Consider the following 54,852-nt stretch of genomic DNA (forward strand, 5'->3'; position numbering starts at 1 on the left):
CGGCTGCCCGGTGAAGATCACCGCTACGCGGGAAGAGTCCTTCCTGGGCCACGCCCACCGGCACCCCACCCTGCTCCGCTACCGCCACCACGCGGACGCCGACGGCAAGCTGGTCAAGGTCGAGGCGCAGATCCTGCTCGACGCGGGCGCCTACGCGGACACCTCGTCGGAATCACTGGCCGCCGCCGTCGCCTTCGCCTGCGGCCCCTACGTCGTCCCGAACGCCTTCATCGAGGGCTGGGCGGTGCGCACCAACAACCCGCCCTCAGGCCACGTACGCGGCGAGGGCGCCATGCAGGTCTGCGCCGCCTACGAGGCGCAGATGGACAAGCTCGCCAAGCGGCTCGGCGTCGACCCCGCGGAGCTGCGGCTGCGCAACGTGATGGCCACGGGGGACGTGCTCCCCACCGGCCAGACGGTGACCTGCCCGGCCCCCGTCGCCGAACTGCTCCAGGCCGTACGGGACTTCCCGCTTCCCCCGCTCCCCAAGGACACCCCCGAGGAGGAGTGGCTGCTCCCGGGCGGCCCCGAGGGCGCGGGCGAACCCGGCGCCGTACGCCGAGGTGTCGGCTACGGCCTCGGCATGGTGCACATGCTCGGCGCCGAGGGCGCGGACGAGGTCTCGACGGCCACCGTGAAGGTCCACGACGGGGTCGCCACGGTGCTCTGCGCGGCCGTGGAGACCGGCCAGGGCTTCACCACGCTGGCCCGGCAGATCGTCCAGGAGACGCTCGGTATCGACGAGGTGCACGTGGCCCCCGTCGACACGGACCAGCCACCGGCGGGCCCCAGCTGCCGCGGCCGCCACACCTGGGTGTCCGGCGGCGCGGTCGAACGCGCGGCGAAGATGGTCCGCACGCAGTTGCTCCAGCCCCTGGCGCACAAGTTCGGGATGTCGACCGAGCTGCTCCAGATCACCGACGGCAAGATCACGTCGTACGACGGTGTGCTGTCCACGACCGTCACCGAGGCGATGGACGGCAAGGAACTGTGGGCCACCGCGCAGTGCCGCCCGCACCCGACGGAGCCGCTGGACGCCACCGGCCAGGGCGACGCCTTCGTGGGCCTCGCCTTCTGCGCGATCCGCGCGGTGGTCGACGTCGACATCGAACTCGGCTCGGTCCGCGTCGTGGAACTCGCGCTCGCCCAGGACGTGGGCCGGATCCTCAACCCCGCCCAGCTCACGGCCCGTATCGAGGCCGGTGTCACCCAGGGCGTCGGCGCCGCGCTCACCGAGAACCTGCGCACCGCGCGCGGGCTGGTCCGCCACCCCGACCTCACCGGGTACGCCCTTCCCACCTCCCTGGACGCGCCCGACATCCGGATCGTCAAGCTCGTCGAGGAGCGCGACGTGGTGGCCCCCTTCGGAGCGAAGGCGGCCAGCGCGGTGCCGGTCGTGACGTCTCCGGCCGCGGTGGCCTCGGCGGTACGGGCGGCCACGGGCCGGCCGGTGAACCGGCTGCCGATACGGCCCCAGGCGGCCGTGGTGACGACACCGTGACCGCGCCGGATCCCGAACCGCCGCGCTACGAGCCCGCTCCCGGAGTCGGGAAACTCGTCCTGTGGGTACTGCTGTTCGTGGCGGCGGCCGTGGTGGTCGTCGTCGGTGGCGTGTACTTCGCCTGACCGCCGGGCTCCGAGGCGCGTTCCGGAGCCTGCTCCGTCCGTGCACCGGCCGGTTCCCGCGTGTTTCCGGCGTTGTCAGTGGTGCGGCGTATGGTTTTGGCTCAGTGGGGAACCGCCGTTGGACGAGGGGGAGTTCCCTGCCTGGGGGGAAGCACGAGGCGTTCAGATGCGCGGGGGAGCCATGAGCACGACTGACACCGAGGTCGGCGGCGCGATCACACTGACCGACGACGAGCTGTTTTCGTACATCACGCACGACGGCACGAGGCAGTGGCTGACGGAGGCCGGGTTGCCCGGCGAGAGCACACTGATGGGCTTCGGCCCGCTGCGGGACCGCGGGCTGCGCAGGGTCGTGGAGCTGGCGGGCGACGCGGAGAGGCTTGCTGAGGAGCTCCAGGACCAGTTGGTCATCGGGGCCCTGCGGACCTTCGACAGGGACTTGGAGTCGATCGTGCTGGACGGGGTGACGGGTGAGGTCTCCACGACGTCGGTCCGCCCGGACGCGGCGCTGATGGACCTCTCGCCGCTGGCCCCTTCCCTGGAGGCGCTGATGCGTTTCGCGGCGGCCACGGAGGAGCTGACGGCCTTACACGGCCGTCCCGCACCGCTCACGCCGTCTACGCCGCGGGACACGCGGTTCGGCCCGAAGGCGGTCACGGAGGCGTCCGATCGGCTGTCCACCGTCTTCGAGGACGCGGTGGGCGACCAGGTGCCGCCGTTCTGGCGGATGGCCGCGCTGATCCGCCCGCTGGCCCGGATCGCGGGACCGGGCGAGGGCCTCACCCTGGACCTGCCGAAGCGGCTGCTGGACGAGGAGTTCGGCGCGGGCGGGATCATGCGCTTCGAGGACGTCGACTTCCCGACCGCACTCACGCACGAGCCGACGCGCCGCTTCCTCCGCGAGACGGGCCTCCCGGAGGACGGGTTCGTCTTCCAACTGGACACGGAGGTGCCCCTGTCGGCGCTCAGCGAGTACTACGTGGACGAGCGCCCCGAAGACTTCACCGCGGCCGAACCCACCGCCGCCGAACTCCCCGCCGGCGCCGACCGCCTGATACGCCTCGGCCACCTGCTGGAGGACACCAGCCTGGTGGTGGACGGCTCCACAGGCGCCGTCCTCGCCTGGAGCGAGCCGGACCTCCTGCTCCGGCCCCTGAACACCGACATCTCCACTCTGGCGTTCACCCTCTGGCTGCTGCACCGGGAGAAGTCCCTGGACGCGGCCCACGGCCTCACGGACTCCTACGACCACCTGGCCGTCACCATGACCCAGACGCTGGCCACGGTCGACCCCCTCGCCTGCGACCCGGCGCCGTCCCTCCCCGGCGACGACGGCCGCCGCTACTGGCCGGAGATATTCGAGGACCGGACGCGCGGAGCGCTGTACGCGTGAGGGGGACCGCCCGGCTCAGCTGAAGGGCACGGCGTCCGTCGGGACGGTGTGCCAGTTGGTGACGATCGGGTCCTCGACCGTGATGGTGCCGACGGACAGGGAGACGGGGTCGGGATCGTCGTCCCCCACGCCGACGATGATGGTGTCCAGTTCCTTGCCACCGTCCTCCCCAGTGGTCTTCGTGCTCACCCCGGCGTAGGCGGTGGTGCTCCCGCTCAGGGTGATCTCCTCGCCGACGGCCTGCTCCGCGGGCCCCGCGTCGGTGCCGTCGGATCCGAACGCGACCGTCGGAAGCGCGGCGGGCATCACACAGGTGATCCCAGGCTTCGCCTTCGCCATGAGCAGGATGTATCCGCCGGCCTGCGTCTCGGACCGGGTGCTCCAGGAGATGTCGTGGGCGCCGCAGTTCTGCTGGACCTGCTCCCGCTCACCGTCGCCGGTGTCGGCACCGGAGCCGTCGGCGCCGCCCTGACCGCCGTCCGTGTTCGGCGAGGCGGTCACGCCCACCGGATCGGCGGGCGGAGAACTCTGCGCGCCGCCGTTGTCCGAGTCCTGGCACCCGGTCATCAGCATGACCCCGCCCACGAGCACGGCGGAGACGAGGAGGGCCTTGCGACGCTTACCGGACATGAGATCCCCTTGGCGATCAGTGAGCCGAGGCCGACCCGTTTTCGACCTCTCGACGCTTGCTCGACCACCTAGAGGGCCCTGAGAACGAAACGGGTCCCGCCGTCTCCGTCCCGGGACACCCGCGGCACGGGCCGGTTACGAGATCACGGGCGGCATCTACGACTTGGAGAGCCGGCGCGTCTAGAGAGAGCTGAGGTCTGAGCGCATCGCTTGCCGAAGGGCTTCCAGCGCCTCGCTCAATGCTGTCTGGGTCGCTGACCACTCCGGATCCGTGCTCACGTCGGGCTGGTCGAAGCGGTCCCGTAGGCGTAGGAGTCCCCGGAAGGCCTGAGCGGCTACGTCGTCGAGAGGTACGGGAGCCACGATGCGCATCTGATAGAGGAGTTGAAAGGCGTTGCCGGCCCCGAGGATCTCTCCGGACTGCTTGACGCGCTCCTCCCTGGTCAGCGCGGCGCTTCGCTGCAGATCACGTAGCCGGTGCCTCGTGAGCCAAAGGGCCCCAAGATATTCGCTGTAGAGCTGCTGCTTTGCGGCACGCTCGCGGGACGTATTCTCCCGACGCCATCGTGACCGTTCGCCGAGAAGGGTCGTACTGACACCGAGAAGGGCACCGAGCGCAGTGCCCGCGAGAGTCCCCCAGTCCACCGGCACATCGTAGAGGCGCCGTGCCCCCGCGCCCAGAGCGCGATGTCCGCCTCCCGAGACTCACCCCTTCGGGGTGCCACCCTGTGATCAAGCCACTTGAGGCCGTGGCGGGAATCGAACCCGCGTAACTCGCTTTGCAGGCGAGTCCCTGAACCACTCGGGCACACGGCCGTTCTCAGGGTCGGAACGGCTTGCTTGTTCCTGGCCTGATGGGTTGACCGTAGGCGGGGTGTGGGCGGGGCTCAAGGGGTGGGCGGGGGTTGCAATGGGACTGCCATGCGGCGTTCATGAACGGTGGGGCGGGGTGGGGGCCGGGGTCGTACGACGAAAGGCCTGGTCGATCACCGTCTTTGGACAGGGGTCGGGGACGGAAGTGACCCTTACTCTGGCGAGCATGACAGCCCTGGACGCACGCGATGCCACACCGGTTCCGGCAGTGGAAGGGACCGACGACGACGGTGTGCTGGGGCGGGCCTACCGGGCGCTCAGTGTCGGCATCGTGTCCGTCGTGCTGCTGATCGCGTTCGAGGCGACGGCGGTCGGGACGGCCATGCCGGTGGCGGCACGGGAGTTGGACGGGGTGTCGCTGTACGCCTTCGCGTTCTCGGGGTACTTCACGACGAGTCTGTTCGGGATGGTGTTCGCCGGGCAGTGGTCGGACCGGGACGGGCCGCTGGCCTCCCTGACCGCGGGGATATCGGCCTTCGCCGTCGGGCTGTTGCTGTGCGGCACCGCGAGCGCCATGTGGCTGTTCATCCTCGGGCGCGCGGTGCAGGGGCTCGGCGGCGGGCTGGTGATCGTCGCGCTGTACGTCGTCGTGGGGCGGGCCTACCCGGCGCGGCTGCGGCCCTCGATCATGGCGGCGTTCGCGGCGAGCTGGGTGATTCCGTCCGTGGTCGGCCCGCTCGCCGCCGGCGCGGTCACCGAACACCTCGGCTGGCGCTGGGTGTTCATCGGGATACCCGTCCTGGTCGTCCTGCCCCTGGCCCTCGCGCTGCCGCAGATACGACGGCGGACGGCGCGACCGGAAGGCCCCGAGGACAAGGGCCGCGCGCGCTTCGACCGGCGGCGTATCCGGCTCGCGCTTGGTATCTCCTGCGGTGCCGGGATCCTCCAGTACGCCGCCCAGGATCTGACCTGGTTCTCGCTCGTCCCCGCGGTCGCGGGCGCCGCACTGCTCGTCCCCGCCGTCCGCGGGCTGCTGCCCCGCGGCACCTACCGGGCCGCGCGCGGGCTGCCGTCCGTGGTGCTGCTCCGCGGGGTCGCGGCCGGGTCCTTCATCGCCGCCGAGTCCTTCGTGCCGCTCATGCTGGTCACCCAGCGAGGGCTGTCGCCGACGCTCGCCGGGTTCTCGCTCGCGGCCGGCGGGGCGACCTGGGCGCTGGGCTCGTACATCCAGTCGAGGCCGCGCGTGGAGCCGTACCGGGAGCGTCTGATGTTCCTCGGCATGCTGCTGGTCGCGGCCGCGATCGCCGCCGCGCCGAGTGTCCTGATCCACGCCGTGCCCGTGTGGATCGTCGCCGTCGCGTGGGGGTTCGGCTGCCTGGGGATGGGGCTCGTGATCGCCTCGACCAGCGTCCTCCTGCTGCACCTCTCGGCGCCTGAGGAGGCCGGCACCAACTCCGCCTCGCTCCAGATCTCCGACGGTCTCGCCAACGTGGTGCTCCTCGCCGCGGGCGGCGCCGCCTTCGCCGCGCTGGGCGGCGGCGCGCTCAGCCACACGGCCATCACGACGTCCGGTTCGCATCCGGCGGCCTTCGCGGCGGTGTTCCTGCCGATGGCGGGGGTCGCGCTGGTAGGTGCCTGGGTGACCACGCGGGTGCGGGGCGATCACCCTGCGTCGGAGGGCGCGGGGTGAAGTGGTGAACGCGGTGAAGTGGCGAATGAGGGCCCCTGCTGCCGCGAGCGCCGTACGGAAGGGCGCGGCGCGGGCCTCGGGACTCGCCGTACGAAGGAGGCGCGGCCCGAACCCGGGAGCGTCGTACGGAGCGGTGCGGCCTGGACCCCGGCACCGCCGCACCCCCGCGATGTGACCTGAGTCCCATCCGAGGGGGCGGCGGTGTCGTGCGCGCGTTGGCGTGTGCGGGGCGCCGGTAGGGTGGCCCGGTTGTCATACGTAGCCGAGCCGCCCGCCCGTCTCCGACCACCGCTCCACCCGACGCGCTACCCGCGGCCCTCTGATCCGACCACCCCACGGAGACCGTGACTACCACCGCCGCTTCCGCCTCCCACCACCTCTCACCCGCCTTTCCCGGCCGCGCCCCCTGGGGCACCGCGAACAAGCTGCGTGCCTGGCAGCAGGGGGCCATGGAGAGGTACATCCAGGAGCAGCCACGCGACTTCCTGGCCGTCGCCACGCCCGGCGCCGGCAAGACGACGTTCGCGCTGACCCTCGCGTCCTGGCTGCTGCACCACCATGTCGTGCAGCAGGTGACCGTGGTGGCGCCGACCGAGCACCTGAAGAAGCAGTGGGCGGAGGCGGCCGCGCGGATAGGGATCAAGCTGGACCCCGAGTACAGCGCGGGTCCGCTCAGCAAGGAGTACCAGGGCGTCGCCGTGACGTACGCCGGTGTCGGTGTGCGGCCCATGCTGCACCGCAACCGCGTGGAGCAGCGCAAGACCCTCGTCATCCTCGACGAGATCCACCACGCCGGTGACTCCAAGTCGTGGGGCGAGGCGTGCCTGGAGGCGTTCGAGCCCGCCACCCGGCGACTCGCGCTCACGGGTACGCCCTTCAGGTCCGACACCAACCCCATCCCCTTCGTCGCGTACGAGGAGGGGAACGACGGCATTCGGCGTTCCTCGGCCGACTACACGTACGGGTACGGCGCCGCTCTCGGCGACGGGGTCGTGCGGCCCGTCATCTTCCTCTCCTACAGCGGCAACATGCGGTGGCGTACGAAGGCGGGCGACGAGATCGCCGCCAAGCTCGGCGAGCCCATGACCAAGGACGCCGTCTCGCAGGCCTGGCGCACCGCCCTCGACCCGCGCGGCGAGTGGATGCCGAGCGTGCTGCGCGCCGCCGACCAGCGGCTCACCGAGGTGCGCAAGGGCATCCCGGACGCCGGCGCGCTGGTCATCGCGACCGACCAGGAGTCGGCCCGCGCGTACGCCAAGCTCATCCGCGACATCACCGGGAGCAAGGCCACCGTCGTACTGTCCGACGACACCGGCGCCTCCAAGCGCATCGACGACTTCGCCGCGAGCGAGGACCGGTGGATGGTCGCCGTCCGCATGGTGTCCGAGGGCGTCGACGTGCCGCGGCTCGCCGTCGGCGTGTACGCCACCACCATCTCCACGCCGCTCTTCTTCGCCCAGGCCGTCGGACGCTTCGTGCGTTCCCGGCGGCGCGGTGAGACGGCCTCCGTGTTCCTCCCGACGGTTCCCGACCTCCTCGGCTTCGCCAACGAGATGGAGGTCGAGCGCGACCACGTCCTCGACAAGCCCAAGAAGGAGGGCGAGGAGGACCCGTACGCCGAGTCCGAGAAGGAGATGGAGGAGGCGAACCGGGAGGAGGACGAGGACACCGGGGAGCAGGAGCAGTTCTCCTTCGAGGCGCTGGAGTCCGAGGCCGTCTTCGACCGGGTGCTGTACGACGGTGCCGAGTTCGGGATGCAGGCCCACCCGGGGAGCGAGGAGGAGCAGGACTACCTGGGGATTCCGGGGCTCCTCGAACCCGACCAGGTCCAGATGCTGCTCCAGAAGCGGCAGGCCCGGCAGATCGCGCACAGCCGCAAGAAGCCGGACGATGAGGCCGACCTGCTCGAACTGCCCGCCGAGCGGCGGCCGGTGGTCTCCCACAAGGAGATGCTGGAGCTCAGGAAGCAGCTCAACACCATGGTCGGCGCGTACGTCCACCAGAGCGGCAAGCCGCACGGGGTGATCCACACCGAGCTGCGGCGGGTGTGCGGGGGGCCGCCGAGCGCGGAGGCCACGGCCGGGCAGCTCCGGCAGCGGATCGCCAAGGTGCAGGAGTGGGCCACCCGGATGCGGTGACGCCGGACGCTGTTCCGCGGCCGTCAGGCGGCATGCGGTGACACCGGCTGCGCGGTGACACCGGGTGCCGTGCCGTGCCGCGCAGGCCGCCGTTCTGGACGCCGCGGCCACGCCCCGCACCGGCGTACGGACACCCCCGCACCGGCGTACGGACACTCCCCGTGCGCGGGGTGTGTTGCCCTGGCTCCGGTGCACGTCCTGGCGCGTGCGCTGTGTGCGGGGAGGTGTACGCCGGGTCGCGAGCGCCGGGCGAACCGGGGCAAAGGAAATCAGTCCGTACCAGCCGATGCCCGGATTCTGGACGGAGCCTTCCGCTGAGCGAACCAGCTCGCTACTGTCCCGCTACGCACACGCCCCGTGGCAGCGCAGCCGCGGAGCGCAGCCGTGAAGCGACTCCGCCCGGGAGAACCGGGTCTCAGCCGACCGGCGGCCTCTGAAGCGCGTCGCCGACGGGACTCGGTGCCGCAACCGCCGCGAGGGGGCCGTCGACCTCACCACTAAGGAGTGGGCGTCGTGACCGCGGAGACCTCTCAGACGCTCGACCGGGGACTGCGTGTCCTCAAGCTGCTCGCCGACACGGATCACGGCCTGACCGTGACCGAACTCTCCAACAAACTGGGCGTCAACCGGACCGTGGTGTACCGGTTGCTCGCCACGTTGGAGCAGCACGCTCTCGTACGCCGTGATCTAGGCGGTCGTGCCCGGGTCGGACTCGGGGTGCTGCGGCTCGGGCGGCAGGTGCATCCGCTGGTACGGGAGGCCGCGCTGCCGGCGTTGCGCTCGCTCGCGGAGGACATCGGGGCGACGGCCCATCTCACGCTGGTCGACGGCAGTGAGGCGCTCGCTGTCGCGGTCGTCGAGCCCACGTGGACGGACTACCACGTCGCCTATCGCGCCGGGTTCCGGCATCCGCTGGACCGGGGGGCCGCCGGGCGGGCGATCCTCGCCGCGCGGCAGGCGCCGGTGGGGGAGTGCGGGTTCACGCTGACGCACGGGGAGCTGGAGGCGGGGGCCAGCGGTGCCGCCGCGCCGCTGGTCGGGGTGACCGGGGTCGAGGGAAGCGTGGGTGTCGTGATGCTCGCGGACTCCGTACCGGAGCGGGTGGGTCCGCGGGTCCTGGACGCGGCCCGTGAGGTGGCCGACGCGCTTCGCTGACCGCGGGTGTGTCGGGCGTGCCGTTCGTGCCGGGCCCGCGCGGGGACCCTGACCGCGGGCGCGGCGGGACCGGGCGGGGACGCCGAGCGAAGCCGCGCCCGGTGCGGGTCGGTGAGGCCGCGCCCGGTGCGGGTCGGTGAGGCCGAGGTCGGGGTGGGTCGGTGAGGCCGAGGTCGGGGTGGGTCGCGCGGCCCGGCGCTTGCGGGGCGCCGCTGCGCCCACCCGTGCCGCCCCTTGCGGCACGCATGCCCGCAGTACGCGGCGGGGACGCCGCCCCCGCCCCCCATCCCCCCGCGCGTTAGATTGGCCCCGTGCTCTCTCGTCTCACGCGCCCCAAGGCCGTCGCCGTCTGCGCTGTTCCCGTTGTGGCTCTGCTCGCGGTGGCGGTGTTCGCGCCGTTGCCGTTCTCGCTGACGCAGCCGGGGATCACGGCGAACGTGCTCGGGGAGAACAAGGGGGACCCGGTGATCACGATCACGGGCGCGTCCACCCGTGAGACGACCGGGCAGCTCAGGATGACGACGATCGAGGCGACGGGGCCGGACGCCAGCATCGGCCTCGGGGACCTGCTCGACGCCTGGTTCCGTACGGACCAGGCCGTGATGCCGCGCGACTCGGTGTACCCGAGCGGCGACAGCGTCAAGGAGATCGAGCAGCACAACGAGGCCGCGATGCGGGAGTCGCAGGACACGGCCACCGACGCGGCCCTGTCGTACCTGGGCGAGAAGAACGACATCAAGGTCACCCTCAAGCTCGCCGACGTCGGCGGACCCAGCGCCGGACTGCTCTTCTCCCTCGGCATCGTCGACAAGCTGGACGGCGACGGCAGCGGCGGCGACCTCACCGGCGGACGCAACATCGCCGGTACGGGGACGATCGACGCCGACGGCAAGGTCGGCGCGGTCGGTGGCGTCGCCCTGAAGACCCAGGCCGCCCGGCGCGACGGCGCGACCGTCTTCCTGGTCCCGAAGGCGGAGTGCTCGGACGCGAGGACGGAGCTGCCCAAGGGGCTGCGCCTGATTCCGGTGACCACCCTCAAGGGAGCGGTGGAGTCACTTGTCGCCCTGGAGAAGGGCACCGGCTCGGTCCCGAGCTGCTGAAAACCCCACCAGGGCCGGACCGACCAGGGCCGGACCGACCAGGGCCGGACCCGGACCCCGTTCGTCACCGAGCCGCTGAACTCCCCCCGTCTCAGCCCCCCTTCACGAACCCCTCGTCCTTCATCCAGTCCAGCGCGACCTGGTGCGGGTCCTCCCCGTCCACGTCCACCTTGGCGTTGAGGTCCTGCGCGACGGTGTTGTTCAGCTTCTTGGTGATCGGGTCGAGGACCTCGGCGATCGCCGGATACCTCTTCAGGGCCTTGGTGTTGATCTCGGGGGCGACGTTGTAGTTGGGGAAGAATTTCTTGTCGTCCGCCATCACCTCCAGGTTCATCGACTTGATGCGCCCGTCGGTGGTGAACACCTCCCCGTAGGTGCAGGTCCCCTTCGCCACCTGGGTGTAGATGATCCCGGTGTCCATCTGCGTGACGTTCCCGGCCGGGATGCTCATCCCGTACGCCTTCTCCATGCCCGGCAGCCCGTCGGCCCGGTTGGCGAACTCGCTCTCCACGCACAGCGTGACCGCGCCCGGGTCCGACTTGGACAGCGCCGCCACCTCGGAGAGCGTCGTCGTGCGGTACTTCTTGAAGTTGGACTGGTTCATGGCGAGCGCGTAGGTGTTGTTGAGGGCGGACGGCGGCAGCCAGGTGATGCCGTTCTTCGCGTCCGCGTCCCGCACCGCCTCCCACTGCTTGTGCGGGTCGGTGATGGGTTCGCTGTTGCCGAGGTACGTGATCCAGGCGGTGCCCGTGTACTCGTACATGCCGTCCGCGTCGCCGCTCTTCACCGCCTCGCGGGCACCGATCGAACCCTGGATGCCGGTGCGGTCGAGCACCTCCGCGCCCGCCGCCTGGAAGGCGATGCCCATGATCGCGCCGAGGATCAGCTGCTCGGTGAACTCCTTGGACGTGACCGTGAGATCGGCGCCCTCCAGCGGCCTGCCCTGCCCGATCGAACCGGGCTCCACGTCGTCGACCATCGGCGAGCCGCTGGTCAGCCCGCAGCCGGACGCCGCGACCAGCACCCCGGCCAGCCCCAGACACGTACGCCGCACGGTCCTGGTGACTCCTGAGGCCCTCATGACTCCACCTCCAGTCCGCGCGGCCGCAGCAGCAGTTCGGCCAGTGAGGCGAGCCAGTCCACGAGCAGGGCCAGGGCCACGGTGAGGACCGAGCCGAGGACCAGGACCGGCATGCGCTGGGTGGTGATCCCGGTGGTGATGAGGACACCGAGGCCGCCGCCACCGCCGAAGGTGGCGAGGGTGGCGGTGCCGACGTTCAGGACCAGCGCGGTACGGACGCCCGCGAGGATCAGCGGTACGGCCAGCGGGAGTTCGATCCGCGTCAGGACACCCGTGGGCGACATGCCGATGCCGCGCGCGGCCTCCAGCATGGTCGGGTCGTTCGCCTTCAGCCCCGCGATCGTGTTGGAGAGGACCGGCAGGACGGCGTAGATGATGATGCCGATCAGGGCCGCCTTCTCGCCGATGCCCAGCCAGATGACCAGCAGCGCCAGCAGGCCGATCGCGGGCGTGGCCTGGCCCATGTTGGCGAAGGTCATCGCGACCGGCGTCGCCTTCCGGAACGCCTTGCGGGTCAGCAGGATGCCCAGCGGGATCGCGATGATCAGCACGAAGAACGTGGAGATCACGGTCAGTTGGATGTGCTGGCGCAGCGCCTTCCACACCTGGCCGTTCGAAATCGCGTTCTCGGAGATCGAGTCGAGCTCCGCCTGCTGGAACCAGAGCCAGGTGGCGAGGAGCACCGCCGCGATCGCCACCGGCAGGAAGGTCAGCTTCTGCCAGGTGATCCGGCGCCGCGGGGCGGCGGGAGTCCGTGGCCCCGGCTCGGCCGAGCCCTCCTCCACCCCCTCCTCGGCGGAGTCGCGGAAGGCGAGCCCCTTGACCTCGTGCTCGCCCTCGGGCCGCTGTCCGGTCGGGGGAGTGTTCACGCCCTCCCCTCCCCGCCCTCGACGCCCTCCTGCTCGAAGTGGGTCTGCTGGGCGCGCGCCTCCTCCAGCTCGTGCTGGTGCTCCATGGCGTCCAGCCGGTCGGCCTCCAGGAGTTCGTGCACGGAGTTCATCAGCGTCTCCATGTCGACGACGCCGATGTACTCGCCGCGCCGCCCGGTCACCGCGACGCGGCCCGTGTTGTCGGTGAGCACCGCCTCCAGCGCGTCCCGCAGGGTGGCGTCCCGGGTCACGGTGTCGTGCACCAGCGTGCCCGCCCGTGCCAGCGAACCCTTGGCCCGCATCAGGTCGCCGCGCCGCAGCCACTTGTAGGGCCGGCCGCGTCTGTCCAGCAGCAGGATCTCGTTCGTGCCGCTGGAGCGGAGCTTGTTGAAGATGTCCTGGAGCGGGTCGTCGACGGTGATCGTCGGATACTCGGTGATCTCGACATCCCGCACCCGGCTGAGGTTGAGCCGCTTCAGGGCCGCGCCCGCGCCCACGAACCCGGACACGAAGTCGTCGGCCGGGTTGGTGAGGATCGCCTCCGGGGTGTCGAACTGCGCGATGTGCGAGTGCTCGCGCAGCACCGCGATCCGGTCGCCGAGCTTGATCGCCTCGTCGAAGTCGTGCGTGACGAAGACGATCGTCTTGTGCAACTCGTGCTGGAGCCGGATCAGTTCGTCCTGGAGATGGTCGCGGGTGATCGGGTCGACGGCGCCGAAGGGTTCGTCCATCAGCAGGACGGGCGGGTCGGCGGCCAACGCCCGTGCCACGCCCACGCGTTGCTGCTGACCGCCGGAGAGCTGACGCGGATAGCGGCCGTGGAACTCACCCGGGTCGAGCCCGACCAGGTCCAGCATCTCCTCCACCCGCGACCTGATCCTCGCCTTGGACCAGCCGGTCATCTTCGGTACCAGGGAAATGTTCTGAGCGACCGTCATGTGCGGGAAGAGCCCGGAGGACTGGATGGCGTACCCGATCGTGCGGCGCAGCTTCACCGGGTCCATGTCGGTGACGTCCTCGCCGCCGATGCGGATGCGGCCGCCCGTCGGCTCGATCAGCCGGTTGATCATCTTCAGGGTGGTGGACTTGCCGCAGCCCGACGGGCCCACGAAGACGACCAGTTCGCCTGCCTTGATCTCCATGTTGACGTTGTCGACCGCCGGGTCGGCGCTGCCCGGATAGCGCTTGGTGAGGTTCTCCAGCTCGATGGTGGCGCCGGAGGTGCGCTCCTCCACCGGCACGGGACCGGAGTCGGCCGCGGTCTCGGTCGTCTCAGACACGGATCCCCCTCGGGATGGTCAGCCGCCCGATGAGGACGTACACGGCGTCGAACAGGAGCGCCAGGATGATGATCCCGAGGGTGCCCGCGAGCACCTGGTTGAGCGCGTTCTTGCTGCCCAGCGAGCCGATGCCGCGGAAGATCTCGTTGCCGAGGCCGGGGCCCGAGGCGTACGCCGCGATGGCCGCGATGCCCATCAGCATCTGTGTGGAGACCCGGATGCCGGTGAGGATCGGCGGCCAGGCCAGCGGCAGTTCGACCCGCACGAGCTGGGCAGGCCGTGACATCCCGATGCCTCTGGCCGCGTCGACCAACGAGGGGTCGACCCCGCGCAGGCCCACGATCGAGTTGCGCACGATGGGCAGCAGCCCGTACAGCGTCAGTGCGATGACGGTCGGCGGGACGCCCAGTCCGACCACGGGGATCAGCAGACCGATCATGGCCAGCGAGGGGATCGTGAGGATCATGGAGGTGGTCGTGGTGGCGACGCCGCCGGCCCAGTCGCTGCGGTAGGTGACGACACCGATCAGCACACCGATGACGGTGGCCACGACCATGCACTGGAAGACGGCGCTGGCGTGCTGGTACGCGTCCGTGAGCAGTTGCTGGTGGCGGCTGCCCAGGTACTCCCAGAAGTTCACGCCAGTCACCCCCGTCGTCGGTCAGTGCTCGGTCGCCGCTTGCTCCACCAGCGGGATGATCCGCAGCGGAACGGGGTTCTCCATGACGATCGCCGTGGAGGCCCGGACGATGCCATCAAAACCGACAACCCGGTCGATCACACGTTGGAGATCGGCGTTGGAACGGGCGACGAGCCGGCACAGCATGTCGCCGCCGCCGGTCGTCGTGTGCAGCTCCAGCACCTCGGGGACGGTCGCCAAGTGGGCCCGTACGTCCGGGCCTTGCCCCTGCCTGATCTGAAGGGTCGCGAACGCCGTGACGGGGTAACCCAGCGCGGCCGGATCCACCTGCGGCCCGAACCCCCGGATGACTCCATTCGACTGAAGACGGTCGAGCCGCGCCTGCACCGTGCCGCGCGCGACGCCGAGCCGCCGGGACATCTCCAGGACGCCGATCCGCGGCTCCTCGGCGAGCAGCACGATGAGCCGGCCGTCCAGATGATCGATCGCCATGAGGGCCTCCGGGATGGTCAGCTTGTACATAACGCCCGCTGATTCGGACGATCGTATGAACAGAGTGTCCAGCGAAAACGCAAACTATTGCGCACCTTGCGATGCGGGGGGAGCCTGCGGACATGACACAGACCACTGACCACACTCCCGACACCGCCCGGCAGGCAGATCCCTTCCCGGTCAAGGGAATGGACGCGGTCGTCTTCGCCGTCGGCAACGCCAAGCAGGCCGCCCACTACTACTCCACCGCCTTCGGCATGCGGCTGGTCGCCTACTCCGGACCGGAGAACGGCAGCCGCGAGACCGCCTCGTACGTCCTGGAGAACGGCTCGGCGCGCTTCGTCCTCACCTCCGTGATCAAGCCCGCCACCCCCTGGGGCGACTTCCTCACCCAGCACGTGGCCGAGCACGGCGACGGTGTCGTCGACCTCGCCATCGAGGTCCCGGACGCGCGCGCCGCCCACGCGTACGCCGTCGAGCACGGCGCCCGTTCGCTCGCCGAGCCCTACGAGCTGAAGGACGAGCACGGCACGGTCGTACTCGCCGCGATCGCCACCTACGGCGAGACCCGGCACACGCTGGTCGAGCGCACCGGCTACGACGGCCCCTACCTCCCGGGCTACGCCGCCGCCGCGCCGATCGTCGAGCCGCCCGCCACCCGTACCTTCCAGGCCGTCGACCACTGCGTCGGCAACGTCGAACTCGGCCGCATGAACGAGTGGGTCGGTTTCTACAACAAGGTCATGGGCTTCACGAACATGAAGGAGTTCGTGGGCGACGACATCGCGACCGAGTACAGCGCGCTGATGTCGAAGGTCGTCGCGGACGGCACGCTCAAGGTCAAGTTCCCGATCAACGAGCCCGCCATCGCCAAGAAGAAGTCCCAGATCGACGAGTACCTGGAGTTCTACGGCGGCGCGGGCGTCCAGCACATCGCGCTGAACACCGGCGACATCGTGCAGACCGTGCGCACGATGAAGGCCTCGGGCGTGCAGTTCCTCGACACCCCCGACTCGTACTACGACACCCTCGGCGAGTGGGCCGGCGAGACCCGGGTGCCCGTCGAGACGCTCCGCGAACTGAAGATCCTCGTCGACCGCGACGAGGACGGCTATCTGCTGCAGATCTTCACCAAGCCGGTCCAGGACCGTCCGACCGTCTTCTTCGAACTCATCGAGCGACACGGCTCGATGGGCTTCGGCAAGGGCAACTTCAAGGCGCTGTTCGAGGCGATCGAGCGGGAGCAGGAGAGGCGCGGAAACCTGTAGCGGCGGCTTGGGCGGCCTTGGTCGACGGCTTGCCCGAAACGGAGGGTCCAGCCGGAGCGGACGGCGCGCCAGGAGCCGACGGCTTGCCCGAAGCGGTCGGCGCGCCCGAAGCCCTCGGCGCCTTCGGCACCCCTGAGGCGGACGGCTTCGGCGTGCCCGGTCCCGCCGTCGGCCCGGCGGACTCCGCCGTCTCCTCCGGGCCCGCGGAGTCCTCCGTCCGTCCGCCGGGCCCCTCCTCGGCGGACGGCTCGCCCAGCGCCTCCAGCGCCGCTCGGGCGGACGGGACGAGGAGCGGCGAGAAGTACGGGTTGACGCGCAGCGCCTCGGCGAGGTGGCGGCGGGCCGCGCCGTCGAGTCCCAGGGCGCGTTCGATCTGGCCGCGGTGGTAGGCGTACAGCGCGCTGCGTACGCCGCCCCCGCGCTCCTCGTCCATGGTCCTGGCGGCGAACCCGAGGGCCTCCTCGTGCCGGCCCGTGCGGTGCAGCGCCCAGCCCAGCGCGTCCGCGACGGCGATCCCCGGGTGCTGCTTCCACTCCTCGCGCAGCAGCCGTACGGCGGTCGCCGGATCGCCGTGGTCCGCCTCGAAGAGCCCGAGGACCAGCCCGTCGTCCACACCCCCGGCGGCCTCCTGGCGCACCCGCTCCCGCAGCAGGTCGTACTGGACGCGCGCGGCCCCCTCGATGCCGAGCTTCTCGTAGAGCTCGCCCAGCTCCAGCGCGTACCGCGGCTCGGGCCGTTTGGCGAGCGCCGTCTGGTAGGCGCGCAGCGCCTCCGACGTGCGCCCCAGTGCCGCCAGCGCGCGCCCCTGTCCGGCGTGCGCGCCGTGCTCGTCGGGGTCGGTGCGCAGCGCGCGCTGGTAGTAGCCCAGCGACTGTTCACGGTCGCCGCGCTCCCAGGCCAGCTCGCCCGCCTGCTGGAAGAAGGCCGCCTGCTCGGCGGGTGTCGCCGCGCCCGAGGCGGCGTCGGCGAGGGCCGCCGCCGCGTCCTCGCGCCAGCCGCGGCCCCAGTAGACCCGCGCGGCACGCGCCATCACCGTCGGGCCGGATCGCAGCTTGAGGAGCTTGTCGAGGGACTTGCGGGTGGCCCGGTGGTCGCCGAGGCCGGTGTACGCGTCGATCAGCAGCGGATACGTCGTCCAGCGCCCCGGCGACAGTCTCACCGCCGCCTCGCCCCACTTCTTCGCCGCCCGGAAGTCACCACGGGCGTTGGCGAGCGAGGCGAGACCGTCGAGTGCCTCCACGTTTCCCTTGCGCTGGGCGCTGAGCGAGTTGTGCAGCGCCTGCTCGGCCTTCGGGTAGTACGCGGGCGTCGCGGTCCGCCTGCCCTGCTCCACGTACGCCGCGCCGAGCACCGCCCAGGACCGGCCGTCGTCCGGATGGGCCCGCAGATGCGCCTCGCGGTCGCCGATGAGCGCCGCCAGGTCGGGCAGCGCCGCGGGCACCCCGGCGCCCACCGCCGTCCGCGCCCGCGCCACAGGACCGGCCGCGGGCTCCGCGGCCTCCCGCTCCGAGGAAGGCAGCAGGACCAGCACCCCGCCGAGTACGGCGGCTCCCGCGGCGACACCGATCAGGGCGCGCCCGGCGAGGGAGGAGAAACGGGATCGGGAGGGCTCGGGCTCCTGCGCCCGCGCGGGGGGTCGCTGCTCTTCGATCTCCATGCCGCTCACTGTGCGTCAGTACGAAGACCACATCGCGGCACGCGTTGGGTGCAGCCGACGGGGTTCACACCGATGGCCCCGGGTGGGACGCTGTGATCATGAGCCGTATCGAAGCCCGGCCCGACGAGGACGGGACAGTGACCGGCGGTCTCCTCGACCGCCTGCTCAGCGGCCTGCCGGCCGAGGCCGTGCTGACCGACCCGGACGTCACCGCCGCCTACGCCAACGACATGGCGAGCTTCTGCGAGGCGGGCTCACCGGCCGTCGTCGTGCTGCCGCGCACCGTCGAGCAGGTCCAGCACGTCATGCGCACCGCCACCGAACTGCGCGTCCCCGTCGTCCCGCAGGGCGCCCGCACTGGCCTGTCCGGCGCCGCGAACGCCTCGGACGGGTGCATCGTGCTCTCCCTGCTGAAGATGGACCGCGTGCTGGAGATCAACCCGGTCGACCGGATCGCCGTGGTCGAGCCGGGCGTCGTCAACGCGACCCTCTCCCGCGCCGTCAACGAACACGGCCTGTACTACCCGCCGGACCCCTCCAGCTGGGAGACGTGCACGATCGGCGGCAACATCGGCACCGCGTCGGGCGGCCTGTGCTGCGTCAAGTACGGGGTGACCGCGGAGTACGTGCTCGGCCTGGACGTCGTGCTGGCCGACGGCCGGCTCATGACGACCGGCCGCCGCACGGCCAAGGGCGTCGCCGGCTACGACCTCACCCGGCTCTTCGTCGGCTCCGAGGGCTCGCTCGGCATCGTCGTACGGGCGGTCCTCGCGCTGAAGCCGCAGCCGCCCCAACAGCTGGTGCTGGCCGCCGAGTTCGCCTCCGCGCGGGCCGCCTGCGACGCCGTGGTCAAGGTGATGGAGGGCGGTCACGTGCCGTCCCTCCTCGAACTGATGGACCGTACGACGGTGAAGGCCGTCAACGACCTCGCCCACATGGGCCTCCCGGAGACCACCGAGGCCCTCCTCCTCGCCGCCTTCGACACCCACGACCCCGCGGCCGACCTCGCCGCGGTGGGCGCCCTGTGCGAGGCCGCGGGCGCCACCCAGGTGGTACCGGCGGAGGACGCGGCCGAGTCCGAACTCCTGCTCCAGGCGCGCCGGTTGTCACTCGTTGCGCTCGAAGCGGTCAAGGGCACCACGATGATCGACGACGTGTGCGTGCCGCGCTCCCGGCTCGGCGACATGCTGGAGGGCATCGAGCGCGTCGCCGACAAGTACGCCCTGACCATCGGGGTCTGCGCGCACGCCGGCGACGGCAACACCCATCCCACCGTCTGCTTCGACGCCGCCGACCCCGACGAGTCCAGGCGCGCCCGCGAGTCCTTCGACGAGATCATGGCGCTCGGCCTGGAACTCGGCGGCACGATCACCGGCGAACACGGCGTGGGCGTCCTGAAGAAGGAGTGGCTGGCGCGCGAGATCGGCCCGGTGGGCGTGGAGATGCAGCGGGCGATCAAGGCGGCGTTCGACCCGCTGGGCCTCCTCAACCCCGGCAAGCTCTTCTGACGCACCTCTCCTACTGCTCACCGTCCTTGGACTCGTCCGAGGGCCACGGGTCGCGCAGCCACAGGTCGTCGGCCGGGGTGGGCGCGAGCAGCTCGGCGAGGCCGTCGTCGATACCGAGCTGCTCGGCCTCAGAGCCCGGGGGAACCGCCCGGAGGGTGCGCTCCAGCCAGGCGGAGACCTGCGCGGCGGGCGCTTCGAGCAGCGCGTCGCCGTCGGGCGAACTCAGCGCCATCAGCACCACGCTGCGGCCCGCGACCTTCGTCGGCCACACCCGCACGTCGCCGTGCCCGCACGGCCGGAACACCCCTTCCACGAGCAGTTCGCGGGCGAAGGTCCAGTTGACCGGGTGATCGGTGCCCACGTGGAAGGTGATGTGGACGGCGTACGGATCGTCGGAGCGGTAACTGAGCCGCGCCGGGACGGGGATGCTGCGCTCGGGCGACAGGACGAGTTGGAGTTCCAGTTCGCGTTCCACCACGGTGTGCATCTCGGTGCTTCCTTTCTCGTACGGGGCTCTGGAGCGGGCCCGTACGAGTGGAGAGCGCGAAGGAGCGGAACCATTACGCGGGTTCGGGAAGTTTTCTCGGACGGTCTCCGTACGTAGCGGATCCATGCCCGAATGGGGTCGGTACGGCGGGAGCGGCAGTGGCGGGAGCGCCCGTCTGGTAGATGTTGAGCCCCCAAAAGACCCCCGAGCAGATACGGGACGACGGACATGAGCGCCCCAACCCCGGCACCCGGTGACGACAGGCCCCGCGAAGGGTATTACCCGGATCCCTCCATTCCTGGATATGTCCGGTATTGGAACGGTGCCGCGTGGGTACCGGGCACGAGCCGTCCGGCGCCGTCCGACGGCGTGCCGCTCGCGCCGCCGCCCGGCACGCCGCAGGCCTCCGTGCCCGCGCAGTCCCAGGCGCCCGTTCCCGCCGAGGAGACCGGGCCGCACTTCTTCGACGAGGACCCCCGGCCGGCCGACGAGGCCCGCCGGGTGAGTCCCGCCGAGGCCCAGCACGGCAGCCGTCCCGAGCCCGCGGCGGCGTGGGGCGCCGACCGTTCCCGGCAGTCCGGGTTCGGCCGCGACCAGGACCGCCGGGTGTCCTGGGGCGCGCCCCCCGGAGCCGTCGATCCGCGTGTGCCGCGCGCCGCCGACCCCGCCGAACCGGTCGTCCAGCCCGACGGCCGGTCCTCACGTACGGACGGCACGGCGACGATCCCGCCCGCCGACCGGGACGGTTCCCGGCCCGCGGCCTCCGGCGGCCCGGTGGTGTTCCGCCGCCCGACGGGACCGGTGCCGCCCGCCGGAAGCGGTGACGCGCCCTCCGCTCCCACCGGGGGCTCGGGCGCCGAGGACCTTCCCTCCGAGGGCACCATGACCTTCCGTACCCGCGTCCCGCGGCCGGACGGCGCGGGCCCCGCCGCCGCGCCGGCCGGGGGCGGCTTCGCCGCGGGCCAGGCCGCCCAGGCGGCGGCCCAGACCGCCGCGCCCGCCACCCCGCAGCAGCCCGCCACCCCACAGCAGCCCGCCGCTCAACAGCCGCCCGCCGCCCCGCAGTCGCCCACCGTTCCGCAGCAGGCCGACGGCGCCCCCATGGCGTCCGGGCCCGGCGGCGGGCAGCCCTCCTGGGCCCAGCAGGTGCACCGGCTCGCGGGTGACCCGGCGGCGGAGGGACAGCCGGTCGCGCCGTGGAAGCCGCCGGTCGAGGACATCTTCACGGCCGCCGCGCGCAGGCAGTCGGCGACGCGTCCGGCGGGTCTGGGCAGGCGGCTGGCCGCCCGGCTCGTGGACACCGTCGTGGTCGCCGGTGTCACCGGCGTGGCCGCCGTACCGCTGGGCACCAAGGCGGTCGACCACGTCGACGCGAAGATCGACGCGGCCAAGCTGTCCGGCGAGACCGTCACGGTCTGGCTGCTGGACGGCACGACCGCCGGCTACCTCGGGATCGTGCTCGCCGTCCTGCTCGTCTTCGGCGCCCTCTACGACGCGCTGCCCACCTCCAGGTGGGGCCGCACCCTCGGCAAGAAGCTGTGCGGCATCGAGGTGCGCGACATCGAGGGCCACGAACCCCCCTCGTTCGGCTCGGCGTTGCGCCGCTGGCTCGTCTACGCCGTCACGGGCGTTCTCGGTGTCGGTGTCCTCGGCGTCCTGTGGTGCCTGTTCGACAAGCCGTGGCGCCAGTGCTGGCACGACAAGGCGGCGCACACCTTCGTGGCGGCGCGGACGTAGCGAGCGCCGCCGCGGAAGGCGTACCCGGCCGCCGTCCGCCGGACGTAGGCGACCCGGTACCCCGGACGGCCGCTCGCCGGATGCGGAGGGCGGGAGTTCGCGGTCCACTCGGGCCATGAGCAGCGAACCGCCGCCCCCGGGCTCCGGCCGGCCCCCGGAGGACGACCCGTTCAGGAAGCAGCCTCCGCCCGACGCGGGCGGCGGCTCCCCGTACGACCCCCCGTACGGTGGTCAGCCCCCGCCGCCGGGCGGTCAGCCACCCCCCTTCGGCGGTGGCGGTGACCCCTACGGCGGTGGCGGCCCCTACGGCGGTGATCCGCTCTCCGGGATGCCGCCGCTCGCCGACAGCGGCAAGCGGACACTGGCCCGGATCCTCGACATGATCATCGTAGGCATCGTGGTGTGGCTGCTGTCGTGGGCGTTCGGGGTCACCGAGTACGACGTGGACACCGACAAGATCGACACCGGCAAGTCCCTCGGGCAGTCGCTCGTCGCCGCCGTGCTGTACATCGGCTACGACACCGTCATGATCAGCCGCACCGGACAGACCCTCGGCAAGAGGCTGTTCAAGCTGCGGGTGGCCAATCTCGACAACGGTTCCACGCCCTCCGTGCAGACCACGCTGGTCCGTTCGCTGGTGCTGTGGATCCCGTTCGCCTTCTGCTGCGCGTGCATCTGGACCGCGATCGCGGGCGGCTGGAGCTTCTTCGACAAGCCCTACAAGCAGGGTCTGCACGACAAGGCCGCCAAGACGGTGGTGGTCAGCGCCGGTTGACCGGCGGCGGGGGAGCGGCAACGAGAACCGGCGGGTCCGTGAGTCACGGACCCGCCGGTTCTCGTACGTGGTGACGTCCTACGGGTTCGCCGGCTCCCGTACGTGCTCGGAGGTCGCGGCGGCGGCCACGGAAGCGGTCTCGCGCCGGCCGGGTGCGCGCTCCTTCAGCACGGGCACGACGGGCATCGCCCGGGTGCGCACCGGCTTCGGCAGCGGAACCGTCATGGCGACGAGGAGCCCGAGAACGAGTGCCGAGAGGGTGATCATCACGATCCCCAGGCCCGAACTCGTCTGAGACAGCAGCAGCATGGCGAGGGTGGAGAGAATCACCGTGCAGGAACCGTAGGCGAGCTGTGCGGCGGTCGGACGAGGCATGGCAGTCGTTCGAGGCATGGCTATCGTTTCCTCGGATGGGGGTGCTCCCCCCGGGTGCCTCTCGCGTATGGGGGAGGGGGCGGACAGAGAAGGGGGCGAGCTGTGAATCGGGGGTCGATAACGGTGTCAACTTGGCAATCCATCGACATTTCGACGCATCGCCGGCCGACTCTATTCGCCTGCATGCCCGAGTGGAACGTCCGGTAAGCGTGACCTGACGCACGGTGCCGGTGCACAGGGGGCGCACGGAGTCATCACATCCGCCGACCCGGTGTCAGGACGCGCCCGTTGAGCGGTGTGGTGGCGCTCCGGATGGCGAACAACCGCTCCGTATAGTGCAGTTGCCAGGTACAAGTCAAGATCTGTCTTTTCTCTGGTAACTCCGGTCCAATGACGTCACTTGACACGCGTATACGCGCGCGGACCCCATGACCTGGACCCTCCGTCCGCGCGAGCGGACGCGAGGGAGGACATCAAGTGACCAGCAGATCATGGACGTTCAGAGCGGCGGCGGTGGGCGTGGCCCTCGCGGCGGCCACTGCCACGTTCTCTACGTTCGCCGTGGCACAGGCCGATGCCGGCGCCGCGGCCCCGACGGCGGAGCGCCGTGACCCGGCCGCTCCCGCCCAGAGCGACACCGAGCACGACCTCAAGGGCCCCCTCTCCGACCGTCAGGCCGCCCAGCGCGAAGAGGCGCTCAGGCAGGTCATATCCGGCCAGGCCGAGGCCAAGAACCGCAACGGCTCCCAGGTCGTGCAGCTCGGCAAGGGCAAGTACGTCGAGCTCGGCCGGGAGAAGACCGACAAGATCTTCACGATCCTGGTCGAGTTCGGCGACCAGGTCGACCCCCGCTACGGCGGCACCGTCGGCCCGCTGCACAACGAGATAGCCGAGCCCGACCCCGCCAAGGACAACAGCACGGCGTGGCAGGCGGACTACAACAAGGCGCACTACGAGGATCTCTACTTCGGCACCGGCAAGGGCGTCGACTCGCTGAAGACGTACTACGAGAAGCAGTCCTCCGGCCGTTACTCGGTCGAGGGCGAGGTCACCGACTGGGTCAAGGTCCCCTACAACGAGGCCCGTTACGGCTCCAACGACGCGGACACCGGCGCCTGGTACGCGGTGCAGGACGGCGTCAACGCCTGGGTCGCGGCGCAGAAGGCAGCCGGCGCGACCGACGCGGCGATCAAGGCGGACCTGGCCCAGTACGACCTCTGGGACCGCAACGACTTCGACGGCGACGGCAACTTCAACGAGCCCGACGGCTACATCGACCACTTCCAGATCGTGCACGCCGGTGAGGACGAGTCCGCCGGCGGCGGCGCGCAGGGCGCGGACGCCATCTGGGCCCACCGCTGGTTCGCGTTCGGCACCGACGCGGGATCCACGGGACCCGCGGGCAACAAGCTCGGCGGCGCCGAGATCGGCGACTCCGACATCTGGGTCGGCGACTACACCATCCAGCCGGAGAACGGCGGACTCGGCGTCTTCGCCCACGAGTACGGCCACGACCTCGGTCTGCCGGACCTCTACGACACCAACGGCGGCGACAACTCCACCGGGTTCTGGACGCTGATGTCCTCCGGCTCCTGGCTCGGTACCGGCGAGGGCGAGATCGGCAACCTCCCCGGCGACATGACCGCCTGGGACAAGCTCCAGCTCGGCTGGCTCAACTACGACACGGCGAAGGCCGCGACGAAGTCGAAGCACACCCTGGGCGTCGCCGAGTACAACACCAAGGACGCGCAGGCGCTCGTCGTCGAACTGCCCGAGAAGACGGTCACCAACGAGATCGTCGAACCGGCACAGGGCGCGACCCAGTGGTGGAGCGGCAGCGGCGACAACCTCTCGCAGACGCTGAACCGTTCCGTCGACCTCACCGGCAAGTCCTCGGCCACCCTGACGCTCGACGGCTGGTGGGACATCGAGGCGGGCTACGACTACCTCTACACCGAGGTCTCCACCGACGGCGGCGCCAACTGGACCGCCATCGACGGCACCGCGGACGGCGCGGCCATCAGCCGTGACGGCAGCGGCAAGCCGGCGCTCGACGGCACGACCGAGGCGTACACGAAGCTGTCGTACCCGCTGGACGCCTACGCGGGCCAGAACATCGGCCTGCGCTTCCGCTACGCCACCGACGGCGGAGTGGCCCAGAAGGGCTTCGCGGCCGACGAGATCAGCGTCGTCGCGGACGGCACCGCCCTCTTCTCGGACGACGCGGAGACCGCGGACGCCGCCTGGACCGCGGACGGCTTCTCCCGTATCGGCGCGGCCATCACGGACGACTACGCGCAGTACTACATCGCCGAGAACCGCCAGTACGTGTCGTACGACAAGACCCTCAAGGTCGGCCCGTACAACTTCGGCTTCGCGACGACCCGTCCGGACTGGGTGGAGCACTTCCCGTACCAGAACGGCCTGTTGATCTGGAAGTGGGACACCTCCCAGCCGGACAACAACACCACCTCGCACCCGGGCGCCGGTCTGGTGCTGCCCGTCGACGCGCACCCGACCGCGCTCAAGTGGTCCGACGGCACGCTGATGCGCAACCGGTTCCAGTCCTACGACTCGCCCTTCAGCCTGTACCGCACGGACGCCCTCACGCTGCACAAGGCGGACGTCGCGACCAGGGTTCCGTCGCAGCGGGGCGTCTCGGTCTTCGACGACCACGCCCACACCTACTACGACGCGAGCAACCCGTCGGGCGGTGTCGCCATCACTGACACCAACACCAAGATCAAGATCGTCAAGGAGGCCCTGAACGGCTCCACGATCTCGCTCGAGGTCGGCCGCGCAGTGAGGTAAACCCTGTTTATGCAGGTCAGAGCATGATCGGCCGCGACCCCCTGGCGGGTCGCGGCCGATCGTGTTTAGGTGCGTCCTGTGATTCTCTTATTGACACCGGACCGCACGGGGGTGTGACTTTCATGGCCGCAGGAGGTTTCTGCAAGCTGCCCAACGGCAGCGTGGTGGTGGCGCTGAACCTGCCGAGCCCGTCCGGCCCCTACGGCTCGGTCGGCGGCGTGCGCGTGCTCGTGCTGGCCCAGAACCGGGCCCGCGCGCTGACCAGGCTGCGCAACCTGGGCCTGCGCGCGGTGTACCTGCGGGGCAACGCCCAGCCGCCCACCCCGGACGAGATCACCGCGGTCCTGCACCATCCCGACGGCCTGATATGGCGTACGGCGCCGGCCCCCGACAACGGTGTCCTGGGCCCGGAGCTGGTCCAGGAGCTGTGGCACCCGATCCGGGCGCTGATGCGAAGACCGGCGGCGCCCCAGGGCACGTAGGGCCCGACGGCGGCAGGACGGGCGCAGGGGCTCTCAGACCACCGGCTTGCCGGTCAGCTCCACGCCCGCGCTCCGCATCTCCTCCAGGGCGCGGTCCGTGGTCTCCTTCGCCACTCCGGCGGTCAGGTCGAGCAGGACCTGCGTACGGAAGCCCTCACGGGCGGCGTCCAGGGCGGTGGCGCGCACGCAGTGGTCGGTGGCGATGCCGACCACGTCCACCTCGTCGATCTCCCGGGCGCGCAGCCAGTCCGCCAGTGTCACGCCGTTCTCGTCGGCGCCCTCGAAGCCGCTGTACGCCGCCGCGTACGCGCCCTTGTCGAAGACCGCGTCGATGGCGCCGGAGGCGACGACCGGTGCGAAGTTCGGGTGGAAGCCGACGCCCTCCGTGCCGGCCACGCAGTGCGCGGGCCAGGAGTGGACGAAGTCGGGGTTGTCGGCGAAGTGGCCGCCGGGCGCGATGTGGTGGTCGCGGGTCGCCACGACATGGCGGTAGCCGGCGGGCGCCTGTCCGATCAGCTCCGTGATGGCGGCGGCCACGTCGGCGCCCCCCGCCACCGCGAGGCTGCCTCCCTCGCAGAAGTCGTTCTGCACGTCTACGACGATCAAGGCGCGGCGCATGGTCGGTGTCCTTCGGCTCGGCAGGAGGGCGGTGGGGGTTGTGGGTTTTCTGGGGTTCGTGGGGGTGGCGGGGTCGGTGGGGTTCATGAGGGAGTGCGGGGCCCGGCCTGGGAACTACCGAGCCTAAGGACTTCGAGTGCACTCCGGGAGGGGGCATTCGGCTGCCGCGCGGCCCCCGACGGGTGTGCGGGGGACGTTCGTGCGGTGCGGAGGGTGCGTTGCCGTGTCATGCCCGCTCACCGGTTGTTCATGCGCCGGTGCCGTGGCGTACGGATACGTCAGACGTACTCCGTGGGGATGACCGCCTCCCCGCGGGAGAGCTGCGTCGCCGACAGCGGCAGGTTGGCGCGGGCCGCCCGGTGCCGCTCGCGTACGACGTCGAGGGGCTCGCGGGCGACGACCCGGCCGCCCTTGACCAGCTCGACCAGGAGCTGCCGGTCGGCCAGCTCGGCAGGCACCGGGCCGACGCCGATCACCTCGGCCTCGGCGACGCCGTGCTCGTCCAGCCGCCGGGCGGCCCACTTGCGGCCGCCGATGGAGGTCTTGCCGCCGGAGGACTTCTTCGCCACCGCCTCCAGCGGGTCCTTCGGATCGGCCGACCGGGCACGGGCGACCAGTTTGTACACCATGGAGCAGGTGGGGTGGCCGGATCCCGTCACCAGCTGGGTGCCGACGCCGTACGCGTCCACGGGCGCCGCCGCCAGCGAGGCGATCGCGTACTCGTCCAGGTCGGAGGTGACGATGATCCGCGTGCCGGTCGCGCCGAGCTCGTCCAGCTGCTGCCGGACCCGGTGCGCGACGAGGAGCAGGTCCCCGGAGTCGATGCGGACGGCGCCCAGCTCGGGCCCGGCCACCTCGACGGCCGTGCGGACCGCCTCCGTGACGTCGTACGTGTCCACGAGCAGGGTGGTGCCCCGGCCGAGCGAGTCCACCTGGGCCTGGAAGGCGTCCCGCTCGTTGTCGTGGAGCAGGGTGAAGGCGTGCGCGGAGGTGCCCACGGTCGGGATGCCGTAGCGGAAACCGGCGGCCAGGTCGGAGGTGGTGGTGAAGCCGCCGACGTACGCGGCCCGCGCGGCGGCCACGGCGGCCAGCTCGTGGGTGCGCCGGGCGCCCATCTCGATCAGCGGCCGCCCGCCCGCCGCCGAGGACATCCGGGAGGCCGCCGCCGCGATCGCCGAGTCGTGGTTGAGGATGGAGAGGATCACCGTCTCCAGGAGCACGCACTCCGCGAAGGACCCCTCCACCCGCATGATCGGCGAGCCCGAGAAGTACACCTCGCCCTCCGGGTAGCCCCAGATGTCACCGCCGAAGCGGTAGTCGGCGAGCCACTGAAGGGTCGGTTCGTCCACGATGGAGTGCTCGCGCATGAAGCCGAGGACGTCCGCGTCGAAACGGAAGTTCTCGACCGCGTCCAGGACGCGTCCGGTGCCGGCCACGACCCCGTAGCGGCGGCCCTCCGGCAGCCTCCGGGTGAAGACCTCGAAGACCGAGCGCCGGTCGGCGGTTCCGGCCGCCAGCGCGGCCCTCAGCATCGTCAGCTCGTACTGGTCGGTGAAGAGAGCCGTCGAGGGAACGTCCACCGGCAGCCCTAGGTCCGCTGTGTTCATGACGGGATCGTACCCCCATCTCGTCACTCTGACGATTTGGGTTCCGGGATTGCCGCGACCACCGGCGCGGGGGCGTCCGTTTGTGCGGTCACCCCCCTCTGGTGGCAGCATGGGCCGTGTGACGGCTCCCGCACCCCTAGAGACCGAGAAGACCGAGTCGGCGGAGGAGGTCTTCGCCGTACCCGAGCCGGACGTCCCCTGGCTGACGATCGTCCACAACGATCCGGTCAACCTCATGAGCTATGTGACGTATGTCTTCCAGACGTACTTCGGCTACTCCAAGGACAAGGCCACCAAGCTGATGATGGACGTCCACCACAAGGGCCGCGCGGTCGTCTCCAGCGGGTCGCGCGAGGAGATGGAGCGCGACGTCCAGGCCATGCACGGCTACGGCCTGTGGGCCACCCTTCAGCAGGACCGCAAGTGAGCCCACGCGGCAAGTGGACCGGAAAACAGCACCGAGCGGACCGGAAGCGGCGACACAACCTGATGCCAGGACACTTCGAACCGATCCCCGGCGGCGGCGCGGCCGTCGCGCTCGACGAGGTCGAGATCTCCATCATCCGCTCCCTCGCCGTCCAGCTCATGGAGCTCATCGGCCCCGGTCCCGCCGAGAACGCCCCGGACGACCCGCTCGCCGAACTGTTCGCGGAAGGCCCCAGCGAGCCGCCCTCCGACCCCGTGCTGCAACGTCTCTTCCCCGACGCCTACAGCGGCCCCGACGTCGAGGCCCACTCGCCCGAGCAGGCCGAGGAACAGCGCGCCCACTCCTCGGAGTTCCGCCGCTTCACCGAGAACGACCTGCGCGCCGGCAAGCGGGAGAACGCCCTGACGGTGATCCGCTCGCTGGACGGCCTCACCCCCGGCGGTGACGGCGGCGCGGTGCTCAAGCTGTCCGCCGAGGAGGCCGAGCAGTGGCTGCGCACGCTGAACGACCTGCGCCTCGCCATCGGCGCCCGGCTCGACGTCGTCGACGAGGAGGACACCGACCTCCTCTTCCGGCTGCCGGACGAGGACCCGCGCAAGCCGATGGTGATGGCGTACCTGTGGCTGGGCGGCCTTCAGGAGACCCTTGTGGAGACCCTTATGCCCTGAGCCGTCCTGGTTCACTGTTCGCTCAGAGGACGCTCAAATCCGAATAACGATCACGTCACCATGACCGCGTCCTATGGGGCGCGGTCAGACTTTTGTCCGGTTCTTCCTGTGGGGTACGCCACGAAGGCCTCAGCCGATCAATGTTGCGGCCGTGATAAATCTTCACGACCGCCCGACAGGACAACACCCAGGTCCGGCCGGGTGCGCCACCGAGCCGGCCGACCGCCGGCCAGGCGGGAAGCTCCACCATCCGGGGGGATCGGAACCCGATCCGAGGCCATCGCACTGGCTCGGACCGGCATGGAGAAAGGCGCAGCACACATGACCTCATCGCAGGTCGGCAAGCGATACGACAGCGACGGCAGTGAGGCCGTGGGCGGCGACGCCCCCGAAGAGGGGTACGAGCGCGGGCTCGGCAGCCGCCAGGTCCAGATGATCGCGATCGGCGGCGCCATCGGCGTCGGCCTCTTCCTGGGCGCCGGGGCGAACATCGCCAAGGCCGGTCCCAGCCTCATCCTGATGTACGCCCTCGCGGGCGTGATCATCTTCTTCATCATGCGGGCACTGGGCGAACTGCTGCTCTACCGCCCCGTCTCGGGCTCCTTCGCCGAGTACTCGCGCGAGTTCCTCGGCCCGTTCTTCGGCTACTTCACCGGCTGGACGTACTGGCTGATGTGGGTGGTCACCGGCATGGCGGAACTCACCGCCGCCGCGATCTACGTCCACTACTGGTTCCCGTCGGTCCCGCAGTGGGTGACGGCCCTGGTCTTCCTGGTCGTCCTCTTCGTGGCCAACCTGATCTCGGTGAAGCTCTTCGGCGAGATCGAGTTCTGGTTCTCGATGGTCAAGGTCACCGCGCTGATCGGCATGATCGTGATCGGCCTCGGCGTCCTCACCTTCGGCTTCAGCTCCGCCGGTGACACCGCCGCCGTCTCCAACCTCTGGGAGTTCGACGGCTTCTTCCCCAAGGGCGTCGGCTCGTCCCTGATGACCCTCCAGGGCGTCATGTTCGCCTACCTGGCCGTCGAACTGGTCGGCGTCACGGCGGGGGAGTCCGAGAACCCCGAGAAGACCCTCCCCAAGGCGATCAACACGCTGCCCTGGCGCATCGCGCTCTTCTACGTCGGCGCCCTCACCGTCATCCTCTGCGTCGTGAAGTGGACGGAGTTCGCCCCGGGCGTCAGCCCCTTCGTGGCGGCCTTCGCGAAGATCGGCATCCCGGCCGGCGCGGGCATCGTCAACTTCGTCGTCCTCACCGCCGCCCTGTCCTCCTGCAACTCGGGCATGTACTCCACCGGCCGCATGCTGCGCACCCTGGCGGACAACGGCGAGGCCCCGAAGATCTTCAACAAACTCTCCTCGACCAGGACCCCGGCGTTCGGCATCACCGTCTCCGTGCTCTTCATGGGCATCGGCGTGGTCCTGAACTACATCGTCCCCGAGAAGGCCTTCGGCTACGTGGTCTCGGTGGCCACCGCGGCCGGCATCTGGACCTGGCTGATGATCCTGATCAGCCACATCCTGTACCGCCGCGCGGTCGACGCCGGGCGCCTGCCCTCCTCCTCCTTCCCGGCCCCGGGCGGCGCGAAATTCAGCTGGGTCGCGGTCGCGTTCCTGCTCTTCGTCACCTGCCTGATCGCCTACGACGCCGACTCCCGCGTCTGCCTCTACGTGATGGCCGGCTGGGCCGCCGCCCTGAGCATCGGCTGGGCCGTCCTCAAGTCGAGGAACCCGCAGGTCGCCGAGCGCCGCGACCCGGTCTTCGAGAAGGTCGGCTGACCCCCTCCGGTTCACCATGTGGGCCGCCCCGTACCACGCTTCGGTACGGGGCGGCCTTCTGCTTATCCTGGCGAACATGCTGACCATCACCCAGGCCCTGTTCGACCAGATCGTCGCGCACGCGCGCCAGGACCACCCCGACGAGGCGTGCGGCGTCGTCGCGGGCCCGGAGGGCGCCGACCGACCCGAGCGGTTCGTCCCGATGCTCAACGCCGCCCGCTCGCCCACGTTCTACGAGTTCGACTCCGGCGACCTGCTGAAGCTGTACCGCGAACTGGACGACCGCGACGAGGACCCCGTGGTCATCTACCACTCGCACACGGCGACCGAGGCCTACCCGTCCCGCACCGACATCGCGTACGCCAACGAGCCGGGCGCGCACTACGTCCTCGTCTCCACGGCCGACTCCGACGACGCCGGACCCTTCCAGTTCCGCTCCTACCGGATCGTCGACGGCGTGGTGACGGAGGAGGAGATCAAGGTGGTGGAGGCGTACTGACCTCGCCCTCCGCACCCATCTCACCCTTCGGCCCGAAAATGTCCGGGATGTGAGATCACACTCCGGGATCCGGACCGGGAATCGATACGATGACCCCATGGTTTCCCACGACGTGAGCGAGAAGACGCCGGGCGCACTGCTCGTGGCGCGGCTGCACGTCGACCTGTGCAGGCTTCAGAGCGCCATCTGTACACGCTGAACCCTGCCGCCGTACGGCCGTGAGCCGCGGCTCCGCAACCGGCGTACCCCATGCTTCCCGCGCTGCCGCGCGCCCACCGACCTGACTTTTCCTTCCGACAGGAGCCCGCAACCATGGCCATCGAGGTCCGCATCCCCACCATCCTCCGCACCTACACCGACGGCCAGAAGGCCGTCGAGGGCGGCGGGGAGACCCTCGCCGAGCTGTTCGCCGACCTCGACACCCGGCACACGGGCATCCAGGGCCGCATCGTGGACGGCGGCGAGCTGCGCCGCTTCGTCAACGTCTACCTGAACGACGAGGACGTCCGCTTCCTCGACGGCATCAACACCAAGCTGACCGACGGCGACAACGTGACGATCCTGCCGGCCGTGGCCGGCGGCATGGTCTGATCCGATCGGGCTCTGATCACTCATGCGCTACGACTCCCCGCTCGCCGCGGTGGGCAACACCCCTCTGGTGCGCCTGCCGCGGCTCTCGCCGTCCCAGGACGTGCGTGTCTGGGCCAAGCTGGAGGACCGCAATCCGACCGGCTCGGTCAAGGACCGCCCGGCGCTGCACATGGTCGAACAGGCGGAGAAGGACGGCCGGTTGACCCCCGGCTGCACCATCCTGGAGCCGACGTCCGGCAACACGGGCATCTCCCTGGCCATGGCCGCGAAGCTCAAGGGCTACCGCATGGTCTGCGTCATGCCGGAGAACACCTCCCAGGAGCGGCGCGAACTCCTCGGCATGTGGGGCGCCGAGATCATCCCCTCGCCCGCGGCCGGCGGCTCCAACACCGCCGTACGCGTCGCCAAGGAACTTGCCGCCGAGCACCCGGACTGGGTGATGCTCTACCAGTACGGCAACCCGGACAACGCGGGCGCCCACTACGCCACCACCGGCCCGGAGATCCTCGCCGACCTCCCCTCCATCACCCACTTCGTGGCGGGTCTCGGCACCACCGGCACGCTGATGGGCGTCGGCCGCTTCCTGCGTGAGCACAAGCCGGACGTGAAGATCGTCGCCGCCGAGCCGCGCTACGACGACCTGGTGTACGGGCTGCGCAACCTCGACGAGGGCTTCGTCCCCGAGCTGTACGACGCGTCCGTCCTCACCACCCGCTTCTCGGTCGGCTCCGCGGACGCGGTGACCCGTACCCGGGAGCTCCTCCAGCAGGAGGGCATCTTCGCGGGCGTCTCCACGGGGGCCGCGCTGCACGCCGCGATCGGGGTCGGCAGGAAGGCCGTCGCCGCGGGGGAGTCCGCCGACATCGTGTTCGTCGTCGCCGACGGGGGCTGGAAGTACCTCTCGACCGGGGTCTACACGGCCGCGACCACGGAGGAAGCGATCGCGACGGTGCAGGGGCAGTTGTGGGCGTAGGGGGCCGTCCCCTTCCCGGGGGTCGTCCCCTTCCCGGGGGCTGCGCCCCCCGGCCCCCGCATTCGCGCTTCGCGCTCGTCCTCGAACGCCGGACGGGCTGAGAAGAATCAGCCCGCCAGGTGTCGTACCTGGTTCCACAGCTTCGGGTCCGCCTTGCCGGCCCGGCGGCGGAAGTCCGACAGCGGAACCTCGCGCAGCTCGTCGGTCTCCAGGAAGCTCGCCCGGCCCCGGGCGTCGCCCACGGCGCCCGGCGGGAGGGCGATCACCCCGGGGCGTTCGTCGTGGTACTTGCTGGTGATCTTCGCGACGGTCACCGTGCCGCCCCGCACCCGCAGGACGAGACAGGGGCGGTCCTTGCCGCCGGGACCGTCCTCGTAGGGGACGCTCGCCCACCAGATCTCAGCGGCCCGCGGCCGCGGTGCGCGGCCCGGCCTGGGTTCGGCAGGGCGGCCGGGCGGACGCCTGCGCCCGGCCGGCCGGTGCCCTCGCCCCCAGCCGTCCACGAGCGCCGCGACCAGCGCGAGCAATACCACCGCCGCGAGCGCGAGCCACCAGGACGTGTCCATACGGACGAAGGTACCCGTGCGTACCGTCGAACGCCCCCACCCGGGCGAAGGCGCCCGTCCAGCCCCGGCCCCAGGTCCATCCGAACCGGTGACAGCACAGGTGAGTTCGCCCACAACGGCCCCTGGCGGAGGAGCGACCGGCCCTTTTGCGCCTTACGCTCGACGGACCGCACGACCCCCGTTTCCCGTATCTGCTCCGAGTGTCCTCGCCGGGTTTCCGCCCGCCGCGTCCGCTCTCTGCACTTCCTGTCAGCGCGGAGGTTCCAGCTCTAATGAAGCTCACCGTCGTCGGCTGCTCGGGGTCGTTCCCGTCCGCGGAATCGGCCTGCTCGAGCTACCTCGTAGAGGCCGACGGCTTCCGGCTGCTCCTCGACATGGGCAACGGTGCCCTTGGCGAGTTGCAGCGCCACTGCGGTCTTTACGACCTCGACGCGATCTTCCTCAGCCATCTGCACGCCGACCACTGCATCGACATGTGCGCGTACTTCGTCGCGCGCTACTACCGCCACGACGGCGGCCGCGCCGGCCCGATCCCGGTCTACGGACCCGAGGGCACGGAGCACCGCCTGACCACCGCGTACGCGGACACCCCCACCGCCTCCTCGATGAGCGAGGTCTTCGACTTCCACACGGTCAAGCCGGCCACGTTCGAGGTGGGCCCGTTCACCGTCCACACGGAGCGGGTGCGGCACCCGGTGGAGGCGTACGGCATCCGCGTGGAGCACGCCGGACGCGCCCTGACCTACTCCGGGGACACCGGCGTGAGCGAGTCCCTCGACGAACTCGCCCGCGACACCGACCTGTTCCTCTGCGAGGCCGCGTTCACCCACGGCAAGGAGAACATCCCCGACCTCCACCTCAACGGCCGCGAGGCGGGCGAGACCGCGGCACGCGCCGGCGCCCGCCGCCTGGTCCTCACCCACATCCCGCCGTGGACGGACCCCGAGGTCAACCTGGCCGACGCGCGCGAGGTGTACGCCGGGCCGGTGGAACTGGCGGTGCCCAGGGCGGCGTACGAGATCTGAACGCCGGACGCGCGAAGGCCCCGGAACCGAGTGGGTTCCGGGGCCTTCGTCATGCCGTACGAGGACTCACGCCTTGGTGAGATCCTCGACCTCTTCCTCGGGCTCGCGGCCCGGGGTGGGAATGTTGAACCTGATGATTGCGAAACGGAAGGTCACGTAGTAGATCACTGCGAAGACCAGGCCGATCGGGATGATCATCCATGGCTTGGTGGCGAGGTTCCAGTTCAGGAAGTAGTCGATCGCACCGGCGGAGAAGCTGAAGCCGTGGTGCACGCCCAGCGCCCAGGTGACCGCCATCGACAAGGCGGTCAGGACCGCGTGGATCACGTACAGCAGCGGCGCGATGAACATGAACGAGAACTCGATCGGCTCGGTGATACCGGTGACGAACGAGGTGAGCGCGAGCGACATCATCATGCCGCCGACGGCCTTGCGGCGCTCCGGGCGGGCGGTGTGCGTGATGGCCAGGGCGGCGGCCGGCAGCGCGAACATCATGATGGGGAAGAACCCGGTCATGAACTGACCGGCGGTCGGGTCGCCGTGGAAGAAGCGCGGCAGGTCGCCGTGCCACACAGCGCCGGCGGAGTCCTTGTAGGTGCCGATCTCCTGCCAGGCCACCGTGTTGACGAACTGGTGCATGCCGACCGGGAGCAGCGCGCGGTTGATCGCGCCGAAGATGCCCGCACCGACGGAACCGAGTCCGGTCATCCACTCACCGAAGTTGGTGATGACGTCGCCGACGGGCTCCCAGACGATGCCGAAGAAGACACCGACGGCGGTGCCGATGAAGGCCATCAGGATCGGAACCAGACGCCGGCCGTTGAAGAAGCCGAGCCAGTCGGGCAGCTTGGTGCGGTGGAACCGCTGCCAGGTGACGGCGGCTATGAGGCCCATAATGATGCCGCCGAAGACCTTGGGGTCGTTGTACGTAGCGGCGACGTCCGCACCCTTGGTGACCTTGGCGTCGGTGATCGGGAACGCGGTCAGCACGTTCTTGTAGACCAGGAAACCGACCAGCGCGGCCAGCGCGGTGGAGCCGTCGGACTTCTTCGCGAAGCCGATCGCGATACCGACGCAGAACAGCAGCGGCAGGTTGGCGAAGACCGCGTCACCGGCGGTGGCGAACACCGACGCGACCTTGTCCCAGCCGAGTCCATCGGCACCGAACACGTCGGGCTGACCGAGCCGGAGCAGAATGCCCGCCGCCGGCAGCACCGCGATCGGAAGCTGGAGACTGCGGCCGACTTTCTGCAGGCCCTGGATCAGGCCTGATCCCCGCTTCTTCGCGGGTGCCGCCGTTGTGCTGGCGGTGGTCATAGTTCCTCCATGTACCGGAGCTGCCGGGGGACGGGAAGGGGGGCGCGAAGGGGCGCTAAGGGGGGCAGGCTCCACGTGGTCTACACCACTAAGTGGTGTAGACCTGTTTTAGCACGGTGAAGGTGAGATAAGGAACCGTCAATTTTGTGGCCTGGGCCATAGCGGGACATCTACAGGCAAGCTCTCGTAAACACGCCGAAGGGCCCCCGGACCAGGAGGTCCAGGGGCCCTTGGGAACGAGGCCGAGCGGGCGAACAGGCGAGCGGCTACGCCTTCGTCGCGTCCTCGCGCTCGTCGTCCGGCTCCCGCCCAGGAGTCTTCAGATCGAACTTGGTGATCGCGAACCGGAAGATCACGTAATACACGACAGCGAAGCACAGCCCGATCGGAATGATCGCCCACGGCTTCGTCGCCAGGTTCCAGTTGATGACGTAGTCGATCAGACCGGCCGAGAAACTGAAGCCGTCGTGGACCCCGAGCCCCCACGTCACCGCCATCGAGACACCCGTCAGCACCGCGTGCACCGCGTACAGCGCCGGCGCGATGAACACGAAGGAGTACTCGATCGGTTCGGTGATGCCCGTGACGAACGACGTCAGCGCGATCGACAGCATCAGACCGCCGACCTCCTTGCGCCGGTGCGGCTTCGCGCAGTGCGTCATGGCCAGGCAGGCGGCCGGCAGCGCGAACATCATGATCGGGAAGAAGCCCGAGGTGAACTGCCCCGCGTTCGGGTCACCCGCCAGGAACATGTTGATGTCGCCGTGGACCTCCGTCCCGTCCGGCTTGGTGTAGGTGCCGAACTGGAACCAGATGGGCACGTTCAGGAACTGGTGCAGCCCGATCACCAGCAGCGCGCGGTTGGCGAGACCGAACAGGCCCGCACCCCAGGCACCCAGCCCCACCAGCCAGTCGCTGAAGTTCTCCAGACCGTCACCGATCGGCGGCCACACCCACAGACACAGCGCGGCGAACGCGATCGCGACGAACGACATGATGATCGGCACGAGCCGGCGCCCGTTGAAGAACCCGAGCCAGTCGACCAGCTTCGTACGGTGGAACCGCTGCCAGAAGTACGCCGACAGCAACCCGATGACGATGCCGCCGAACACCCCCGGATTCTGGTACGAGAAGGCGTCCACCGTGCCGTCCGACGCCTGACACCCGGCCGCGATCTTCTGTGCTCCGGCCGCGCAGTCGATCGGGAACTGGCGCAGCACGTTGAAGTAGACGAGGAAACCGGCGACCGCCGCCAGCGCCGTCGAACCGTCGGACTTCTTCGCCATCCCGATGGCCACGCCCACGCAGAACAGCAACGGCAGCCCCAACTGCCCGTCCAGCAGCGCGCCGCCGGCCCCCGCCATCACCTTGGACACGTTCGTCCAGCCGAGGCCGTCGTCACCGAACACGTCCGGCTGGCCCAGCCGGTTGAGGATGCCCGCGGCCGGCAGTACGGCGATGGGGAGTTGAAGACTGCGGCCCATCTTCTGCAAGCCCTGGAACAGGTTGCTCCAGGGGGTGCGCGCGGGCGCGGCGGCACTGCTGGCACTCATGGGCGTCCTCCGGACGGAACCGGGTTTGGCGCCCGTTCGTCAACTGGTGTAGACCAGTCTGGGAACGGTCGCACTGTCGTGAACGCCATGATTCGGCACCCATGACATGACCGCTCGCGAAGATGGGCCAACTGTGGGTTACTGCGACAAAGCGGTTCGGATCAGGGAGTAGGACATGGCCACCAAGGCTGAGAAGATCGTCGCCGGACTCGGCGGCATCGAGAACATCGAAGAGGTCGAGGGCTGCATCACCCGCCTCCGTACCGAGGTCATCGACCCGAGCAAGGTCGACGAGGCCGCCCTGAAGGCCGCCGGCGCCCACGGCGTCGTGAAGATGGGCAACGCCATCCAGGTCGTCATCGGCACCGACGCCGACCCGATCGCGGCGGACATCGAAGACATGATGTGAACCACCCCGCTCTCTGAGCCTGCACGGGCTCACCCCTGAGGGGCTGCTTCCGCAACCGGCGGCAGCCCCTGGGCCCTGTCGCCAGCTTGGCGACAGGGCCCAGCCCGTATGCCGCTAGGCTCTTCGCCATGTCTCGAATCGACGGCCGCACCCCCGAACAGCTGCGCCCCATCACCATCCAGCGTGGCTGGAGCAAGCACGCCGAGGGCTCCGTCCTCGTCTCCTTCGGCGACACCAAGGTCTTCTGCACCGCCTCCGTCAGCGAAGGCGTCCCGCGCTGGCGCAAGGGCAGCGGCGAGGGCTGGGTCACCGCCGAGTACTCGATGCTGCCGCGTGCCACCAACACCCGCGGCGACCGCGAGTCCGTCCGCGGCAAGATCGGCGGCCGCACCCACGAGATCTCCCGCCTCATCGGCCGCTCGCTGCGCGCCGTCATCGACTACAAGGCGCTCGGCGAGAACACCATCGTCCTCGACTGCGACGTCCTCCAGGCCGACGGCGGCACCCGCACGGCGGCGATCACCGGCGCGTACGTCGCCCTGGCCGACGCCGTCACCTGGGCGCAGGGCAAGAAGCTCGTCAAGGCCGGCCGCCAGCCGCTCACCGGCACGGTGTCCGCCGTCTCCGTCGGCATCGTGGGCGGAGTCCCGCTGCTCGACCTCTGCTACGAGGAGGACGTCCGCGCCGACACCGACATGAACGTCGTCTGCACCGGCGACGGCCGGTTCGTCGAGGTCCAGGGCACCGCCGAGGCCGAGCCGTTCGACCGCAAGGAGCTGAACGCCCTGCTCGACCTCGCCGTCGCGGGCTGCGACGAGCTCGCCGCCGCACAGCGCACGGCACTTGAGGCAACCACGCGTTGATCCCACGCGTTCTAAGGGGTACGGGTGTACGGCTCGGCCGCGCGCCCCAGCCCGGCCCCAGCATGGGGCCGGGTCGACCGCACCACGGGGTCGAACACATCTTGCCCACGGGGAGGGACCGTTCCATGGCCGCGCGCCAACGCCGACGCACCGCCGCATTCGCCGTCATCGCCGCACTCGTCGCCATACCGGCGGCGACAGGCTGCGACGCCGTCAGCAAGGCCCTGGACTGCGTCCAGGCCGCCGATGCCATCGCCGACAGCGTCACCGACCTCCAGCAGGCCGTGGAGAACGCGGCGAACGACCCGACACAGACCGGCGAGTCCCTCGACTCGATCGAGCAGAACCTCGACGAGATCGGCGACAAGACCGACAACGCCGACGTCAACAAGGCGGTCGACGACCTCAGCGAGGCCGTCGGCAACGTCCGTACGGCCATCAAGAACGGCGACGAGACCCCCGACATCAGCCCGGTCACGGACGCGGCGGGCGAACTCACCAAGGTCTGCACGCCGTAACAGCCGCGCGGGGGCCGTGAGGGCTTGGGGATACTGAGGGGCATGACCCGCCTGATCCTCGCCACCCGCAACGCCGGAAAACTCACCGAACTGAAGGCGATCCTCGCCGACGCAGGTCTCAGTCACGACCTCGTCGGCGCGGACGCCTACCCCGAGATCCCCGACGTCAAGGAAACCGGCGTCACCTTCGCCGAGAACGCCCTCCTCAAGGCCCACGCCCTGGCGCAGGCCACCGGCCTCCCGGCCGTCGCCGACGACTCGGGCCTCTGCGTCGACGTCCTGGGCGGCGCCCCCGGCATCTTCTCCGCCCGCTGGTCCGGCACCCACGGCGACGACGCCGCGAACCTGGCCCTCCTGCTGGCCCAGCTCGGCGACATCGCCGACGGCCACCGAGCCGCCCACTTCGCCTGCGCCGCGGCCCTCGCCCTCCCCGACGGCACGGAACGCGTCGTCGAGGGCCGGCTGCGGGGTGTGCTGCGCCACTCGCCGACCGGCACGAACGGCTTCGGCTACGACCCGATCCTCCAGCCGGACGGCGACACCCGCACCTGCGCGGAACTCTCCCCCGAGGAGAAGAACGCGATCAGCCACCGGGGGAAGGCGTTCCGGGGGCTGGTGCCGGTGGTCAGGGAGTTGCTGGGCTGAGAGCCGGTACGACGAAGGGCGCCACCGGCGATGCGGTGTGGCGCCCTTCGGTGGTGGGCCCGGTGGGACTCGAACCCACGACACACCGGACCTAAACCGGCGCCCTCTTGCCAGCTGGGGTACGGGCCCACAGCGCCGCCCACTCTACTGGGAGCCGTGGACGGCTCAGGTGTCAGATCCCCAGGTCCTTGATGATCTTGGCTACGTGGCCCGTGGCCTTCACGTTGTAGAAGGCGTGTTCGATCTTGCCGTGTTCGTCGACCACGAGGGTGGAGCGGATGACGCCGACGTAGGTCTTGCCGTAGTTCTTCTTCTCGCCGTAGGCGCCGTAGGACTCGATGACGGTGGTGTCGGGGTCGCCGACGAGGGTCACCTTCAGGTTCTCCTTGTCGCGGAACTTGGCGAGCGTCTCGGGCTTGTCGGGGGAGACGCCGATGACGTCGTAGCCGGCGGTGGCCAGGACGTCGAGGTTGTCGGTGAAGTCGCAGGCCTGCTTGGTGCAGCCGGGGGTCAGGGCCTTCGGGTAGAAGTAGACGATGACCTTGCGGCCCTTGTGGCCGGCGAGGGAGACCTCGTTGCCGTCGGCGTCGAGCAGGGTGAAGTCGGGGGCGGTGTCGCCGGGCTGGAGTCGCTCGCTCATCGGTACCTCACGTGGACGGGGATGTTTACGGACTACGGAACGAGCGTAGTGGGGGTGCCGAGGGGTGCGTCGCTGCCCGAGCTGACAGACTGTCGGGAGCAGAGGGCCGGATACACGACCCCGGATGCACGACTCAGACACACGACCCAGACACACGACTACGGGAGGCAGCGCGGTGCCGGACACGTCGGACACGTCGGATACCAGGACCCCGGCGCAGATCGAGGCGGACATCAGGAGCCGCCGCGAAACCCTGGCCGAGACGCTCGACGAGATCGGCGTGCGCGTGCACCCGAAGACCATCGTCGGAGACGCCAAGGCCAAGGTCGCCTCGAACATCGACCACACGCTCGGCCGCGCCTACGTCGGTGTGAACCGCGTCGTCGGCGAGGTGAAGGGCCAGTTCGTCACCGAGGAAGGCGCGCCGCGGCTCGAACGCATCGTGCCGGTGGCCCTGGTCGTCGTGGGGATCGTCGGGCTGCTCGCCGTCGGCTCGCGTCGGCGCAAGCGCTGACCCGGCGGCGTACGGACCGCTCGAAGGCAGGTAGGTTCGGGTCGTGAGCGCCAACCGGGAGCAGCAGAGCACCCCTCATGACGACAAGTTGCCCATCCGCATGCTGCACGACCGTGTGCTGGTGCGGCAGGACGCCGCGGAGGGCGAGCGGCGTTCCGGCGGCGGCATCCTGATCCCCGCGACGGCGGCCGTCGGTCGCCGTCTGGCCTGGGCGGACGTCGTGGCGGTCGGGCAGAACGTCCGCGCGGTGGAACCGGGCGACCGCGTTCTGTACGACCCTGAGGACCGCGCCGAGGTCGAGGTGCGCGGGACGGCGTACGTGCTGATGCGTGAGCGGGATCTGCACGCCGTGGCCGCGGACCGCTTCGAGGGGTCCGAGGACTCGACCGGCCTGTACCTGTGATTCGTTGCCCGTAGGGGCAGGTGAGGGGCTGGTGACCATGGTCACCAGCCCCTTCGTCATTCCTTTGCTACGGTTGAGGAACCCCGACGAGACGCGCCGTACCGGGGTGAGCAGGACCTGAAGGACCGCGAAGACGACGCACCCCTGTTGATCGAACACGGAGGTGCCTCTCATGGCCTGGGTTCTGCTGCTCGTCGCCGGTCTGCTGGAAGTCGGCTGGTCGATCGGGATGAAGTACACGGACGGTTTCACGCGGCCGGTGCCGAGCCTCCTCACGGGCGCGGGCATCGTCGCGAGCATGGTGCTGCTGTCGTACGCCGCGAAGTCGCTGCCGATCGGTACCGCCTACGGCGTCTGGGTCGGCATCGGCGCGGCCGGTGCGGCGGTGCTCGGCATGGTCGTGCTGGGTGAGCCGGCGACCGCCGCCCGGATCTTCTTCGTCTGTCTGCTGCTGGTGGCCGTGGTGGGGCTGAAGGTCACCTCCGGCCACTGAGGCCGGTGGCCCAGGCCGGCCGGGCTACGGTTTTCGGCTTTCCGGCCGGTTCAGCGGTCCGGCTCCCGCGATCGTCCCGAGGTCGGTGCCGCCGGTGTCCGTGCCCCCGTCGGCCGTACCGCCGTCGGTCGTGGTGCCGCCGTCCGTGGTGTCGCCGGTGGTCGTACCGCCGTCGGTGGTCGTGCCGCCGTCCGTGGTGGTCCCGCCGTCCGTGGCGCCGCCGTCGGTCGTGGTGCCGCCCGTCGTCGTGGTGGTGCCGCCGTTGGTCTGGCCCTGGGTCCGGCTCTCCGTCGGGGACGGGGTCCCCGAGCCGCCCGTCGTCGTGCCGCCGGTGTCCTGGCCGCCGGTGGCCGGTGGCTCGGTGCCGGGCTCGTCGGTGGGCAGTTCCTGCTCCTCGGCGCCCGGCTGGAGCCGGAGGTCGAAGTCGCTCGCCTCGGTGCCGGCCAGGGCGGCCTTCGTGAACTGGGCCCAGATCTGCGCCGGGTAGCCGCCGCCGTTGATGCGGGCCTCGCCGAGGGCGCCGTACAGGGACTTGTGGGCGCCGGTTTCGGGGTCCTGGCCCATGACGGAGACGACGGTCGCGAGGTCGGGGGTGTAGCCGGCGAACCAGGCCGCCTGGTCCTCCTCGGCGGTGCCGGTCTTGCCCGCGGAGGGCCGGTTCGCGGCCTGCGCGGCGGTGCCGGTGCCGCCGTCGACGACGCTCTGGAGGACGGAGGTCGTGGTGTCGGCGGCCTCGCGGCTGATCACCTGCTTGGTCTCCTGCTTCGGCAGCCGTACGTTCTCTCCGCCGTCGGTGATCTTCTCGACCAGCGTGTACGTGCCGTGCCTGCCGTGGTTGGCGAGGGTGGCGTACGCCTCCGCCATGTCGAGGACGCTGGCGGTCGCCGGGCCGAGCGCGATGGACGGGGTCGCCGTGAGGTCGGGCGTGCCGGAGGGCAGGCCGAGGCCGATGGCCGTCTGCCTGACCTTCTCGGGGCCGACGTCCACCGCCATCTGCGCGTACACCGAGTTGACGGACTTGTCGGTGGCGGTGCGGACGGTGATGTCGCCGTAGGAGACGCCGTCCTCGTTCTCGGGCGCGTAGCTGCCGCCGTTCCAGCCCTCGACCGGCCGTTTGTCGGTGCCGTCGTAGACGGTGTTCGGGGTGATGGTGCGGCCGTCCTGGGTCTGCGAGTCGTTCTGGACGGCGGAGGCGAGGACGAAGGGCTTGAAGGTGGAGCCGACCTGGTAGTCGCGGCGGGTGGCGTTGTTGACGTACTGCTGGGTGTAGTCGATGCCGCCGTACATCGCGACGACCTTGCCGGTGGCCGGGTCGATGGCGACGCCGCCCGCGCGGACGTAGGTGTCGACCTTGCGGTTCTCCTTGTCGAGGTTGTCCATCACCTGGTCGTTGACCGCCTCGACGAAGGCGTCCTGCTTCGGTTTCTGGAGGGTGGTGGTGATGCGGTAGCCGCCGGTGGCGAGGGTGTCCTCGTCGAGGATCTTGTTGCTGGTGAGGTAGTCCTTGACGGCCTGGACCAGATAGCCGCGCTGGCCGGACATGCCCGCCGAGCCCTTGGCCTCCTTGGGGGAGGGGAACTTGACGGCGGCGCGGTCGGCGGCGCTCAGCCATTCCTTCTTGACCATGCCGTCGAGCACGTAGTTCCAGCGGGCCACGGCCGCGGGCCTGTTCTCCGGGTGCGCGATCACGTCGTACTCGCTCGGGGCGTTCAACAGGGCTGCCAGGTAAGCGCCTTGACCTGCCGTCAGGTCGGTGGCGTCGACGCCGTAGTACGCCTGGGCGGCGGCCTGGACGCCGTACGCGTTGCGGCCGAAGTAGCTGGTGTTGAGGTAGCCCTCGAGGATGTCGTCCTTGCTCTTCTCTCGGTCGAGCTTGATGGAGATGAAGAACTCCTTCACCTTCCGGGTGACCGTCTGCTCCTGGCCCAGGTAGTAGTTCTTCACGTACTGCTGGGTGATCGTCGAGCCGGACTGCCTGCCCTTGCCGGTGACCGTGTTCCAGGCGGCGCGGATCATCGCCTTGGGGTCGACGGCCGACTCGGTGTAGAAGTCCCGGTCCTCGGCGGCGAGTACGGCGTGCTGGGTGTCCTTGGAGATCTGCGCGAGCGTCACGTTCTCGCGGTTGACCTCGCCGTCGCGGGCGAGCTGGCTGCCGTCCGCGTAGAGGTAGACGTTGCTCTGCTTGGTCGCGGCGGCGTTCGCGGACGGGATCTTGACCAGGTAGTAGCCGAGGGCGAAGAGGCCGATCAGGAGCAGGATCACGGTGATGAAGGTGCCGAGCACCATGCGCCAGGTCGGGAGGATCCGGCGCCAGCCGGTGCGCTTGCGCTTCTGCTTCCGCTGTTTCCCGCCAGGCGCCCCCGGTGGCGCCTGTCCCTGTCCCGGCCCCTGTTCCGGCCCCTGTTCCGGTCCCCGTCCCGGCCCCTGTCCCGGCCCCTGTCCTGTCCCCTGTCCTGGTTCCCTGGGCGCCCAGCCCTGGTGGTCGTGCTGCGGCTGCGGCTGGTCACTCATCTGTTCGCCGGACTCCCGTTTCGCCTCGTACGTCGCCGTACGCCCTCGTACGTCTGTTGCGCCCCCTCTTGAAGACTGTCGCACCATGCGTTCCGTTCCCTCACCTCGGCACGCGTCCGGCCCGGAAAATGCCTGGCGGGGCGCGTCACCCGGCGGCTAGGCTCCTGCGCTTCGGCCTTGACGCGCTGAGGGAGGGCCGTTTGTCTGGCACAGGGCGGTTGTACGCGGCCGTCGCGGCCGGTGCCTTCCGGCGCCACGCCACCTATCGGATCGCCACGGCGGCGGGAGTGTTCACCAACACCGTCTTCGGGCTGATCCTGGCGTACACCTTCACCGCTCTCTGGGACGAGAAACCGCACCTGGGCGGCTACGACCAGACGCAGGCGCTCACCTACGTGTGGCTCGGGCAGTCGCTGCTCATGGTGGTGGCGGTGATGGGCGGCGGTTTCGAGGACGAGCTGATCGAGCGCATTCGTACGGGGGACATCGCGATCGACCTGTACCGGCCCGCCGACCTGCAACTGTGGTGGCTGGCTCAGGACGTGGGCCGGGCGCTGTTCCATCTGCTGGGGCGGGGGGTGTTCCCGCTGGTGTTCGGCGCGTTCCTCTTCGAACTCGCGCTGCCCACGGATCCGTTGAGGTGGCTCGCGTTCCTGGTCGCGGTGGTGTTCGGGGTGCTCGTCAGTTTTTCGATCCGCTATCTGGTGGCGCTGTCCGCGTTCTGGCTCATGGACGGGACGGGCGTGGTGCAACTGGCCTGGATCGTGGGGATCTTCTGCTCGGGGATGACGCTGCCGCTGAACGTCTTCCCGGGCGCGTTGGGCGAGGTCGTACGCGTGCTGCCCTGGTCCTCCCTCATCCAGGCCCCCGTGGACGTGCTGCTGGGCACGGCCGATCCGCTCGGTACGTACGCCTTCCAGGGCGCCTGGGCTCTCGCGCTGCTCGCGGTGGGCCGGCTCGTCCAGTCGGTGGCGACGCGACGGGTGGTGGTGCAGGGTGGCTAGCCGGGCCGACCAGCGGGTGGCGGACATCTCGTGGCCGACGCCCAGGCAGGGCGCGTACGCGCGGGTGCGTGACGGGCTGCGCGCCTACCGCATGATCGCCGCCATGTGGATCCGTTCCACGATGGCCTACCGCGCGTCCTTCGCGATGACCGCCCTCGGCAACTTCGTGGCGAACGCGCTCGACTTCGTCGCGATCCTGCTGATGTTCTCGCAGGTCGACCGGCTCGGCGGCTACTCGCTGCCCGAGGTCGCCTTCCTGTACGGCGTCGCGGGCACCGCCTTCGGGCTCGCGGACCTCGCGCTCGGCTCGATGGACCGCCTGGGGCGGCGGGTCCGCGACGGCACGCTCGACACGCTCCTCGTGCGCCCGGTGCCCGTCCTAGCCCAGGTGGCCGCCGACCGCTTCGCGCTGCGCCGCCTCGGCCGCATCCTCCAGGGGCTGTTGGTCCTCGGGTACGCGCTGATCGTGCTCGACCTGTCCTGGACGCCCCTCAAGGTGCTGCTCGTTCCGGTGATGCTGCTCAGCGGCGGCGCGATCTTCGGGGCCGTGTTCGTGGCGGGCGCGGCCTTCCAGTTCGTGGCGCAGGACGCCTCCGAGGTGCAGAACTCCTTCACGTACGGCGGCAGTACGCTCCTGCAGTACCCGCCGACCGTCTTCGCCAAGGACCTGGTGCGCGGGGTGACCTTCGTGCTCCCGCTGGCCTTCGTCAACTGGCTGCCCGCGCTGTACGTGCTGGGTCGGCCCTACCCGCTGGACCTGCCGGCCTGGACCGCCTTCGTCTCGCCGCTGGTGGCCGTCATCTGCTGCGCGCTCGCGGGCGTCGCCTGGCGCGCGGGACTTCGTTCGTATCGCAGCACGGGGAGCTGAACTCGCTTGCAGACAGACCAGGTTGGCGCCTTCATCGAGCTGGACGGGGTGGAGAAGGTCTTCGAGGTGCGCAAGAAGACCGGGTTCCTGCGCGGTGAGCGGCGCCAGGTGCGGGCCGTCGACTCGATCTCCTTCACCGTGCCGCGCGGCGAGATGGTCGGCTACATCGGTCCCAACGGCGCCGGCAAGTCGACCACCATCAAGATGCTGACCGGCATCCTCACCCCGAGCGGCGGGCGGGTGCGGGTCGCGGGCATCGACCCGTCCCGGGAGCGGACCCGGCTCGCGCAGCGCATCGGCGTCGTCTTCGGGCAGCGTACGACCCTGTGGTGGGACCTGCCGCTGATCGACTCGTACCGCCTGATGCACCGCATGTACCGGATCCCGGACGCCCGTTACCGCGAGAACCTCGACCGGTGTGTCGAACTCCTGCAACTGGGAGAGCTGTTGGACGTGCCGGTGCGGCAGCTCTCGCTGGGGCAGCGGATGCGCGGGGACATCGCGGCGGCCCTGCTGCACGACCCGGAGGTGCTGTATCTCGACGAGCCGACGATCGGGCTCGACGTGATCAGCAAGGCGCGGGTGCGGGAGTTCCTGCGGGACTTGAACGCCGAGCGCGGCACGACGGTTCTGCTCACCACGCACGACCTCACCGACATCGAGCAGTTGTGCAAGCGGGTGATGGTCATCGACCACGGGCGGCTGATGTACGACGGCGCGCTGTCGGGGCTGCACGAGGTGGGGGAGAGCGAGCGGACGCTGGTGGTGGACCTGGAGCGGGAGCTTCCGCCGATCGAGGTCGAGTCGGCGCGGGTGGTGCGGGTCGAGGGGCCGCGGCAGTGGCTGGCATTCCCGGCGGCGAAGTCGGCGGCTCCGCTGGTGGCGCGGATCGCGGCGGAGTATCCGTTGGTGGATCTCTCGGTGCGGGAGCCGGACATCGAGGCGGTCATCAGCCGCATGTACGCGGAGAAGGCGAACTCGTAGGCTGGCCCCCATGACCGAGGATCTCCCCGAACTCCGGGCTTCAGACGCCGACCGAGAGCAAGTCGCCGAAGTGCTGAGGGACGCCCTCGCGGAGGGCCGCCTCGACATGGAGGAGTTCGAGGAGCGGCTGGAGGCGACGTACAAGGCGCGTACGTACGGGGAGTTGACGCCGATCACCCGTGATCTGCCCGCACCGGGCGTGACGCCGGCGGTGAACATGGTCAAGGGGTCCGCCGGGGGCGAGACCGGGCCATGGGCGGACCGGATCGTCGGCGGTGAGGGTTCGTCGTCGTGGGGTGTCGCGATCATGGCGGGGTTCCAGCGCAAGGGGCGCTGGACGGTGCCGAAGCGGTTCAACTCCGTCGCGTTCTGGGGCGGCGGTGAGATCGACCTGCGCGAGGCGAACTTCGCGGCCCGCGAGGTGGTCGTCAACTGTGTCGCGATCATGGGCGGGATGAACGTCGTCGTGCCGCCCGGCGTCGAGGTCGTCGTCCGCGGCATCGGCGTCATGGGCGGCTTCGACCACCGCGAGGAGGGTGTCCCGGGCGAGCCCGGCGCCCCGCGCGTGATCGTCACCGGCTTCGCCTTCTGGGGCGGCGTGGGCGTGGAACGGAAACTGACCCGCGCCGAGCGGCTCCGGCTGAAGGAGGAGCGCCGCCAGGAGAAACTGGAGCGCCGCGCGGCTCGCAAGGAGTTGCAGGGCTCCCGCGACAGCCGTGACGACAGTGACGACCGCGACGGTCTCGGCGACGCGTCCGACGCCCTCGCCGAGGCCCGCGAACTGATGCGCGAACACCAGGAAGAACGCCGCGAGCTCCAGGAGGAGCGCCGGGAGCGCCGCGACGAACGCGACCGTAGGCGGCACGGGGGACACGGGGGGCACTGAGATCCCGGGGCCCTGTCCGGCGCCTCCGAGGGACCGCCGTCCCAGGGGCCACCTGTGAGACCGGGTGACGGCTGTCGGGCCACGGGGACGGGGCGCGACGGTTGCTGGGGCTGGGGCTGGGGCTGGGGCTGGGGCTGGGGTCGGCTGAGGCTGTCGGGTGCGAGGCCGCACGACGGTTGTCGGGCTGCCGAGGGCATCGGCCGACACGGCTCCGGCGGCTCCTCGCTGTAGGCACACCGACGCCGGTCGGTCGTCGTTCGGCCGTCTCTGCCCGGCTGCCAACCCGGGTGCCGGTCGACCGCCGCCCCGGCGCGGGGTCGCAGTCCGGCGCCGGGACCGCCGGCCCGCGAGCCGCGGCGGGCAACCCCGCTGCCGCGCCGTCTACAGGGCGGCAGCCACCGCCCCCTTCAGGGAAGTCAGGTCGAAGACCTGCGCCATCCGTTCGTACCCCTTGTCGCCGGGGTGCAGATGGTCGCCGGAGTCGTACTCGGACTGGAACCTGCGCGGGTTGTACGGGTCCCGTACGGCCTTGTCGAAGTCGACCACCGCGTCGAACACCTTGCCGGAGCGGATCTCCGTGTTGATGGCCTCACGGACGGCCTCGCGCTGGTCGGTGTACCCGCCGTGGCCCTGGAACGGCATCAGGGTCGCCCCGACGACCCGCAGCCCGTGGGCGTGGGCCTGCGCGACCAGGGCGCGCAGCCCGTCGGTGATCGTCGTGGGATCGACCTCGTTCGGGTTGCGCAGGATGTCGTTGATCCCGAGGTCGATGACGACGGCCTTGACGTTGGGACGCTCCAGGACGTCGCGGCTGAAGCGGGACAGGGCGCTCGGGTTGTCGGCGGGCCGGCCGAGGCTGGACGCCAGGATCCGGTTTCCGCCGATGCCTTGGTTGACGACGCTGTAGCGGGGCACTCCGTCAGTGCCGGCGGCGGCGCGCAGCCGGTCCGAAAGGTAGTCGGTCCAGCGGTGATTGGCGCCCACGGTGGATGCGTCGCCGTCGGTGAGGGAGTCTCCGAGGGCGACCACGGTGCCCTCCGCCTCGTCGCTGAGGACGTCGACGGCGGTCAGATAGCGCCAGTACGGCGTCTGCACGGTGTACGAGACGCCGCTGACCTCGTCCGAGAGGTCGCCGTCGGCGAGATAGGAGATCTGGCGCGCGTGCGGGTGATAGGTGACCGGGCCCGACGGGGCCGGCGAGAACGTGGTGACGAGTACGTCCGCGTCGGGCGGGATGTCCACCCCCACCGCGTCGCTGAGCACCTGCTGCCCGGAGGGGATCACCACCGAGGTGGATCCGCCGCCGAAGGCGAGGCGGGTCATCGTGCCGGCCTTGGCGGTGGCGCTGTTCGGCGTCTCGGCGACGGCGATCGTGGCGTGCGTGACGGTGAGCGGCTGCTGCCCGTACAGGTTGGAGAGCGTGATCCGGGCACTCGTACCGCCCGCGCCCGTGTGGACGACGTTGCGGACCGAGTGGCCCGCCATGCCGGCGGTCTCGGTGCCGGGCTCGGCTCCGGCGGGGGAGGCGGACCAGGCGCCGACCCACGTGCCGGTCGAGGCGGGGGCGGCGGAGCCACGCGGGGCCCGGCCGCCTGCGAGATTGCTCTGCCCGCCGCCTTCGTCGGCTGCGACGCCGATGTATATGGCAGCGGAAATGACCACGATCACAGCGACGATCGCGGCCAGCAAGGCATAACCGTGACGCTTGGTCATGCGGTGCGATTCTCCTCGGGCGATGGGAGCCGCGGCTCCGGTGTGATGACCCCATGATGCGTCATGAGGTGGGGTGAAGCCGCCGTACCCGCGACTTCACCGGGAACTTCCCCCACCGGACAGACGCCGGGAACTCCTGTTCCGTTCCGGGAGTCGCTCAGGAAGGGACAATGTGTACGGGGGACGCGAACGGGTGGAGTGGATGGAACGTACGAAAGCGGAAGAAAAGGGTGAAGGTGGCCAGGGGCAGCATGCCCTGTCGGACACCGTCACGAACCGGGAGAGCGCGTCCGCGGTGAGCGCGCGCCGCGCGATGACCTCTTTCAGCCCCGCCGACGAGGAGAAACAGCGGGGCGTACGGCGGATGAAGGCGACGGCGCTCGGCCTGCTGCTCTTCGTGGCGGTCGTGTACATCCTCGCCAAGTGGGCATCGAACGAAGGTGCGGGTCCATGGGCCGGTTACGTCGCCGCCGCCGCGGAGGCCGGCATGGTCGGCGCGCTCGCGGACTGGTTCGCGGTGACGGCCCTGTTCCGCCGCCCGCTGGGCCTGCCGATCCCGCACACGGCGATCATCCCCACCAAGAAGGACCAGCTCGGCGTCTCGCTGGGCGAGTTCGTCGGGGAGAACTTCCTGTCGGAGGAGGTGGTACGGGGCCGGTTGCGCGCCGTGGGCATCGGCAGCCGTCTCGGTACCTGGCTCGCCGACCCGGAGCACGCCGACCGGGTGACGGCGGAGCTGGCCGCCGCGCTCCGCGGGGCGCTGACCGTGCTGCGCGACTCCGACGTGCAGGCGGTGGTCGGCGAGGCGATCACCCGGCGCGCCGACGCCGCCGAGATCGCGCCCGGCATCGGCAAGATGCTGGAGAAGGTCGTCGCGGACGGCGGTCACAAGCGTGTCGTGGACCTCGTCGTGACACGCGCCCACGACTGGCTGGTGATGCACGACGAGCAGGTCATGGGCGCGGTGCAGGGCGGCGCCCCCGGCTGGACCCCCCGGTTCGTCGACAAGCGGGTGGGCGAGCGGGTCTACAAGGAACTGCTCCGCTTCGTCACCGAGATGCGCGACGCCCCCTCGCACCCGGCCCGCGGCGCCCTGGACCGTTTCCTCACCGACTTCGCCTCCGACCTCCAGTCCGACACCGAGACCCGCGCCCGGGTGGAGCGGCTCAAGGGCGAGGTCCTCGGCCGCGGCGAGGTCCAGGACCTGATCGCGTCCGCCTGGACCGCCGTACGATCGATGATCGTGTCGGCGGCGGAGGACGAGCGGAGCGAGCTGCGGCTCCGGGTGCGGGCGTCGCTGCTGTCGCTGGGGGCCCGGATGGCGGTGGAGCCCAAGCTCCAGGCCAAGGTCGACGGCTGGGTCGAGGGCGCGGCGGTGTACGTCGTGACGACCTACCGGGGCGAGATCACCTCCCTGATCACCGACACGGTCGCGGGCTGGGACGCCGAGCACACGACCCGCAAGATCGAGGCCAACATCGGGCGCGACCTCCAGTTCATCCGGATCAACGGCACGGTGGTGGGCTCGCTGGCGGGGCTGCTGATCTATACGGTGTCGCGGGCGTTCGGGGCGTGAGTTCCGGCGCCGGGTGACGGCTCCCGGGGGTGCCGTGGGCCGGGTTCGGCGCGCCGTGGGCCGCTCACCGGGCGTGAGAAGCGCAGATCAGGGCACTCTGGTTGGGTCAGCCACGGATCACTCGGGTAGACCCGGGCGATCACTCGGGGTCACTCAACGGTGAGGGAGCCATGTCAGCATCAGCCACGCCGGGCGACGTGCCCGCCGCCACGGGAACCGTCACCACGGCAGTACCGGCCCGCCTGGACCGGCTGCCCTGGTCCCGCTGGCACTGGATGATCGTGATCGGCCTGGGAACCGTCTGGATCCTGGACGGCCTGGAGGTCACCACCGTCGGCAACATCGCCGGCCGCCTCTCCGAGGAGGGCAGCGGGCTTGCCATCACCTCCGCGCAGGTCACCGGCATCGCCGCCGCGCTGTACGTGGCGGGCGCCTGCGCGGGCGCGCTGTTCTTCGGCTGGCTGACCGACCGCTACGGCCGCCGCAAACTCTTCATGATCACCCTTGCGGTCTACCTCGTGGCGACCGCTCTCACCGCGCTGTCCTTCTCGCCCTGGTGGTTCTTCGTCTTCCGCTTCTTCACCGGTTTCGGCATCGGCGGCGAGTACGCGGCCATCAACTCGGCGATCGACGAGCTGATCCCGTCCAAGTACCGCGGCCGGGTCGACCTCATCATCAACGGCAGCTACTGGCTCGGTGCCATCGGCGGCGCCCTGCTGTCCGTCGTCATGCTGAACACCGACATCTTCCCCAAGGACCTCGGCTGGCGGCTGACGTTCGCGCTCGGCGTCGTACTGGGTCTGGTGATCCTGCTGGTCAGGCGGCATGTGCCGGAGAGCCCGCGCTGGCAGTTCATCCACGGCCAGGGCGAGGAGGCCGAGGCCCTGGTCACCTCCGTGGAGCGCGAGATCGAGCAGGAGAAGGGCGAGCCGCTGCCGGCACCCGACCGCGAGATCACCATCCAGCAGCGCAAGAGCATCGGCTTCGGCCTGATCGCCAAGACCGTCTTCGGGCACTACCCCAAGCGGGCCACGCTCGGTCTCGCACTCTTCATCGGGCAGGCGTTCCTCTACAACGCGATCACCTTCGGCTTCGGCGCCATCCTCACCACGTTCTTCGACGTCCCCACCGGCAAGACCGGCTACTACTTCGCCGTCATCGCGGCAGGCAACTTCCTCGGCCCCCTGCTGCTCGGCAAACTGTTCGACACGGTCGGCCGCCGCATCATGATCTCCTCGACGTACCTGCTCTCCGGCATCCTGCTGTTCGGCACGGCCTGGCTCTTCGACCAGGGCTCGCTGGACGCGGTCTCGATGACGGCCTGCTGGTGCGTGGTGCTGTTCTTCGCGTCGGCCGGTGCCTCCAGCGCGTACCTGACCGTCTCCGAGGTGTTCCCGATGGAGACCCGCGCCATGGCCATCGCCTTCTTCTACGCCATCGGCACGGCCGCCGGCGGTATCAGCGGCCCGCTGGTCTTCGCCGACCTCACGGAGTCCGGCGTGGTCGGCGACACGGTGCTCGCCTTCCAGATCGGCGCGGGCCTGATGTGCGCGGCGGGCCTGGTCGCGGTGTTCCTCGCGGTGAACGCGGAACGGCGCTCGCTGGAGGACATCGCCACGCCGCTGTCCGCGGTGGAGAAGTAGCCGTCGAGACGTCGAGACGCCGAGTCGCCGAGTAGCCGACTTCTTCGGCTTCTTCGGCGGCGGCGTGGTGAGGCGGGTGCCGGGGGAGCGGACGTCGACTCCGTCGGCGCCGACACAGACGTGCGCGGGCCGCCCGGTTGAGTAGCCGGGCGGCCCGTCTGAGTACGCGTACTCTGTCGGCCCTCCGCACGCCGCGCAAACCTCGTACACATGACCGAGAAGCTGTTGAGCCCTCTGCGAACGCGCCCCTGGCCGGAACGCTGGCTGACGCGCATGGTCGGCGCCGCCCTCTCCTGCGCGGCGTACCTCGTCTGCATCCCGTGGGACCTGAACAACCGCGCCCCCGAGGCCGGTTCCGTCGACGAGAGCACTCCGGTGACGGGCCTCGGGGCCGCCGCCCTCGCACTGGTCCTGCTGACGCTGGCGGCCTACTTCGGCCACCGGGACTACCTGGGCTGGCCCTTGCTGCTGGTGGCCGCGCCCCCGGCGGCCCTGCTGCACCTCTCCCTGCGCACGAACCCCGGCCCGTCGGACGGCATGGCGCACTCCTGGCCACTGACCTGGGGATTCTGTACGTTCCTGATCGGTGCCGGGGTGCTCGTCGCGGCGGCGGTGGCCCGCACGTTCCGGCCGGAGCAGGAGGACTCGACGGAAGGGCTACTGTACGCCCACCTCACGTGAGAGCCTCCGGCCGCTCTACGCCCCTGTCGTGGACCCCGGCCGAACGATCATCAGGACCGTGACGGTGGCCCAGAGCAGGTTGAAGATCCCGGTGAACATGGCAAGCCGTGCGGTGGCCCGCGGGGTCACCGTGATCGGACGGCCACCGGCGTCCCAGATCCCCTCCATGATCGATGCCTGCCTGGGCAGCACCAGCGCGGCGAGGATCACCGCGGCGACACCGGTCAGCGCGATCGACACGATCAGCCAGGTGTCGCCGAGCACACCCATGTTGCTCGCCGTGGCGAACCCGAAGACGGGAACGGCGACGCCGACGGTGGCGTACACCCGGCAGATGCGGTGCAACAGGCGCGTGGTCGCGAGGGTCTGCGTGTCCCCCGGCTCGGCGAGGGCCTTGCGGGCCATGGGCGGAAACATGCTGGCGGCGATCGTGACGGGCCCGATGGCGACGATCGCTGCGATGACGTGGAGGGCGAGGAGGAACTTGGTCACGAGGTGACCGTAGGGGGGCCAGGGATCTTGCAGAAGTGGCGGTTCTGCCAGGGGGCAACGGATTCTCGCCACGAGAGCCCAGGCTCTACAAGGGTGCAGGTGAGCGGTGGTCGGTCGATCCATGCCAGCTACCCGATGGCATGAGGAGCGCTTATCCGCGGCTGGCGAGAACCAGCCGAAGCCGTACTCTTTTGCCATGCACACCGTGGCCGTACTGGCGCTCGACCAGGTCATCCCGTTCGACCTCGCCGCCCCGATCGACACCTTCCGCTTCGCGCGGCTGCCCGACGGGCGGGAGGCGTACCGGATCCGGGTCTGCTCGCCGACGGAGGAGGTGAGCGCGGGCCTGTTCGCGCTGCGCGCCCCGCAGGGCCTGGAG

55 protein-coding genes, 2 tRNA genes and 1 riboswitch (2 of these 58 only partly in view) are annotated in these 54,852 nt (G+C 70.4%); of the genes, 36 read left to right on the plus strand and 21 right to left on the minus strand.

Features of this window, described 5'->3' with window-relative positions:
- The 3 genes from ACIP79_RS16205 to ACIP79_RS16215 all read left to right on the plus strand — a co-directional run.
- Positions 1-1,501 carry the 3' portion of a xanthine dehydrogenase family protein molybdopterin-binding subunit gene (locus tag ACIP79_RS16205; RefSeq protein WP_383677494.1) on the plus strand. It extends 806 nt beyond the left edge of the window, so the window shows 1,501 of its 2,307 coding nt (coding positions 807-2,307); the start codon falls outside the window, past its left edge; its stop codon occupies positions 1,499-1,501.
- Positions 1,498-1,626 (plus strand): hypothetical protein, encoded by a 129-nt coding sequence (locus ACIP79_RS16210; RefSeq protein WP_401223597.1) that lies wholly within the window; start codon positions 1,498-1,500, stop codon positions 1,624-1,626. Before ACIP79_RS16205 ends, ACIP79_RS16210 begins: the two co-directional genes overlap by 4 nt.
- Positions 1,627-1,807: 181 nt before the next feature.
- Positions 1,808-3,019: an SUKH-4 family immunity protein gene (locus ACIP79_RS16215; RefSeq protein ID WP_401223600.1), complete on the plus strand. Its 1,212-nt coding sequence runs from the start codon at positions 1,808-1,810 to the stop codon at positions 3,017-3,019.
- A 15-nt stretch (positions 3,020-3,034) separates the two neighbouring features.
- Here ACIP79_RS16215 and ACIP79_RS16220 read toward each other — a convergent pair whose 3' ends face one another.
- From ACIP79_RS16220 to ACIP79_RS16230, 3 genes are all read right to left on the minus strand, one after another.
- Complete coding sequence (locus ACIP79_RS16220) at positions 3,035-3,649, minus strand: DUF4232 domain-containing protein (RefSeq protein ID WP_401223602.1); 615 nt, start codon at positions 3,647-3,649, stop codon at positions 3,035-3,037.
- 180 nt (positions 3,650-3,829) lie between these two features.
- Positions 3,830-4,294 carry a hypothetical protein gene (locus tag ACIP79_RS16225; RefSeq protein WP_401223604.1) on the minus strand — a complete coding sequence of 155 codons (465 nt, stop codon included), beginning with the start codon at positions 4,292-4,294 and terminating at the stop codon, positions 3,830-3,832.
- A gap of 99 nt (positions 4,295-4,393) precedes the next feature.
- Positions 4,394-4,465 (minus strand) — tRNA-Cys (locus ACIP79_RS16230).
- Between the two features lie 223 nt (positions 4,466-4,688).
- Here ACIP79_RS16230 and ACIP79_RS16235 point away from each other — a divergent pair.
- From ACIP79_RS16235 to ACIP79_RS16250, 4 genes are all read left to right on the plus strand, one after another.
- The gene (locus tag ACIP79_RS16235; RefSeq protein ID WP_401223606.1) at positions 4,689-6,152 is read left to right on the plus strand and encodes an MFS transporter; all 1,464 of its coding nucleotides are present in this window, start codon (positions 4,689-4,691) and stop codon (positions 6,150-6,152) included.
- A 344-nt stretch (positions 6,153-6,496) separates the two neighbouring features.
- Positions 6,497-8,290 carry a DEAD/DEAH box helicase gene (locus ACIP79_RS16240; protein ID WP_383677514.1) on the plus strand — a complete coding sequence of 598 codons (1,794 nt, stop codon included), beginning with the start codon at positions 6,497-6,499 and terminating at the stop codon, positions 8,288-8,290.
- Positions 8,291-8,803: 513 nt separating this feature from the next.
- Positions 8,804-9,445: an IclR family transcriptional regulator gene (locus ACIP79_RS16245; RefSeq protein ID WP_266828067.1), complete on the plus strand. Its 642-nt coding sequence runs from the start codon at positions 8,804-8,806 to the stop codon at positions 9,443-9,445.
- Between the two features lie 311 nt (positions 9,446-9,756).
- Positions 9,757-10,545, plus strand: coding sequence for a S16 family serine protease (locus ACIP79_RS16250; RefSeq protein WP_401223610.1), 789 nt, complete (start codon positions 9,757-9,759; stop codon positions 10,543-10,545).
- Between the two features lie 91 nt (positions 10,546-10,636).
- On the opposite strand, the gene ACIP79_RS16255 is transcribed toward ACIP79_RS16250, so the two are convergent.
- From ACIP79_RS16255 to ACIP79_RS16275, 5 genes are read right to left on the minus strand one after another with little or no spacing between them, the layout of a single operon-like run.
- The gene (locus ACIP79_RS16255; RefSeq protein ID WP_401223612.1) at positions 10,637-11,626 is read right to left on the minus strand and encodes a glycine betaine ABC transporter substrate-binding protein; all 990 of its coding nucleotides are present in this window, start codon (positions 11,624-11,626) and stop codon (positions 10,637-10,639) included.
- A complete protein-coding gene (locus ACIP79_RS16260) occupies positions 11,623-12,495 on the minus strand; it encodes an ABC transporter permease (RefSeq protein ID WP_401223614.1) in 873 nt (290 codons plus the stop codon). The genes ACIP79_RS16255 and ACIP79_RS16260 overlap by 4 nt, the downstream gene beginning before the upstream one ends.
- Complete coding sequence (locus ACIP79_RS16265) at positions 12,492-13,775, minus strand: betaine/proline/choline family ABC transporter ATP-binding protein (protein ID WP_401223616.1); 1,284 nt, start codon at positions 13,773-13,775, stop codon at positions 12,492-12,494. The genes ACIP79_RS16260 and ACIP79_RS16265 overlap by 4 nt, the downstream gene beginning before the upstream one ends.
- Positions 13,768-14,415 (minus strand): ABC transporter permease, encoded by a 648-nt coding sequence (locus ACIP79_RS16270; protein ID WP_401223619.1) that lies wholly within the window; start codon positions 14,413-14,415, stop codon positions 13,768-13,770. The genes ACIP79_RS16265 and ACIP79_RS16270 overlap by 8 nt, the downstream gene beginning before the upstream one ends.
- Before the next feature lie 21 nt (positions 14,416-14,436).
- Positions 14,437-14,907, minus strand: coding sequence for an Lrp/AsnC family transcriptional regulator (locus tag ACIP79_RS16275; RefSeq protein ID WP_383677703.1), 471 nt, complete (start codon positions 14,905-14,907; stop codon positions 14,437-14,439).
- Between the two features lie 122 nt (positions 14,908-15,029).
- Here ACIP79_RS16275 and hppD point away from each other — a divergent pair, with 122 nt between their 5' ends.
- Positions 15,030-16,175 (plus strand): 4-hydroxyphenylpyruvate dioxygenase, encoded by a 1,146-nt coding sequence (gene hppD, locus ACIP79_RS16280; RefSeq protein ID WP_401223621.1) that lies wholly within the window; start codon positions 15,030-15,032, stop codon positions 16,173-16,175.
- On the opposite strand, the gene ACIP79_RS16285 is transcribed toward hppD, so the two are convergent.
- On the minus strand, positions 16,120-17,832 hold the full coding sequence (locus tag ACIP79_RS16285; RefSeq protein ID WP_401223624.1) for a tetratricopeptide repeat protein: 1,713 nt from the start codon (positions 17,830-17,832) through the stop codon (positions 16,120-16,122). The genes hppD and ACIP79_RS16285 overlap by 56 nt on opposite strands.
- A gap of 92 nt (positions 17,833-17,924) precedes the next feature.
- Here ACIP79_RS16285 and ACIP79_RS16290 point away from each other — a divergent pair, with 92 nt between their 5' ends.
- Positions 17,925-19,340 carry an FAD-binding oxidoreductase gene (locus ACIP79_RS16290; RefSeq protein ID WP_383677530.1) on the plus strand — a complete coding sequence of 472 codons (1,416 nt, stop codon included), beginning with the start codon at positions 17,925-17,927 and terminating at the stop codon, positions 19,338-19,340.
- Between the two features lie 10 nt (positions 19,341-19,350).
- Here ACIP79_RS16290 and ACIP79_RS16295 read toward each other — a convergent pair whose 3' ends face one another.
- Complete coding sequence (locus ACIP79_RS16295) at positions 19,351-19,827, minus strand: SsgA family sporulation/cell division regulator (protein WP_383677532.1); 477 nt, start codon at positions 19,825-19,827, stop codon at positions 19,351-19,353.
- Between the two features lie 228 nt (positions 19,828-20,055).
- Between ACIP79_RS16295 and ACIP79_RS16300 the strand changes: the two genes are divergently transcribed.
- Both ACIP79_RS16300 and ACIP79_RS16305 read left to right on the plus strand, forming a co-directional pair.
- Complete coding sequence (locus tag ACIP79_RS16300) at positions 20,056-21,564, plus strand: RDD family protein (RefSeq protein WP_401223627.1); 1,509 nt, start codon at positions 20,056-20,058, stop codon at positions 21,562-21,564.
- Positions 21,565-21,679: 115 nt separating this feature from the next.
- Positions 21,680-22,339: an RDD family protein gene (locus ACIP79_RS16305; RefSeq protein WP_401223630.1), complete on the plus strand. Its 660-nt coding sequence runs from the start codon at positions 21,680-21,682 to the stop codon at positions 22,337-22,339.
- Between the two features lie 78 nt (positions 22,340-22,417).
- On the opposite strand, the gene ACIP79_RS16310 is transcribed toward ACIP79_RS16305, so the two are convergent.
- Complete coding sequence (locus ACIP79_RS16310; protein ID WP_401224264.1) at positions 22,418-22,714, minus strand: hypothetical protein; 297 nt, start codon at positions 22,712-22,714, stop codon at positions 22,418-22,420.
- 477 nt (positions 22,715-23,191) lie between these two features.
- Here ACIP79_RS16310 and ACIP79_RS16315 point away from each other — a divergent pair, with 477 nt between their 5' ends.
- Positions 23,192-25,525: an immune inhibitor A domain-containing protein gene (locus ACIP79_RS16315; protein WP_401223633.1), complete on the plus strand. Its 2,334-nt coding sequence runs from the start codon at positions 23,192-23,194 to the stop codon at positions 25,523-25,525.
- 122 nt (positions 25,526-25,647) lie between these two features.
- Complete coding sequence (locus ACIP79_RS16320) at positions 25,648-26,007, plus strand: hypothetical protein (RefSeq protein ID WP_383677539.1); 360 nt, start codon at positions 25,648-25,650, stop codon at positions 26,005-26,007.
- 33 nt (positions 26,008-26,040) lie between these two features.
- Here ACIP79_RS16320 and ACIP79_RS16325 read toward each other — a convergent pair whose 3' ends face one another.
- Together ACIP79_RS16325 and ACIP79_RS16330 are read right to left on the minus strand one after the other, a co-directional pair.
- Positions 26,041-26,625 (minus strand): nicotinamidase, encoded by a 585-nt coding sequence (locus ACIP79_RS16325; protein WP_383677541.1) that lies wholly within the window; start codon positions 26,623-26,625, stop codon positions 26,041-26,043.
- A gap of 278 nt (positions 26,626-26,903) precedes the next feature.
- Positions 26,904-28,232 (minus strand): nicotinate phosphoribosyltransferase, encoded by a 1,329-nt coding sequence (locus ACIP79_RS16330; RefSeq protein WP_401223635.1) that lies wholly within the window; start codon positions 28,230-28,232, stop codon positions 26,904-26,906.
- Between the two features lie 109 nt (positions 28,233-28,341).
- Here ACIP79_RS16330 and clpS point away from each other — a divergent pair, with 109 nt between their 5' ends.
- The 7 genes from clpS to ACIP79_RS16365 all read left to right on the plus strand — a co-directional run bounded on the left by clpS (position 28,342) and on the right by ACIP79_RS16365 (position 33,169).
- A complete protein-coding gene (clpS, locus tag ACIP79_RS16335) occupies positions 28,342-28,659 on the plus strand; it encodes an ATP-dependent Clp protease adapter ClpS (protein ID WP_383677545.1) in 318 nt (105 codons plus the stop codon).
- A 62-nt stretch (positions 28,660-28,721) separates the two neighbouring features.
- Positions 28,722-29,327: a DUF2017 domain-containing protein gene (locus tag ACIP79_RS16340; protein ID WP_383677547.1), complete on the plus strand. Its 606-nt coding sequence runs from the start codon at positions 28,722-28,724 to the stop codon at positions 29,325-29,327.
- Positions 29,328-29,648: 321 nt separating this feature from the next.
- A complete protein-coding gene (locus ACIP79_RS16345; RefSeq protein WP_401223637.1) occupies positions 29,649-31,106 on the plus strand; it encodes an amino acid permease in 1,458 nt (485 codons plus the stop codon).
- 76 nt (positions 31,107-31,182) lie between these two features.
- Positions 31,183-31,605, plus strand: a complete 423-nt coding sequence (locus ACIP79_RS16350; protein ID WP_401223640.1) for a Mov34/MPN/PAD-1 family protein — start codon at positions 31,183-31,185, stop codon at positions 31,603-31,605.
- Positions 31,606-31,702: 97 nt separating this feature from the next.
- Complete coding sequence (locus ACIP79_RS16355) at positions 31,703-31,804, plus strand: putative leader peptide (RefSeq protein WP_383677553.1); 102 nt, start codon at positions 31,703-31,705, stop codon at positions 31,802-31,804.
- Between the two features lie 113 nt (positions 31,805-31,917).
- Positions 31,918-32,196: a MoaD/ThiS family protein gene (locus ACIP79_RS16360; RefSeq protein ID WP_383677555.1), complete on the plus strand. Its 279-nt coding sequence runs from the start codon at positions 31,918-31,920 to the stop codon at positions 32,194-32,196.
- 22 nt (positions 32,197-32,218) lie between these two features.
- Positions 32,219-33,169: a PLP-dependent cysteine synthase family protein gene (locus ACIP79_RS16365; RefSeq protein WP_401223644.1), complete on the plus strand. Its 951-nt coding sequence runs from the start codon at positions 32,219-32,221 to the stop codon at positions 33,167-33,169.
- A gap of 107 nt (positions 33,170-33,276) precedes the next feature.
- Here the strand turns inward: ACIP79_RS16365 and ACIP79_RS16370 are convergent, their stop codons facing one another.
- Positions 33,277-33,735 carry a type II toxin-antitoxin system PemK/MazF family toxin gene (locus tag ACIP79_RS16370; RefSeq protein WP_401223646.1) on the minus strand — a complete coding sequence of 153 codons (459 nt, stop codon included), beginning with the start codon at positions 33,733-33,735 and terminating at the stop codon, positions 33,277-33,279.
- Positions 33,736-34,007: 272 nt separating this feature from the next.
- Here ACIP79_RS16370 and ACIP79_RS16375 point away from each other — a divergent pair, with 272 nt between their 5' ends.
- Positions 34,008-34,760, plus strand: coding sequence for an MBL fold metallo-hydrolase (locus ACIP79_RS16375; protein WP_401223647.1), 753 nt, complete (start codon positions 34,008-34,010; stop codon positions 34,758-34,760).
- 66 nt (positions 34,761-34,826) lie between these two features.
- Here ACIP79_RS16375 and ACIP79_RS16380 read toward each other — a convergent pair whose 3' ends face one another.
- Together ACIP79_RS16380 and ACIP79_RS16385 are read right to left on the minus strand one after the other, a co-directional pair.
- Positions 34,827-36,077 carry a PTS transporter subunit EIIC gene (locus tag ACIP79_RS16380; protein WP_401223650.1) on the minus strand — a complete coding sequence of 417 codons (1,251 nt, stop codon included), beginning with the start codon at positions 36,075-36,077 and terminating at the stop codon, positions 34,827-34,829.
- A 266-nt stretch (positions 36,078-36,343) separates the two neighbouring features.
- Positions 36,344-37,630, minus strand: coding sequence for a PTS transporter subunit EIIC (locus tag ACIP79_RS16385; RefSeq protein ID WP_387187160.1), 1,287 nt, complete (start codon positions 37,628-37,630; stop codon positions 36,344-36,346).
- Between the two features lie 175 nt (positions 37,631-37,805).
- Here ACIP79_RS16385 and ACIP79_RS16390 point away from each other — a divergent pair, with 175 nt between their 5' ends.
- The 4 genes from ACIP79_RS16390 (at position 37,806) to rdgB (ending at position 40,065) form a co-directional block, all read left to right on the plus strand.
- Entirely contained in the window at positions 37,806-38,039 is a 234-nt protein-coding gene (locus ACIP79_RS16390) for a glucose PTS transporter subunit EIIB (protein WP_383677567.1), read from the plus strand.
- A gap of 128 nt (positions 38,040-38,167) precedes the next feature.
- Complete coding sequence (gene rph / locus ACIP79_RS16395; protein ID WP_401223654.1) at positions 38,168-38,902, plus strand: ribonuclease PH; 735 nt, start codon at positions 38,168-38,170, stop codon at positions 38,900-38,902.
- 125 nt (positions 38,903-39,027) lie between these two features.
- Positions 39,028-39,420 (plus strand): hypothetical protein, encoded by a 393-nt coding sequence (locus ACIP79_RS16400; RefSeq protein ID WP_383677571.1) that lies wholly within the window; start codon positions 39,028-39,030, stop codon positions 39,418-39,420.
- A gap of 42 nt (positions 39,421-39,462) precedes the next feature.
- Positions 39,463-40,065, plus strand: a complete 603-nt coding sequence (gene rdgB, locus ACIP79_RS16405; protein ID WP_401223658.1) for an RdgB/HAM1 family non-canonical purine NTP pyrophosphatase — start codon at positions 39,463-39,465, stop codon at positions 40,063-40,065.
- Between the two features lie 51 nt (positions 40,066-40,116).
- On the opposite strand, the gene ACIP79_RS16410 is transcribed toward rdgB, so the two are convergent.
- Positions 40,117-40,194, minus strand: a tRNA-Leu gene (locus ACIP79_RS16410).
- A 43-nt stretch (positions 40,195-40,237) separates the two neighbouring features.
- Positions 40,238-40,705 carry a thioredoxin-dependent thiol peroxidase gene (gene bcp / locus ACIP79_RS16415; RefSeq protein ID WP_401223661.1) on the minus strand — a complete coding sequence of 156 codons (468 nt, stop codon included), beginning with the start codon at positions 40,703-40,705 and terminating at the stop codon, positions 40,238-40,240.
- Between the two features lie 175 nt (positions 40,706-40,880).
- Here bcp and ACIP79_RS16420 point away from each other — a divergent pair, with 175 nt between their 5' ends.
- From ACIP79_RS16420 to ACIP79_RS16430, 3 genes are all read left to right on the plus strand, one after another.
- Positions 40,881-41,219 carry a DUF3618 domain-containing protein gene (locus ACIP79_RS16420; protein ID WP_401223664.1) on the plus strand — a complete coding sequence of 113 codons (339 nt, stop codon included), beginning with the start codon at positions 40,881-40,883 and terminating at the stop codon, positions 41,217-41,219.
- A 100-nt stretch (positions 41,220-41,319) separates the two neighbouring features.
- Complete coding sequence (locus ACIP79_RS16425) at positions 41,320-41,622, plus strand: GroES family chaperonin (protein ID WP_383677707.1); 303 nt, start codon at positions 41,320-41,322, stop codon at positions 41,620-41,622.
- Between the two features lie 55 nt (positions 41,623-41,677).
- A riboswitch (guanidine-III (ykkC-III) riboswitch) is annotated at positions 41,678-41,765 on the plus strand.
- Between the two features lie 29 nt (positions 41,766-41,794).
- Positions 41,795-42,115, plus strand: coding sequence for a DMT family transporter (locus tag ACIP79_RS16430; protein ID WP_383677579.1), 321 nt, complete (start codon positions 41,795-41,797; stop codon positions 42,113-42,115).
- A gap of 24 nt (positions 42,116-42,139) precedes the next feature.
- Here ACIP79_RS16430 and ACIP79_RS16435 read toward each other — a convergent pair whose 3' ends face one another.
- Complete coding sequence (locus ACIP79_RS16435) at positions 42,140-44,626, minus strand: transglycosylase domain-containing protein (protein ID WP_401223667.1); 2,487 nt, start codon at positions 44,624-44,626, stop codon at positions 42,140-42,142.
- Between the two features lie 200 nt (positions 44,627-44,826).
- Here ACIP79_RS16435 and ACIP79_RS16440 point away from each other — a divergent pair, with 200 nt between their 5' ends.
- The 4 genes from ACIP79_RS16440 to ACIP79_RS16455 are packed head-to-tail and all read left to right on the plus strand — an operon-like array spanning position 44,827 to position 48,368.
- A complete protein-coding gene (locus ACIP79_RS16440) occupies positions 44,827-45,630 on the plus strand; it encodes an ABC transporter permease (RefSeq protein WP_401223670.1) in 804 nt (267 codons plus the stop codon).
- Between the two features lie 16 nt (positions 45,631-45,646).
- Positions 45,647-46,498 carry an ABC transporter permease gene (locus ACIP79_RS16445; RefSeq protein ID WP_401224266.1) on the plus strand — a complete coding sequence of 284 codons (852 nt, stop codon included), beginning with the start codon at positions 45,647-45,649 and terminating at the stop codon, positions 46,496-46,498.
- Between the two features lie 6 nt (positions 46,499-46,504).
- On the plus strand, positions 46,505-47,482 hold the full coding sequence (locus ACIP79_RS16450) for an ATP-binding cassette domain-containing protein (RefSeq protein ID WP_383677583.1): 978 nt from the start codon (positions 46,505-46,507) through the stop codon (positions 47,480-47,482).
- Between the two features lie 10 nt (positions 47,483-47,492).
- A complete protein-coding gene (locus ACIP79_RS16455) occupies positions 47,493-48,368 on the plus strand; it encodes a DUF1707 domain-containing protein (protein WP_401223673.1) in 876 nt (291 codons plus the stop codon).
- 381 nt (positions 48,369-48,749) lie between these two features.
- Here the strand turns inward: ACIP79_RS16455 and ACIP79_RS16460 are convergent, their stop codons facing one another.
- Positions 48,750-50,081, minus strand: a complete 1,332-nt coding sequence (locus ACIP79_RS16460; protein ID WP_401223676.1) for an SGNH/GDSL hydrolase family protein — start codon at positions 50,079-50,081, stop codon at positions 48,750-48,752.
- A gap of 172 nt (positions 50,082-50,253) precedes the next feature.
- Between ACIP79_RS16460 and ACIP79_RS16465 the strand changes: the two genes are divergently transcribed.
- The 3 genes from ACIP79_RS16465 to ACIP79_RS16475 all read left to right on the plus strand — a co-directional run bounded on the left by ACIP79_RS16465 (position 50,254) and on the right by ACIP79_RS16475 (position 53,981).
- Complete coding sequence (locus ACIP79_RS16465; RefSeq protein ID WP_401223679.1) at positions 50,254-51,657, plus strand: DUF445 domain-containing protein; 1,404 nt, start codon at positions 50,254-50,256, stop codon at positions 51,655-51,657.
- Positions 51,658-51,827: 170 nt separating this feature from the next.
- Entirely contained in the window at positions 51,828-53,300 is a 1,473-nt protein-coding gene (locus tag ACIP79_RS16470; RefSeq protein WP_401223681.1) for an MFS transporter, read from the plus strand.
- A gap of 210 nt (positions 53,301-53,510) precedes the next feature.
- Complete coding sequence (locus ACIP79_RS16475; RefSeq protein ID WP_401223684.1) at positions 53,511-53,981, plus strand: hypothetical protein; 471 nt, start codon at positions 53,511-53,513, stop codon at positions 53,979-53,981.
- A gap of 15 nt (positions 53,982-53,996) precedes the next feature.
- On the opposite strand, the gene ACIP79_RS16480 is transcribed toward ACIP79_RS16475, so the two are convergent.
- Positions 53,997-54,473 carry a hypothetical protein gene (locus ACIP79_RS16480; protein ID WP_401223687.1) on the minus strand — a complete coding sequence of 159 codons (477 nt, stop codon included), beginning with the start codon at positions 54,471-54,473 and terminating at the stop codon, positions 53,997-53,999.
- Positions 54,474-54,669: 196 nt separating this feature from the next.
- Here ACIP79_RS16480 and ACIP79_RS16485 point away from each other — a divergent pair, with 196 nt between their 5' ends.
- Positions 54,670-54,852: the 5' portion of a GlxA family transcriptional regulator gene (locus ACIP79_RS16485; protein ID WP_401223689.1), read on the plus strand. It continues 765 nt past the right edge of the window; 183 of the gene's 948 nt are visible here — the first part of the coding sequence; its start codon is at positions 54,670-54,672; its stop codon lies off the right edge, out of view.

The organism is Streptomyces sp. NPDC088747, assembly GCF_044751025.1.
GTDB lineage: Bacteria > Actinomycetota > Actinomycetes > Streptomycetales > Streptomycetaceae > Streptomyces.

Bases quoted from the DNA above. Each gene is read 5' to 3' on its own strand.
- ACIP79_RS16215 (WP_401223600.1), top strand. From the start codon at position 1,808: ATGAGCACGACTGACACCGAGGTCGGCGGCGCGATCACACTGACCGAC.
- ACIP79_RS16220 (WP_401223602.1), bottom strand. From the start codon at position 3,649: ATGTCCGGTAAGCGTCGCAAGGCCCTCCTCGTCTCCGCCGTGCTCGTG.
- ACIP79_RS16235 (WP_401223606.1), top strand. From the start codon at position 4,689: ATGACAGCCCTGGACGCACGCGATGCCACACCGGTTCCGGCAGTGGAA.
- ACIP79_RS16255 (WP_401223612.1), bottom strand. From the start codon at position 11,626: ATGAGGGCCTCAGGAGTCACCAGGACCGTGCGGCGTACGTGTCTGGGG.
- ACIP79_RS16275 (WP_383677703.1), bottom strand. From the start codon at position 14,907: ATGGCGATCGATCATCTGGACGGCCGGCTCATCGTGCTGCTCGCCGAG.
- hppD (WP_401223621.1), top strand. From the start codon at position 15,030: ATGACACAGACCACTGACCACACTCCCGACACCGCCCGGCAGGCAGAT.
- ACIP79_RS16285 (WP_401223624.1), bottom strand. From the start codon at position 17,832: ATGGAGATCGAAGAGCAGCGACCCCCCGCGCGGGCGCAGGAGCCCGAG.
- ACIP79_RS16295 (WP_383677532.1), bottom strand. From the start codon at position 19,827: ATGCACACCGTGGTGGAACGCGAACTGGAACTCCAACTCGTCCTGTCG.
- ACIP79_RS16300 (WP_401223627.1), top strand. From the start codon at position 20,056: ATGAGCGCCCCAACCCCGGCACCCGGTGACGACAGGCCCCGCGAAGGG.
- ACIP79_RS16305 (WP_401223630.1), top strand. From the start codon at position 21,680: ATGAGCAGCGAACCGCCGCCCCCGGGCTCCGGCCGGCCCCCGGAGGAC.
- ACIP79_RS16310 (WP_401224264.1), bottom strand. From the start codon at position 22,714: ATGCCTCGTCCGACCGCCGCACAGCTCGCCTACGGTTCCTGCACGGTG.
- ACIP79_RS16320 (WP_383677539.1), top strand. From the start codon at position 25,648: ATGGCCGCAGGAGGTTTCTGCAAGCTGCCCAACGGCAGCGTGGTGGTG.
- ACIP79_RS16325 (WP_383677541.1), bottom strand. From the start codon at position 26,625: ATGCGCCGCGCCTTGATCGTCGTAGACGTGCAGAACGACTTCTGCGAG.
- ACIP79_RS16330 (WP_401223635.1), bottom strand. From the start codon at position 28,232: ATGAACACAGCGGACCTAGGGCTGCCGGTGGACGTTCCCTCGACGGCT.
- clpS (WP_383677545.1), top strand. From the start codon at position 28,342: ATGGGCCGTGTGACGGCTCCCGCACCCCTAGAGACCGAGAAGACCGAG.
- ACIP79_RS16340 (WP_383677547.1), top strand. From the start codon at position 28,722: ATGCCAGGACACTTCGAACCGATCCCCGGCGGCGGCGCGGCCGTCGCG.
- ACIP79_RS16345 (WP_401223637.1), top strand. From the start codon at position 29,649: ATGACCTCATCGCAGGTCGGCAAGCGATACGACAGCGACGGCAGTGAG.
- ACIP79_RS16350 (WP_401223640.1), top strand. From the start codon at position 31,183: ATGCTGACCATCACCCAGGCCCTGTTCGACCAGATCGTCGCGCACGCG.
- ACIP79_RS16355 (WP_383677553.1), top strand. From the start codon at position 31,703: ATGGTTTCCCACGACGTGAGCGAGAAGACGCCGGGCGCACTGCTCGTG.
- ACIP79_RS16360 (WP_383677555.1), top strand. From the start codon at position 31,918: ATGGCCATCGAGGTCCGCATCCCCACCATCCTCCGCACCTACACCGAC.
- ACIP79_RS16365 (WP_401223644.1), top strand. From the start codon at position 32,219: ATGCGCTACGACTCCCCGCTCGCCGCGGTGGGCAACACCCCTCTGGTG.
- ACIP79_RS16370 (WP_401223646.1), bottom strand. From the start codon at position 33,735: ATGGACACGTCCTGGTGGCTCGCGCTCGCGGCGGTGGTATTGCTCGCG.
- ACIP79_RS16375 (WP_401223647.1), top strand. From the start codon at position 34,008: ATGAAGCTCACCGTCGTCGGCTGCTCGGGGTCGTTCCCGTCCGCGGAA.
- ACIP79_RS16380 (WP_401223650.1), bottom strand. From the start codon at position 36,077: ATGACCACCGCCAGCACAACGGCGGCACCCGCGAAGAAGCGGGGATCA.
- ACIP79_RS16385 (WP_387187160.1), bottom strand. From the start codon at position 37,630: ATGAGTGCCAGCAGTGCCGCCGCGCCCGCGCGCACCCCCTGGAGCAAC.
- ACIP79_RS16390 (WP_383677567.1), top strand. From the start codon at position 37,806: ATGGCCACCAAGGCTGAGAAGATCGTCGCCGGACTCGGCGGCATCGAG.
- rph (WP_401223654.1), top strand. From the start codon at position 38,168: ATGTCTCGAATCGACGGCCGCACCCCCGAACAGCTGCGCCCCATCACC.
- ACIP79_RS16400 (WP_383677571.1), top strand. From the start codon at position 39,028: ATGGCCGCGCGCCAACGCCGACGCACCGCCGCATTCGCCGTCATCGCC.
- rdgB (WP_401223658.1), top strand. From the start codon at position 39,463: ATGACCCGCCTGATCCTCGCCACCCGCAACGCCGGAAAACTCACCGAA.
- bcp (WP_401223661.1), bottom strand. From the start codon at position 40,705: ATGAGCGAGCGACTCCAGCCCGGCGACACCGCCCCCGACTTCACCCTG.
- ACIP79_RS16425 (WP_383677707.1), top strand. From the start codon at position 41,320: ATGCTGCACGACCGTGTGCTGGTGCGGCAGGACGCCGCGGAGGGCGAG.
- ACIP79_RS16430 (WP_383677579.1), top strand. From the start codon at position 41,795: ATGGCCTGGGTTCTGCTGCTCGTCGCCGGTCTGCTGGAAGTCGGCTGG.
- ACIP79_RS16435 (WP_401223667.1), bottom strand. From the start codon at position 44,626: ATGAGTGACCAGCCGCAGCCGCAGCACGACCACCAGGGCTGGGCGCCC.
- ACIP79_RS16455 (WP_401223673.1), top strand. From the start codon at position 47,493: ATGACCGAGGATCTCCCCGAACTCCGGGCTTCAGACGCCGACCGAGAG.
- ACIP79_RS16460 (WP_401223676.1), bottom strand. From the start codon at position 50,081: ATGACCAAGCGTCACGGTTATGCCTTGCTGGCCGCGATCGTCGCTGTG.
- ACIP79_RS16470 (WP_401223681.1), top strand. From the start codon at position 51,828: ATGTCAGCATCAGCCACGCCGGGCGACGTGCCCGCCGCCACGGGAACC.
- ACIP79_RS16475 (WP_401223684.1), top strand. From the start codon at position 53,511: ATGACCGAGAAGCTGTTGAGCCCTCTGCGAACGCGCCCCTGGCCGGAA.